This window comes from Microbacterium sp. H1-D42 (assembly GCF_022637555.1).
Taxonomy (GTDB): Bacteria; Actinomycetota; Actinomycetes; order Actinomycetales; family Microbacteriaceae; genus Microbacterium.
On sequence record NZ_CP093342.1, the window covers coordinates 2,785,149 to 2,842,819 of the forward strand.

Genomic DNA, 57,671 nt, shown 5'->3' on the forward strand with positions numbered 1-57,671 from the left:
CTCGGTCTCCCCTTCGGGGATGTCGGCGGGGTCGGTCGCGTCACGGACGGATTCCAGCACCCGCCGCAGCGCCTCGGCACTGGCATCCGACTCGGCAATCGATTCGGTGAGGCGCGTCGTCGAAGAGACAAGGCCCGACGTCGCAGTCTCGATCGTCTTCTCGTCGACCGCCAGCACCCGCAGCGCATCATCGGCGGGACTCGCCGTCGCCATCTGCACGCCGCCGATCGTCCCGGCCGCCGCGATCGCAACCACCGCCAGCGCTGCGGCAGACACCGTCAGCCAGTCGACACGCCTGCGCGGTCGCCTCGTGTCCGGCTTCGAAACCGGCGGCACCGTGCCCAGCGGTCGGGCGTCGGCGACGGCGTCGTTCACCATCGCGACGAGAGCGGGCCTTGCCGAGGCACGACGCGTCTGATCGAGATCTGTGCGGCGGTCACCGCCGAACAGGTCGTCGAGACGTCGCGCAGTGTGGTGGTCGTCGACGACCTGGTCAGCGGATGCATCGGTGCGGCGCGGGCCGTCTGGAAAGAGTTGCTCGAGTGTGCTCATCACGTTCCTGGTAGTGCGGATACCAGCTGACCGTCAGCCGCCTAGTACCCTAAGACGATACCGGGGGGTTGGCCCGCGGCAGCATACCCGGAGCACAATGGACCTTCGCGACTACATCCGCGCGCTGCGACGAAACCTCGTCGTGGTCATCGCGGCCACGGTCATCGGGCTCTGTGCCGGGGCGATCGTCGGGCTCACCACCCCGCAGCGGTTCGAGGCGTCGACGCAGCTGATGGTGTCAGTGGATGCCGGCAGCGCGGCTTCGCCCGCAGAACTCGCACAGGGCAACAGTTACGCCCTGCAGGTCGCCGAAAGCTACCGCAGCGTGCTGACCAGCTCGCTGGTGCTGCAGCCGGTGATCGACGACCTCGGGCTCGACGTCACTACCCGCCAGCTGGCCGGCAAGGTCACCGCCAGCCTCGCCCCGCGCGGCGTGATCATCACCGTGGCCGTCACCGACGCGAATCCTGGCCAGGCCGCACGCCTCGCCAACGCGATCGGCGACAGCTTCTCGTCGGTGATCACCGATGAACTCGAGCAGCGCCAGAACGAGACTGCCTACAGCATCCGCATCATCCCGGTGCAGACGGCGACTGTGCCCACCACGCCCTCTGCTCCCAACCTGCGGCTCTCGGTGATCCTCGGAGGGCTCGTCGGGCTGGCAGCCGGCGTCGGAATCGCGCTGCTGCGCGAGGTGCTCGACCGTCGCATCCGCACGCTCGAAGACGTGGAGCGCACGATCGACGCACCGGTACTCGGTGGCATCTCGCTCGACCCCGAGGCATCGACCAGGCCACTGATCATGGCGAACGCGCCACTCGACCCGCGCGCCGAGGCGTTCCGCAGCCTGCGCACCAACGTGCGTTTCCTCTTCCCGTCCGGCGGCAGCGGCGTCTTCGTGGTGACCAGCGCCGGCCCCAGTGAGGGCAAGTCGACCACCGCCGCCAACCTGGCCATCGCTCTTGGCGAATCCGGCTACCGAGTCGCCCTGGTCGACGCCGACATGCGCAAGCCACGCGTCGCGGGACTGCTCGGCATCGAGGGGGCCATCGGGCTCAGCGATGTGCTGATCGGGCGGGTTGCGGTGAACGACGTGATGCAGCGCTGGGGGCGCGGCACGTTCTTCGCACTGCCCGCGGGCACGGTGCCGCCGAACCCTGCCGAGCTGCTCGGCTCTGACGCGATGAAGGCCCTCATCGCCGACCTCGAGGCGGCGTTCGACGTGATCATCTTCGACGCGCCGCCCGTGCTGCCGGTCACCGACGCAGCCGTGCTGTCGCGGCTGACCACGGGTGTGCTGCTCGTGGCTGCCGCAGAGGCGACCACCACCGACAACCTCGCCGCCGCCGCTACGCGCATCGAAGCCGCCGACGGAAAGGTGCTCGGCACGGTCGTGACGATGCTGCCCATCCGCGGCGCCGACAAGACCGCGTACGGCACGTACGGATACGGCGCACTGGCAAAGTCTTGACCGGCCGCGTTCAGCGCGGCATGTGAGAATCGAAAAGTTGTCTGACCTGAGTTGTCTGACCGAATAGGAGAAGACCCGCGTGGAGCTTCGCGACTACGTACGCATCCTGCACAAGAACTGGATCCTGATCCTGATCCTGCTCTTGCTCGGGCTGGCCGGCGGTGCCGGATACGCGGCCCTGCAGGCGCCGAAGTACGTGGCATCGACCCAGCTGTACGTCTCGGTGCGCACCGAAGGCGCCGCAACCGGCGACCTCGTGCAGGGCACCACCTTCGCCCGCCAGATGGTGACCAGCTACGTCGATGTCGTCAACACGGCGCTCGTGCTGGAGCCGGTGATCGAGGAACTCGGACTGGACGTGTCGGTCAATGGCCTCGCGCCAAGCGTGTCGGCGTCGGCACCGCTGAACACCGTGCTCATCGATATCTCGGTCACCAACGGCGACCCTGAGCAGGCCGCCAAGATCGCCAATGCGGTCGCAACCAGCTTCACGAATGTCGTGCAGGGCACCCTCGAGCAGCCTGCCGCCGAAGGCGCCGCCAGCCCCGTGCTGGTCACCGTCACCGAGCCCGCCGTCGCACCCACATCAGCCACCAGCCCGAACGTGCGGATGCTGATCGTGCTCGGCGGCCTGCTCGGCCTGGCGCTCGGCATCGGAATCGCCATGCTGCGCACGGTGCTCGACACGCGCATCCACACGCTCAGTGACCTCGAGGGAATCACCGAGCGCCCGATGCTCGGCGGCATCGCCTACGACCCCGACGCCCAGAAGCGCCCGCTGATCGTGCACGCCGACCCGCGCAGCCCTCGGGCCGAGTCGTTCCGCACCCTGCGCACCAACCTGCAGTTCCTCGACGTCGAGGGCGGGCCGCGCATCTTCGTCGTCTCGAGCGCGGGCCCCGGTGAGGGCAAGTCGACCACCACCGCGAACCTCGCGATCGCACTGGCCGAGACGGGCGCGCGCGTAGCGCTGATCGACGGCGACCTTCGTCTGCCGCGCATCGCCGACTACATGGGCCTTGAGGGCGGCGTCGGCCTGACCGACGTGCTGATCGGACGCATCGACGTCGCGGACGCCCTGCAGAAGTGGGGGCCGAACGAACTGTTCGTGCTCACCAGCGGACGCATCCCCCCGAACCCGAGCGAGCTGCTCGGGTCGGCGGCGATGAACAACGTGCTCAAGCCGCTCGGCGAGTACTTCGACTACGTGCTGATCGATGCCCCTCCCCTGCTGCTCGTCACGGATGCCGCAGTGCTCGGCAAGAAGACCCGCGGCGTGATCCTCGTGGCGGCCTCAGGAAAGACCAAGAAGCAGGAGCTCACTGGTGCCGTGCGCTCGCTGACCACCGCCGGCGTCGACCTGCTCGGCACCGTGGTGACGATGCTGCCGACGAAGGGCCCAGACAGCTACGGCTACGGCGCGTACACGTACGGATCGACGCACGACATCGATCAGCTGTCGCCTGAGCTGTCTGCAGCGCAGGCCAAGCCGAAGCGGCGCGCGAAAGCTGGCGTCTGAGGTTCAGTCGCCCTGGCGCGCGGTGATCAGCCGTCTTCCGGCAGACCACCTGATGTGGGCTTGAGGATGCCCGCGCCGACGAACTGGTCGAGCGTGCTCTGCACGATCGTGCGCGCATCACCTTCGGGCGGGACGCCGAATTCGGCGATGGCGGCATCGACGATTCCGTCGGCGCCGTGTCCGGCGCACAACGCATCCCATACCGCGGGGCCGATGCCGTCGAGCACCTGCACACTGGTCCTGGTCAGCAGCGCAGTGCGATCACCGAAACGCACTGCATCCACGACGTTGGGGGCCCAGTACCCACCGCCGAGCAACTCGAGGCTCGCAGGCGGAGGCACCGGATGCCACACCTCGGGCGCAGCGCGATGCGCGAGCAGCTTCGGTACCAGGGGCGTCACGCTCTCAGCATCCGAATACCGCACGCGAGTGAGCCCGCCGATGCGGTCAACGACCGCGGCAAGCGTCTGCAGCGGAGTCGGAAGCTCCGCGAAGTAGCTCATCTGCGGCACGATCTCGGCGACCGCGTCGCAGAAGGCGACCGCCTCGATGACAGGCTCTTCAACCGTGGCATCACGATCGAGGACCGCGATGGCGTCGAGGCGCAAGGGGTGTTCGCCCACGGGCAGCATCCCGAACTCGCTCGGCGCGATCTGCTGCTTCGGTGCCCCCTCGCGCACGACGGAGAGCGGTTTGCGATACGGCAGCACCCGGCCGTCGAGGTCTGCGCCGACCGTCTCATCGGAGACATAGCCGTACTGACGACCGAGCGCGCCGCTGAGCGTGGTCTTGCCCCGGCCCGACGGGCCGACGAAGGCGGCGACACGGCCCTGACTGTCGGCGACACCGGCGGCGTGGAACATCAGCAACTCGCCGCGGCGATGCTTGAGCGCCGCGAGAGTGACATCGACCGTGAGTCGCTGGGCAAGTGAATCGGCTTCGCGGGCCGGGTCGGCCACGACCGTGGCATCCGCCTCAGCCTGCGCAGGAACGACCGCGTCGACCCACGACGCACGCACCCGTTCGATGGTCTCAGCGGGCACACCGTCAGAAGTGACGCGCACGCGGACGCCGATGGCTGTGACGTCGAAGAAGTCGGTCATGCGCGCGGACTCCCCCTACCTCACCGAATTGGCACCGCTGCTCTGAACTTACTACAGCTGTGGTCGGCGACTGTCGGCTAGTGGGTTTCGGCGAGCGGCTGTGCCGGGCGCTCTCCGTGCAGGCTCTCGTAGATGTCGTCGATGAACGCGAAGATCGCGTCGGCGCCGTTCACCGGACCACCGGCGAGCAGACCGTCGAGGCCGAACAGCACCGCCGTGGGGGTGCCCCATTCGTCGATCGAGTTGCGCACATAGTTGTTCGGGTCGTGCAGCGACTGCGGCTCTGCGCCCTCAGTCCATTTCGACTCATCTGGCATCTCGGTCAGCAGCAGGCGCACGCTGATCTCGGGCAGCATCGCGCGGATGTCGTCGAGCCGTTCGTGCACGATCACGCATGACCCGCAGCCGGGGCGCATGTGCAGCGCCATCATCGGCTGGCCGGTCATGCTCAGCTGACGCAGATCGAGCAGTTCTCCGTCAGCGCGCGTGACAGGCACCGAGGGGGTGCGGGTGCGGACGTAGTCGAGTTCGTCGTCGTCATCGGATGCCATTGCCGTGGGGATCCCGGGACTGAGCGTTTCTGCGGGCGCCGGCTCGTCGGCCGGCACGGGCCACATCGTCACGGCAACCGTCACGCCCGCGGCGGCCAAGCCGAGCAGCCAGGCCCAGTCACCGGCATCCGAGGCAGCCAGCGGGCCACCCCACAGGGGATTCGCCCACGCCGTCGCCGCGGCCGCGGCGCTGAGCAGCACGTACCAGGCGTTGCGGACCACCGTCGCCCCCGTGATGCGCTTGCGAGTGCCGAAGCAGGCGCAGCTGGCGTCAGTGCCGGCGCGCACGATGCGCGCAACGAAGATCAGATAGCCGAGCATGAGCACCAGGGCGACGATCGCGGCGAGTTCGCCGAGCATCCCGCCCAGAACCGCAAGCGCCCCTCCAAGTGCGATCTCACCCCATGGGTGGAACTTCAACAGCCACATGCGACGCAGGATCGCGGGCACACCGAGCTCGGTCCACCCCGTCAGGTCGTCGGGGTGGCGAAGCTTGGCGATGCCGCTGGCGACGAGCACAGCAGCGACCAGCACGACGGGAATGATGCTCAACGGGCCTGGCACGGTTCTGATCTCTCGTGAATGTGATCAGGCGGGCGCGGCGCATGCCGTGCCCGCCTGATCGGTGGGGAAGGTCGGCGTCAGCAGCCTGAGCCGGTGTTGACGCGCACGGTGCTGGTGTTGACACCGTCGGACGAGAACGACACCCAGAGGCTGTTGCCGGAGCTGTTGTTACTGGCCGTCTCGATGAAGGTCGTGCCACTGCTGAGCGCCTGGGAACCACCCCACACCGAGCGACCCTCAGTCGGGTAGTTCGAGTCGTTGTTCCGCTGGATGTTGGTGATCTTGAAGTCGCTCGCGTCAGTCCTGCAGTTATTCAACACGGTGATCCCGAGGCGGTAGCGGCCACCACCAAGCGAGCAGGCGGAGACGACCTTGATCATCGGCACACACGGGTTGATCGAGCTCGTGCCGAGGTCCTCCCACGCGCCACCCTTGCGACATTCGACCTTGTAGGTGGCCATCGGGCCGGTCGCACCGCAGGGCGCCCCACCACCGCTGGGGTCGATCAGCACATGCATGGAGTCGTCGGCGGTACCGTAGGCACCGATGGTGCCGATCTGTCCGTTGGTGTCGACCCGACGGACCGTGTCGCCCGCAGCAGGGAAGTTCGCGGACTGTCCCAGACCGAGCTCCTTCTGGATGTAGAGCCCCGGTCCGTTCGACGTGTTCGTCGACGGGTTTCGGTGACCGCTGTTCGACGAGCCGAGATCGTTGTCGTTGCTGATCCACAGCCGCGAGCGCTTCGGGTTGTCGAACATCGTGACCCGGATCCTCTCGCACTCGCAATCCTGCAGCGCTGCAGTGATCTTGAACGTGAAGTCCCAGTGCGAGTTGGCGGTGTTGCAGCCGCTGAGCGAGAGGCTCACCGGATACGTGCCACCGGTGGGCGCGATGTTGTTGATGCAGGGCAGCTCAGAAGCGGCGGCGGTCGGCACGGTGCCGGCGACAGCGATGGCAGGAACCGTCCATGCCACCCCCTTCACGACCGTTCGGCGAGAGATGCCGGATGTCTTGTCTTCGTGTTTTATGGCAGCACGATTAGTCATTAGTTCAGTTCCCCAGTACTTGTTCTTGACATCGGATAGATCGAACGATGCGCACGCGCGGGTCCCCACAGACCGCGGTCGCCGTTGCAGTTTGGCAGTTTGATGGACGCCGCGTCAAGGATTAAGGGCACAAGCCGCCGTCGGCCCATCTCGAAGGTGCCGACTCAGCGCCTGACCAGGGGACTTTCCGAGCGCCGCTGACGTGCCACGATAGAGGCATGAAGGGGATCATCCTTGCCGGCGGTTCAGGCTCGCGTCTGCACCCGATCACGCTGGGCGTCTCGAAGCAGCTCGTGCCGGTGTATGACAAGCCGATGGTGTATTACCCGTTGTCGACGCTGATGCTCGCGGGCATCCGAGACATTCTGGTGATCACCACGCCCCACGATGCCGCGCATTTCGAGCGTCTGCTCGGGGACGGCTCGCAGTTCGGGATCTCGTTGACGTTCGCGCAGCAGCCGTCGCCCGACGGTTTGGCGCAGGCATTCACGATCGGCGCGGATTTCATCGGCGATGACTCGGTCGCGCTGGTACTCGGCGACAACCTGCTCTACGGACCGGGGCTGGGCACGCGCCTCTCACGGTTCAGTGACATCGATGGCGGCGCGGTGTTCGCGTACTGGGTGGCGGAGCCCTCGGCGTACGGTGTGGTCGAGTTCGACGGCGCCGGAGTCGCGGTGTCGTTGGAGGAGAAGCCTGCGATGCCGAAGAGCAACTACGCGGTGCCCGGCTTGTACTTCTACGACAACGATGTCGTGGAGATTGCGCGGTCACTGGCACCGTCGGCGCGCGGGGAGTATGAGATCACGGATGTGAATCGTGCGTACTTGAGACGCGGCAAGTTGCAGGTGGAGGTGCTCCCGCGGGGCACGGCCTGGCTGGACACCGGCACGTTCGATCAGATGACGGATGCTGCCGACTATGTGCGCACGATGGAGCGTCGCACCGGGATGAAGATCGGATGCCCGGAGGAGGTTGCCTGGCGGCAGGGGTTCTTGTCGGATGGGCGGCTGCGGGAGCGTGCGGAGCAGCTGGTGAAGTCGGGGTACGGGACGTATCTGCTGGGGCTGTTGGAGAGGGGCGACCGGTGAGGGTGCTTGTGACCGGCGGGGCCGGGTTCATCGGATCGAACTTCGTGCACCATGTCGTGGGGCATACCGACCATCACGTCACCGTGCTGGACGCGCTGACCTATGCCGGCAACCGCGCGTCGCTCGATGGTCTGCCCGCTGACCGGGTTTCGTTCGTGCATGGGAACATCACCGATGCGGAGTTGGTCGATGACCTGTTCGGGCAGGTGGATGCTGTGGTGCACTACGCCGCGGAATCGCACAACGACAACTCGCTGGATGACCCACGGCCGTTCCTGGACACGAATGTGATCGGCACGTACACGCTGCTCGAAGCCGCCCGCCGCCACGACATGCGCCTGCATCACATCTCCACCGACGAGGTCTACGGCGACCTCGAGCTGGATGACCCGGAACGGTTCACCGACACCACCCCGTACAACCCGTCGTCGCCGTACTCGTCGACGAAGGCCGCATCCGACCTGCTGGTGCGCGCCTGGGTGCGCTCGTTCGGGGTGCGGGCGACGCTGTCGAACTGCTCGAACAACTACGGCCCGTATCAGCACGTCGAGAAGTTCATCCCCCGCCAGATCACGAACGTGCTCCGCGGCATCCGCCCCAAGCTCTACGGGGCAGGGCTCAACGTGCGCGACTGGATCCACGCCGACGACCACTCCTCCGCCGTGCTCGCCATCCTCGAGAGCGGCCGGCTCGGCGAGACCTACCTGATCGGCGCCGACGGCGAGAAGGACAATCGCTCGGTGATCGAGCTGATCTTGACGTTGATGGGGCAGGACGCCGACGCATATGATCACGTCTCCGACCGCGCCGGCCACGACCTGCGCTACGCGATCGACTCCACCAAACTGCGCCACGAACTGGGCTGGACACCGCAGTACGGCGACTTCGACGCCGGGCTCGCCGCCACCATCGACTGGTACCGCAGCAACGAGGCCTGGTGGGCGCCGGCGAAGGACGCCACCGAGGCGTTCTACGCAGAGCGGGGGCAGTGATGCTGACCGTCACCGAGACGCCGATCCCGGGGCTGCTCGTCGTCGACCTGCCCGTGCACGGCGACAACCGCGGCTGGTTCAAAGAGAACTGGCAGCGCGAGAAGATGGTCGCCGCCGGGCTGCCGGACTTCGGACCGGTGCAGAACAGCATCGCCTTCAACCCCACCCCTGGGACCACCCGTGGCTTTCACGCCGAGCCGTGGGACAAATTCGTCTCGGTCGGCACTGGACGCATCTTCGGCGCCTGGGTCGACCTGCGCGAAGGACCCTCGTTCGGCGCGGTGTTCACCATCGAGCTCGACCCGTCACGCGCGGTGTTCGTCCCCCGCGGCGTCGGCAACTCGTACCAGACCCTCGACCCCGACACCTCGTACGTCTACCTGGTGAACGACCATTGGTCGCCCGACGCCGAATACTCCTTCCTGAACCTCGCCGATGAGACGGCCGCGGTGGCCTGGCCGATCCCACTCGCCGACGCCGTGCTGTCCGAGAAAGACCAAGCGCACCCGCGGCTCGCCGACGCCACTCCCGTCCCGCCGCGCAAGATCCTCGTGCTGGGCGCCGACGGCCAGCTCGGGCGGGCGCTGCGCAAGGAATTCGGAGACGCCTCGCACATCGAGTACGCCACCCGCACCGACTTCGACATCACGAAACCTGCTGCCCGGCACTGGCGCGACTACGGCACCATCATCAACGCCGCCGCCTACACGGCCGTCGACACCGCCGAGACGCTCGAGGGCCGCGCGGCGGCGTGGGCGGTCAACGCCACAGGTCCCGCGCTGCTGGCCCGTATCGCCGCCGAGAACGGCATCACCCTCGTGCACATCTCCAGCGACTACGTCTACGACGGCACCGCTGTAGACGCCTACAGCGAGGACGCCCCCTTCGCTCCGCTCGGCGTCTACGGGCAGACCAAAGCAGCCGGCGACCTCGCCGTCACCACCGCACCGCGGCACTACATCATCCGCACATCCTGGGTCATCGGCGACGGCAGCAACTTCGTCCGCACCATGGCCTCCCTCGCCGAACGCGGCATTAACCCGAACGTCGTCGACGACCAGACCGGACGACTCACGTTCACAGACGACGTCGCCCGCGGCATCCGACACCTGCTCTCTGTCGACGCGCCCTACGGGACGTACAACGTCACCGGCGCCGGCCAACCGCAGACCTGGGCATCGATCGCCGCCACGGTCTACGAGCTGACCGGACACGACCCCGCGCGGGTGACGCCCGTCTCGACCGACGACTACTACGCAGGAGCGGCTGGGGCCATCGCCTCCAGGCCCCGCAACAGCGTGCTGGACCTGTCGAAGATCGAAGCCACCGGATTCATGGCATCCAACACCCACGAATCACTGGAGTCATACCTCGCCGGTCGCGGCTGAGCGGTTGACCAGGGCCCGTGGGTAGGCTCGACGGGTGCGCATTCTTCTCGCCGGCGGTGCCGGCTACATCGGATCCCATGTCGCCCTCGTGCTGCTCGAAGCCGGCCACGAAGTACTCGTCGTCGACGACTACTCGAACAGCTCCCGCACGGCGATCGGCCGGGTCGAGAACCTCACCGAGCGCAGCGTCGAGGTCATCGATTGCGACCTCGCTGATCTCACCGCCTCGCGGGCTGCGCTGCACGGCCAGCAGTTCGACGCCGTCATCCACCTGGCGGGGCTGAAGGCCGTTGGCGAGTCGGTCGCCAAGCCCGCGCACTACTACCGCACCAACCTCACGTCGACCCTGAACCTGCTCGAGCTGATGGCCGACCACGGCGTGAACAAGCTCGTCTTCAGCTCGTCGGCCACTGTGTACGCGCCCGCCGCCGAGGGCGTGCAGAACCTGGATGAGGATCAGCCCGCCGGCACCGGAATCACCAACCCGTACGGCTGGACCAAGGCGATGAACGAGCAGATCATCCGCGACATCCAGCACAGCCGCCCTGAGCTCGAAGCCGTGCTGCTGCGCTATTTCAACCCGGTCGGCGCGCACCCGTCCGGCCGCATCGGCGAAGACCCATCGGGCATCCCCAACAACCTCATGCCGTTCGTCGCGCAGGTCGCGATCGGGCGGCGCGATCGCCTCGCCGTGTTCGGCGACCAGTATCCGACGCACGACGGCACCGGCGTGCGCGACTACATCCACGTGATGGACCTCGCTGAGGGCCACCTGGCCGCACTCGACCACCTGCGCGCCGGCGTCGCGACGTACAACCTCGGCACCGGCGAAGGACAGAGCGTCTTCGACGTGGTGCAGGCGTTCTCGGATGCCAGTGGCCGAGAGATCCCCTACGAGATCGTGGCCCCGCGCCCCGGCGATGTCGCCAAGGCTGTAGCCGACCCGTCGAAGGCCAATCGTGAGCTCAATTGGCGGGCGAAGCGTACCTTCGCGGAAGCGTGCCGCGACTCGTGGGCCTGGCAGTCGCAGAACCCGAACGGGTACTCGGCGGGCTAAGGCGCCGGCTCGAGTTCGGGAAGTATCAGCGCGCCGCGAGGAACTGGCGGGGTGGCCCTTCAACTCTTGCGATTGCAATCTTGACTTCCACGATTTCGTCCTTCAGATCGGAAAGACGTTCGTCGATGCGATCAATGCGGCCATCGAGACGATCGATCCGGCCATCGACGCGATCGATGCGTTCGCCGAGGTCTTTGCTCGTGCCGTCCATGCGGTGAATCATCCAGCCGAATCCACTCCCGAGGGCAAGCAGAATGGATGCGATGCCGATGAGCATCGTGATCATCTCGACGGACATGTACACCCCTTCATTGTGCCTCAGCGCCGACTTGGATGGGCCGGCACTTGCAACGCTACCGACGCCGTCGACCCCAACTCGCGCGGAAACCACCCACTGGGGACAACTTCCCTACGCGGCCAGATTGTGGACGAAGAGACGTCCGCGATCAGGGAATCGGCGCCGCGCACACCCGATACCGGCCGCCCTCGACAAGGACCTCGGTGTCGCATTGCAAACCGGTCAGACGGGGCACGCCGGCCATCGCGTCAGCATCCGACAGCCCGACATGCGCGCCCGACATCACGATCGGGCCGACGGCGGCACCCCACGGGTGCGCAGCCAGCCACGGGGCGCCGGTCTGATCGACCCACTCGCGGATCGGAGCCACGTCCGCACGCTGCGTCGCCAGGGTCTCTGAGCGCGGCTGCGCGGTCTGCAAGACGTGCCTGGCGATGCTCCACGCCAGCGAGGCGCTCAGCAGCACGATCGCGACGACGGCGATGACGCGCGCTGCGCCGGCACGCTCGAACAGCACCCGCGCCCCCCACAGGGCGACGATCACGATGATCGGGAAGAACGCCAGCACGCCGGATGCCGGGTGCCGCACCCACAGCGGAGTGTGCGCTGCCGTCGACCACCAGCCCACGAAAGCCAACGCGCCGACGCCCGCGGCCGAGGCGAGCATGAGCACAGATCGCCAGGAATCAGACAGCCGCCCGCCCTCGGCAGCCCGGTCATCGGGGCGCTTGCGATCAGCATCCGCCGCCGCGGCCCGACTCGCCCGCGACAGCACCAGCCCGGCGACGGCCAGCGCGACGCACAGCGCCGCCGTCGCGACCGCCGCCCACATCGGCACGAACCAGGCGCCCGCGAGCGTCTCGAGCTTCTGCGTCACGGTCGTGGGCGCGAAATGCTGCCCTCCACCGCGGACGAACCGCACCATGCCACGCAGATGCTCCACGAACCCGCTCGGCCCCAGCGAGACGAGCGCGCCCACCTCCATCAACAGCGTCGGCACCCCCACGAGGATCAGCGGCAGCCACGCGCGCTTCAGCGTCTGCAGGATCCGCTGCCAGCCGCGTCCTGGGGCGAGCACCCACAGCGCCACGGCGAACGCGGGCAGCGCGAGCAGCACGATCAGCTTCGCCTGCACCGCAAGGCCCACGAGGAGCCCCGCCAGCCACGCACGCCGCGGCAGCGCGATCAGCGCCCAGACGAGCAGCGCGGCTGCAGGGATCTCGCCGAGCAGATCGGCCGGCCCTTGAATGGGCGAGATACTGCCGAAGCCGTTGAAAGCGAGGGGGACGGCGGCGGCGACCAGCGCGCCCCAGCGTCCGACCGTGCGGATGCCCAGCAGCGCAAGTCCGGCGAGCAGGAGCGCCCAGAACGCCAGCGGAACCATCCGCGCGCCGAGCACCGGGTCGACGCCCAGTGCGAGCACGGCGGCGACCGGCAGCAGCACCGTTGGCCCGGTCGAGATCCTCGGGTCGAACGGAGTGATCGTCGACCCCGACAGGGCTCCGTCGCTGGAGTATCCGAGTCCCGCCAGCAGGTTCAGTGGCACGGTGAGGTTGAACGCCTCGTCCTCCCAGAACCGCGCCGTGAGGCTGTGCTGGATCACGATCACGTGGCAGGCCAGCAGCCCGGCTGCGAGCAGCCAGAACGCGATCGTGCGGGCGAGTCTCATCTGCGCGGGTTCCCGGAGGCGGCTTGAGGTCGGATGCTGCGCAGCGGCGCGCCAGGACGCAGCGAGAGCTGCCAGGCCTCGGCGAGCGCCGTGACGGCGAACTTGCGCAGGCGCTGGGGCGGCAGCATCCGCTTCACTCCCCCGCCCCACATCGTGCCGCTGGTCGACTCGCCACGGCGAGGGATGCTGCGCACCGACAGGTAGCGCACGGTGAACCCGGCGCGCGCCTCGGCGAGCGAGAAGTGCACGTGAGGGATGCTGGCGTCGGCCGGCACGGCGTCGAGGAGCTCCTGCAGCGGCGCCGGACGGTACGCCCGCAGCGGGGTGTTCACGTCGGGCACCCGTCGGCCGGCGGCGACGGCCACGAGCATGCCGACGCAGCCAGTCAGCACGCGGCGGTACCAGGCGTCGGTACGGCTGTGGCGCACTCCGTGCACGACGTCGGCGCCGGTGCTCTCGACTGCCAGGACCAGGCGCGTGAAGTCCGGGCCCACGAACTGGCCATCACCATCGACGTGGATCAGCAGGTCGGGGCCGGCCGCGAGACCGGCACGGTACGCGGCGAGCGCCGTCGGGCCGTGCCCGCGGTTGGCCGCCTGCGGGTGCACGTCGACGTCGTCGATCGCCTGCAGCGTCGCGACCGTGGCATCGGTCGAGCGGTCGTCTGCGACGACGAAACTGACTTTGCCGGCGAGCGGGGCGACGTGATCGCGGATCTCATCGATGAACCCGCCGATGCCCTCTGCCTCGTTGTAGGCGGGCATCACGATGACGAGATGGGCAACTGGCACGCGGGTCCTCACGATGGGTCGGGAGCGGACTGCTGCGCTCCCCAGTATTCTAAGGGAGCCATGGAAATCCACCCCCGACTGCGTCGGCTCGCCTCTGTCGGGAGTCGCTTTCTCATCGTCGGTGCCATCAGCACCCTCATCGAGGTGGGCGTCTTCAACCTGCTCGTGTACGCGATGGGCGTCGATGTCGTCTGGGCGAAGATCATCGCCTCGCTCGTCGCACTGGTCAACGCCTACGTCGGCAACAGAGAGTGGACCTTCAAGCATCGCGACCGCCGCGGGCGAGTCAGCGAGATCGTGCTGTTCATTCTCGTCAATCTGGCGTGCACCGGACTCGGTGCGCTGCTGCTGTGGCTGGGCGTCGAAGGCGTCTCGACTGTTCTCGGACGGGCGGCGGGCCCCGTCGCCGTCAACGTCGTGAACCTCGCGAGCATCGCGATCGTCGTGCTGGTGCGGTTCGTGCTGTACCACGGGGTGGTGTTCCGGACCGGGAAACCGGGGAAGGCCTGAGCGTCTGCGCGTGGATAGACTCACGCCATGGTGCGCCACGAGACCGATCCGATCAGCGTGCATTTCTGGACGCGCCGACCGGAGGCCCTCACCACATGGGATCCTGACGAGGCACCACAACAGCATCAAAACGCGTTTGGTCACGCCTTCCTTGAAATGTACTGGCGACTGCGCGCCAAGGCACTCCCTGTCACTCTCGGGCCAAAACCACCGCACGGGTGCACGGTCGTTGTCGTCTCGTTCGAGGAACTGGCGAATTATCAGCCTCAGGTGCCCTCCACCTTGATGGCACGGTTGGCGCTTTCTCTTCTGCCGCTGCGGCGCATGCCAGCCGTAGTTGTCTTTCGAGTTGACGCCGCACTGAGCGTGCGGCCTCCATCGTTCACCACCTTGGAGGTGATGGCCACCAAGGGTGCCGTCGAGACGCCCCGCCAGACGTGGTTGCCGTTGCTGCCGCAACGCGGCCTGCAGGTTCGCGATCCAGCTAGGGGCGACCGAATTGAGACGGTCGCGCTCAAGGCGTACTCGTACAACGTGCCGGTGTGGGTCGACGACCGATTCATCAGCCGGTTGAGTGAACTCGGAATGAACCTGCGCATTGACACCGAGCTGAACGGCATGTGGCATGATTTCCGCGAGGTCGACGTGGTGCTGTGCACGCAGCGGCTGCAGCCCGGCACAGACCGACCAGCCATCGATGACCGACGCAAGCCGCCGACCAAACTGATCAACGCCTGGGCAGCAGGCGCCATCCCAGTGTGCGGCGATCACCGCGGATATCGCGAGATCGCAGAGACCGGAACCGACGCATTGTTCGCCAGAGACGAACCTGACGCGTTTCTCGCAGCCCTCAGCGCACTGCGCTCGAAGCCCCAACTGGTGTCATCCATGATGGCCGCCATCGCCAAGCGATCAGAACAGTTCAGCATCGAGCAGGTATCGACGGACACATGGAACGCGCTGACCGAAGCCCCACCTGCCAAGCGCCGCGATGTGACAATCGAAGCCGCACGCGCGCTCTTCGCCGAAGCGGTTCATCGTGTGAAGTCAGCGGCACGAAGGCGCCGACACGTAGTCTGAGTACATGCCCAGTGATCCTTCTCGCCCGTCTCAGCGCCCTCTGACGCGCCGCGAGCGTCGGCGCATGGAGGCGGGCGCTGTGCCGCGCATCCTCACGGTGTGCACCGGCAACATCTGCCGCTCACCGCTGGCGGAGGTGACCCTTCGGGCGCAGCTGAGGGACCTGCCGGTTCAGGTGCACAGCGCCGGAACGAACGCGATGGTCGGGCATGGCATGACGCCGCAGGCCGCCCAGTTGGCCATCAACGCCGGCGCGGACCCGGCTGATGCTGACGGCCATCAGGCCCGCTATCTCGTCGAGCCGATGCTGCTCGAGGCCGACCTCGTGCTGACCATGACCCGCGAGCATCGCGACGCCGCTGTACAGCTGACGCCGAGCAGATTTCGACAGGTGCTGCCGTTGCGCGAGTTCGGTCGACTCGCCGCCGCCCTGCCCGATGCGCAGATCCGCGCAGCGGCTGAGAATGCCGGTCCGGTGCCGTCCGACCGCGTCGCCGCAGTCGTGGCTGCATTGGTCAGCAGCCGAACCAGCGAGCCGACGCCCGACGATGACATCATCGACCCCTACCGCCAGCCCGACGCGGTCTACCAGCAGTCCGCCGACGAGATGCTCCCAGCGATCAGAGAAGTCGAGCGCGTCGTCCGGCTTGCGCTGGCGTGACCCTGCGCGCCGACAGCGATCATCAGCGCGGTCAGAACTGAGGGCGCTCCCCGTGCAGGCTCTCGTACACGTCGCCGATGAACTCAAGGACGCCGTCAGGACCGCTGACCGGGCCGCCGGCGAGCATTCCGTCCATGCCGAACAGCACTGCGGACGGGGTGGCCGCGTACCCGAGCGACTGCGCGACCAGTCGCTGAGGATCGTGCAGCGACATCGGATGCGCGGTCTCAGCGATCGGGGTGTCATCGGGCTGTGCCGTGAGAATGAGCCGGATGTCCACCTCGGGCAGCAGCTCACGCCACCGCTCGCGACTGCTGATCGTGCTCGTGCATGACCCGCAGGTCGAGCTCACGGCGAGCAGCAGCATCGGGCGCAGCGAGCTGAGCTCTCGGAGCGTCTGAGTCGACCCATCGGCGAGTGTGACGGGGATCGCCGGGGTGAGCGAGCGGATATAGTCCAATTCGCCGTCGGATGCCACGGCGATGGGCTCTTGTGCGTTCACCGACACCGCCTCGCTCGGTTCCGGCCACATGACGAGCAGCACTGTGATCGCCGCCGCGAGCAGCACTGCTACCCACGCCCACCCTGCGGGGCCCAGCGCCGCAAGCGAGCCACCGAGCAGCGGGAGCGCCCACATCGTGGCGACAGCGGCGACACCGAGCAGTGTCAGCCAGGCGTTTCGCACCACGGTGACCGCCGTGATCCTCTTCGTGCTGCCGAAGCATGCGCAGGACGCGTCCGGCGTGGCGCGCAGCGTGCGGAACACCAGAACCAGATAGGTGCCCATGAGCGCGGTCGCGATGATCGCCGCGATCACGCCAGCCCATCCGCCGGTGACGAGCAGGACGATCCCGAGCGCCAGCTCGCCCCACGGGTGCAGCCGCGCGACCCATTGCTTCTGCAGCGCCGCAGGCACTCCGAGCCGGCTGAACTCATCGAGGTCGGCGGGGCCGCGCAACTTGAGCACGCCGGAAGCGATGAGCACACCGCCCAGCAGCAGAGCGGGGCCGACGAAGAGGGCGGAGATCACGCTCTCATGCTAACCGTCGGCATAGGCCAGAAGGCCGAGTCGCACGAGGTCATCGAGGAACGCGTGGACGTGCACGGCAATGTCATCCTGTTGCTCTTCGGTGGCGCTCGCGACCTGCGCCACGACGTCCGCGATGGAGACGGCAGTGTCGTCGGGGATCGTCCGCCAGATCAGCGCAGAAACGTCCGCGAGTACGGTGATGGGCCCAGACGGCAGAGGTGCCGCATAGACGACCTCTCCGTCATCGACCACGCCACATGATTCCGTCCGGTGCACTCGCGTCATCGCTGCCTCCGGAAGGGGCGCGTGATCATCGCCGCTGTCTCGCGCAGCCCGACACCCGCGCGTGCGAAGAACTCGCGGACGACCTCAGCCCGTGAGGGCGCATGGCCGAGACGGCGCGCGAGACGGTCGGTGTTGACGAGCGGCGCCTGGGCGACGACCCGGAGCCTTCCGGGCAGGTTGGGCTGTGCGATGACTCGCCCCCACCACTCGGCGACCCGCGGACCACCCTGCGACGTCGCCTTCCACAGCCGGTACTCCCGGCGATCGCGATACCGCTCGAGGTCTCCCTCGGCCGCCGCGAACGCCACCTCGGCGTGCAGCCGCGCGACGAGGCTTCGCGCCCGCGCCTGCGCGTCGTCGTCGAGCTCGCTCCATGACCGCGGCAGCCCGCCCTTGCCGCGGGCGGAGTTCAGCACGAGGATGACGGACTGCGCGTCGAGGCTCGGCGCCGCGAACGGGATGCCGGCAGATTCCCGCCGGGTGTGGTCGAGCCAGAGCTGCTCGAACGCCTGCTGATCGCTCAGCCCGATACCGGGGAATCGTCGATGCAGATCGAAATATCCCCAGGTGTCGTGGGCGTAGGTCTGGGCGTGCTCGAACGATGAGCCGAACCGAAATGTGCTGTACAGCCGCCATCCCTGTGTCAGCAGCGCGCTGTGCAGCGCCGGGATGCGGTGCGGGTCGACCAAGGCATCGACATCCGAGCCGTACCGCGGAGTCGGGTGCAAGGCGGGGTCGGTCGCGGCGCCCTTGATATGCAGCATCCGCACCCCGGCGTCGTCGGCGATCACCTGCACGGCGGCACGTGCCAGCCGCAGTCGGATGCTCACGGGCACCTTGCTCGTCGGACGCACGGGAGCCGCCTCCGGCGCGGATTCGGTCACGCCGTCAGCCTAGACGATCACGACGTGCGCGCCGCCGCAGCAGTACCGGTCACCGCATGGAACGCCGCCAGCGCACTCGGCGCTTCGACGCTCGGCACCTGAAGCGGGACGATCGGCACGCGGACGACGGGGACGACCGGGCGATTGACATTGATGACGTCGCGGTAGAAGTCGGCATGAACGGCCGCGATCTCGGCGTCGTCGAGCAGACCGGGTGTCTGAGCGGCGGCGATTCCCAGTCGCACGCGCAGCGCGGGCCTCTCAGCAAGGCGGTGCAGCGCCGCAGCCAGGGCATCCGTGTCGCGTGGGGTCACGCGTAGCCCGTTGTGTCCGTCGCGAACCCATTCCACGGGTCCCCCCTCGTCGGCGACGACGAGAGTCGTGCCGGCAGCGAGGCATTGCAGCACGTTCTGCCCCATCGGCTCGGCGCGCTGCGAGTACTGCACTGCGATATCCCACGAGGCCAGCAGAGGCGCGATGTCATCTACGTGGCCGAGCATGTTCACCCGGTCGGCGATCCCGAGCTGCTGTGCGCGCTCACGGAGTTCCATCGCGAAGTCGGTGTGCTCGAACAGGGCAGCCCCCGCGAAGTCAAGCTGCGCATCGCCGTCCGGGAATGTCTGCGCGAATGCCTCGAGGAGAGCCATCTGCCCCTTCCACGGGTCGAGTCTTGCGAGCATTCCTATGCGAAGCGGCCCTGCGGTGTTCCGCGGCAGGCGGAACCTGCCCAGACCAGACGGGCTCGGGATCACCGCCGTGGCAGCACCCTCACGGAGGAATTCTCGGGCGGTGTCGAGCGTGCCGTTCGCGTTGGCGACGACGCCGTCAGCGCGGGGCAGCACGAGCTTGGTCATCATGCGGTATCCGAACGCCCCGAGGGCTTCGGGGGTGATGTGATCGCGCAGGTGGACGACGAAGGGGCGGCGGGTGCCGAGTGCGGCAAGGGCCCCGTATGCCGCAGACCGGGTGGAGTTGGCGACCACGAGGTCGCTGTGACGCACGACAGGATGCCAACGCGTGGCGGCTGCCTGAATCACCAGACGGGTCATCACGTTCAGCATCCGGAGCGGGCCACCTGAGCTGCCACCCGACACCTGCCGGACACCGCGCGTGGATGTGCTCATTCCTTCGAAGACGTTCTCATCCTCTTCGGCGGGGATCAGCAGACTAGCCTGCCATCCGGACTCCGCATCGAGCAGCCGTCTGAGCGCCAGTTCGGCGCCGCCGGCCACCGTCGTATGCGCGAGGTGCACGATGTGCGGGCTCGCGGAACGCGAAACGTCCATCCCCAGAATTCCCCAGCAATCCCAAGCTCACGGCCCCCAAAGCCGTGCTCCCTGTCCCCAAGGCGGCGTCCGTCCCCCGACATCAACCACCGAAGATCTGCGCCCGCAGGGAGCGTGAGCGCAGTCTATTGTGGTGACTAGCCTACAGGGGAGTCGCGTTGCGCGTAATGAGAATCTCTCACAGCGCCACGGTGGGGCCGTGGCGCGCGCGGGAGCGGACACTCGTTCTTCGCGGTGAGAACATCCGGTTGGTCACGGCCCGGCATTGGCATGCCGGGGGCGTGCCGGTATCGATCGACGCCGACGCGGAACCGTGGGTGCTGCCGGCGCGCACGTTCGGCCACCATCCCGCGCTGTTCTTGTACTCCCCCGCGACGCTGTGGCGCGCGCTGGGTGGGGATTTCGACGTGATCGACATCCACGAAGAGCCGTTCGCCCTCGCCACGGCCGAGATCCTGTTGATTCGGTGGCTGCGCCGACAGCGGGCACCGTACGTGCTGTACTCGGCGCAGAACATCTCCAAGCGCTATCCGCTGCCGTTCCGCTGGCTCGAGCGCGCAGCGCTGCGCGGGGCGTCGGGAATCTCGGTGTGCAATGCCGAGGCCGGTGTGATCAGCGTGACGAAGGGGTTCCCCGGTGAGCCGCGATTGATCCCGCTTGGCGTCGACGTCGAGCCGCTCTCGGCTGCTGGCCATCGACCGGCGCATGGCGAGCGCGACGTCGCGGTGGTGGGCTTCGTGGGACGGCTGGTCGAGGAGAAGGGCGTCCAGGTGCTGCTGGATGCTGTCGCGGCGCAGCCGACGCTTCGCGCGCGGATTGCCGGCAGTGGACCGCTCTCGACCGAGATCAATGCGCGCGCGACCGAACTGGGGATCGCCGACCGGGTCGAGTTCGTCGGCGCGATCGCACCGGATCGAATGGGAGAGTTCTACGCCTCACTGGACGTGCTGGCCGTGCCATCGGTACCCACAGCGAGCTGGACGGAGCAGTTCGGTCGCGTGGCCGTCGAGGCGATGGCAGTAGGTGTGCCGGTCGTCGCCAGTGATGCCGGCGCCCTGCCGGATGTCGTCGGCGGGGCGGGGCTCGTGGTGCCGCACGGTGATGCCAGCGCGCTCGGTGAGGCGTTGGTGCGGGCTGCCGGACCCGATCGAGTGGCGTTGCAAGCAGCGGGCTTCGCGCGCGCCGCGGAGTGCTCATGGGAGGCCGTGGCGGATCAGTATCAGGCGCTGTACCGCTCGGCGGCGCAGCAGGTGGATGCTGATGTGCACGGCGTGGAGGTGATCGTGGTCGCCTATGGCGGCCCCGAGATGCTGGAGCGAGCGCTGCGACCTGTTGCCACACTGCCTGTGACGGTGATCGACAACTCGTCCATGCCCGAGATCCGTGACCTGTGCGCTGCACTGGGAGTGCGCTACATCGACCCCGGGGCCAATCTCGGCTTCGGCTCCGCGGTGAATGTGGGGTTGCGCGACCGGCTGCGCCCGCACGCCGACGTGCTGCTGCTGAATCCGGATGCGGTGATCACGTCGGACGATGTGCATCGTCTGCGTGTGTCGCTGCGCGCTGATGAGTCGCTGGCGACCGTCGGGCCCACGCAGGTCGACGAAAGTGGTGTGCGAGCCCGTGTGCGCTGGCCGTTTCCGTCGCCGTTCGGTTCGTGGTCGGATGCCCTCGGAATGGGGCGTCTGCGCAGCGACAAGGCCGGGTTCGTCATCGGTTCGGTGCTGCTGCTGCGCGCGGAGGCGCTCGCTCAGGTCGGCGGCTTCGATGAGCGGTACTTCCTGTACGCCGAGGAGACCGACTGGTCGTACCGTGCCCACCTGCTCGGGTGGCGCCATGCGGTCGACGACACCGTGCAGGCGATGCACGTGGGCGCAGGCACGAGTTCAGATCCTCGACGTCGGGAGGCGATGTTCTACGCCTCGCAAGAGCGGTATCTGCGCAAGCACTTCGGTGCGGCGGGCTGGGCCTCCGCCCGACTGGCCGGCTGGATCGGGGCATCCGCACGTGCTCTCGTGCTCTCCGGCGAGCGCGGCGCTGCCGCGCGACGGCGGGCGGCCGTCTACCGGCTCGGACCGGTGCGCGTCGAGCGACGTTTTCGGGGTGAGGCGTGATGCACATCGTGCAGATCATCCCCGTCATCGGCTCGGGCTCCGGCGTCGCCGGCAGCGCGCAGCACCTGAGCACCCAGTTCCGTGAGCTCGGGCACACCGTCGAATCCTTCACGGCCGACGCCGCACGAGGACACGCCCGACGGCAGTTCCGATCGCTGTTCATGCACCGCCTGTCACGGGTCTGGTACGCGGTGGAATTCTCGATCGCAGGCACGCGAAAGGCCAAGCGATTCCTCGCCGAGCGTCCCGACGCCGTCTCGATCTGCCACAATGCCGTCATGACGGGCGACGTCTACGTCAACCATGGGATCGTGTTCGCCGCCATGCAGGCGCGCGGAAACCTCGTCTGGCGGATGCTGCGCAATCCCCTGCACACCTTCACCTTCTTTCGGGACCGCGTCCGGTACCGGGGCCACGCGCACCGTGCGATCGTGGCGCTCACCGATGGCGAAGTCGACACACTCAAGCGGGTCTACGGCAGAGTCGCTGCGCCGGTCACCGTCATTCCGCATGGGGTGGATCTCGAGCGGTTCACTCCCCCGACGCCCGCGCAGCGTCTCGCCGCCAGGGCCGCGCTCAACCTCGATGACGAACATCGCGTGGCGCTGTTCATCGGCCACGAGTTCGATCGCAAGGGCCTGTCAGACGCGATTGCCGCGCTTGCGCACGCGCCGACGGCGATGCTGCTCGTCGTCGGCGGATTCGCCTCGGCCATCCAGCAGATGCGCGAGCATTCCGAGAAGATCGGCGTGGCCGAGCGGGTCCTGTTCGTGGGCCCTCGCACCGACCTGCCGTCGTACTTCGCGGCATCCGACATGTTCGTCTTCCCCACCCTCTACGAGTCGTACGGACTCGTCATCACCGAAGCTCTCGCGAGCGGCGTGCCTGTGATCGCCACGCGCGTCGGCTGCGCGCCCGACGTCATCGTCGACGGCGAGAACGGGTATCTGACCGAGCGCGACCCGGCGTCGATCGGCGATCTGATGGAGCGCGTCGCGGCAACCGACATCTCCGGTTGGCGCGATGCGTGCCGCGCCAGCGTCGAGCACCTGACCTGGCGGGCGACGGCGGAAAAGTATGTGGAGCTGCTCGCTCGGGTGGCGCCGGAGCGAGCCTCGACCGAGGAGGTCGCCGGGTGACCGCGCTGCGCATCCTGCACGTGATGGTGTCGGATCGATTCGCCGGCGTCGAACAGTTCGTCCGCCGCCTGGCATCCACGCAGGCAGCCGACGGACACCAGGTGTACGTCGCGGGCGGCGCGCCCGAGATGCTCGCCCGCCCGCTGCAGGATGCGGATGTGCGCTTCGCGCCCGCCGCGAACCTGCGCGAGGCTCTGAAGGCGATCCGCTCGACCGAGGTCGATGTCGTGAACTCGCACATGACGTCTGCAGATCTAGCGGCTGTGCTCAGTCGTCTGGCTGGGCGCCAGCGTCCAGCTCTGGTCTCCACCCGTCATTTCGCGATGCGTCGCGGGTCACGCGGGCCGGCTGCCGCGTACCGGCTGATCGAGCGGATGCTGGATGCCGAGATCGCGATCAGCAAGGCCGTGGCCGACTCGATCCATGTGCCGTCGACGATCGTGTATCCGGGGGTCGATCCGGTGGATGCCGAGGGCGCGGTGCGTGAGCGCACGGTGCTGATGGCGCAGCGCCTGCAGCCTGAGAAGGACACCGCGCTGGGCATCCGTGCCTTCGCGGTGTCTGGCATCGCCGACGAGGGATGGCGACTGCAGATCGCCGGGGTCGGTGCAGAAGAGGCCGAGCTGCGCAGGCTGGTCGATGAGTTGGGAATGAATGACTCCGTGACGTTCCTCGGTTTCCGCGACGACCTGCCACAGCTGATGGTCAGAGCGGGGATGCTGCTGGCCACGGCGCCGTACGAGCATTTCGGGCTGACAGTGCTGGAAGCCATGGCTTTGCGACTGCCAGTTGTCGCGAGCGGTGCGGCCGGGCACGCTGAGATGCTCGGCGATGTCGCAGACTCGGCACTATTTGTCCCTGGGAACAACAATGCCGCGGCCGAACAGTTGAGGCGTCTTGCAGGTATTGGCCCCATCATGCGCTCACGCATCGCGGCTGCCCAGCTTGAACAACAGAAGCGCTCGTTCACGCTGCGGGCGCAGGCCGACGGCACTGAGGCGGTCTATCGCCGCGCCATCGCGGAGAAGGGCACAGCGTGATGTCGGATCTGGTCGTGGTGTCGCTCGAAGCCTGGGACGATGTCTGGCGACGCAATCAGTACCTCGTGTCCGGTCTACTGGATCGCGACCCCGAACTGCGTGTGCTGTTCGTCGAGCCACCGGATGACCCGGTGCACGCACTGCGCAGCGGCTCGCGCCCTTCGTTCGGGCATCGACCTCAGCAGGTGGCAGAGCGGTTGTGGACGTTCCGTCCGGTGAAGGCGCTCCCCCGTCGGCTCGACCCCGGTGCCGACGCTCGGCTCGCTCGGTCGGTGATCCGAGCAGCGAAGCTGGTCGGGATGCCCCGGCCGCTGCTGTGGGTGAACGACCCCGGTGCAGCCGACGTCGCGCGGCTGACCGGCTGGCAGGCGTTGTACGACATGACCGACGATTGGGTGGCCGCAGACCGACCTGCAGCCGAGCGCACGCGTCTGATCACCGGCGAGCGCTGGCTGCTGCAGCACGCCGCTGCCGTGGTGGCCTGCTCACCCGAACTGGTGCGACGAAAGGGCGATCAGCGCGACGAGATCGTGCTGATCCGCAACGCGGTCGACGTGGCGCGCTACCAGCTGCCTACGGAGCGTCCAGCGGATCTCCCGGCCGGGCGCACCGCGGTATACGTCGGCACGCTGCACCGGGATCGACTTGATGTGGAGCTCTGCATCGCCACCGCGCGCGCGCTTGATGGGGTCGGCACGCTGGTGCTCGTCGGACCCGATGCACTGAGCGCCGCGGACTCGACCCTTCTGCGCGAGAACGGGGTGCTGCTGCTCGGCGCGAAACCCCGCGACGCGGTGCCCGCCTACCTGCAGCACGCCGACGTGCTGGTCGTGCCGCACGTCGTCTCGGACTTCACCGAGAGCCTCGACCCGATCAAGCTGTACGAGTATCGGGCCGTAGGGCGGCCGGTCGTGTCGACGGCAGTCGCCGGGTTCCGGGAGGCAACGGACGTCGTCGTCGCCGACGCCGACCGTTTCACAGATTCCGTCCAGCAGGCGATGCAGACGTCGTGGCTGTTCCCCGAACGCGCCGATTTCACGGCATCCGATTGGTCGGATCGGGTATCGCAGGTAGCGGCACTGCTGGCGCCTCGCTGACGCCGATGCGGATTCAGGAAGGCCGCCGCCCACAGGGCGACGGCCTTCCGACGTTCAGTGCTTCTGCACTCAGACCGTGCAGTTCACGCACGGTGGAGTCGACCCCGTCGAGATCGGGGTCGATCCGTTGCCACTCTGGGTTTGATCCTGAGACTCCCAGGTCCAGAAGAGAGTGCCCGAGATCGATGAGTTCTGGCTGTTGTCCTGCAGATTCAGATTCAGCACCACGTTCTGGCACTGGTTTGGTCCGACGGTGAAGTTCCCCGGAATGGGCGTGAAGTTCTCCGCCTGCCCATTGAAGGTCAACGTGGCGGGCACCGAGATCGAGACGGTGATCGTATCGGTGTTGGAGTTGTTGCAGATCTGCAACGGCTGCAGGTAGCCCTTGCTCCAGCTCGGAGTGTTGTTCTTGCACGACTCGCCGGGCAGCTTGCACGCGTCTCCGGCTTGGCTGACCGTGACGATTTCGGATGCTGCGGCCAACGGCACAGACGATGCGACAGCCACGGCAGGAACAGCCCATGCCATAGCCTTGGTCACAGTACGGCGGCTGATACCGCCCTGTTCGTTTTCAGACATGAAATGCCCCCAGTAATTGTGTTTGCTCGCCACAGTCCCCAGTACGAGCGGGTGGCAGGCCCCTACACTCTGCCACGGTAATGCTAGCGTATTCCGAGGCTCACGAGAACCCCGTGATGCCTACGTATGACAGGGGATTATTGGGGATGACCGACGTGCAGAACAACCCCGGTGTCGTCGCCCAGATGGCATCCCTGCTGCGGGTCACAGGCGCGAAGCCATCACGATGGGTCACCACCACCGTGCTCGCCTCGATCATCCTCGCCGGGCTCGATCTCATCGGCGTCGCCGCGATGATCCCCCTGATGCAGCTCGTCACATCGCAGGGGCCACTCGAGGGCGTCAATCGCATGATCGCCGACGTGCTCGGCACCACCGATCTGCAGGTGCTCATCCCCGTCGTGGCCGGCGGCGTCGCCCTGGCGTTCGTCGTCAAGAGCGCCGGTTCGCTGCTGTTCCGCTGGTGGCTGCTCGGACGCACAACACGGGTATCGGCACTGGCATCCGTCGAGCTGATGCGCCGGTATGTGCTCGCCCCCTACGGTCAGCACCGACAGCGCAGCCTCAGCACCGTGTACCGCAACATCAATGACGCGACGAATCAATCGGCCAGCGTGCTGTTGGCGAGCCTGACTCTCTGCACCGACGCACTGGTGCTCGCAGCGATCGTCGCCGTCCTGCTGATCAGCTCCCCCGGAGTAACTCTGTTCGCGGTCGCGCTGTTCGGCGTCCTGGTCTTCGGTGTGCAGCATCTGCTGCGCAGGCGCCAGATGCGCATCGGCGAGAACATGGCCGAGGCGGGGCTGCGTGCTTGGCAGTCGCTCATGCCTGGGCTCGACGGCTTCCGCGAGACGCGCCTCAGCGGCAGCGCCGACCGGTTCATCGACGGCTACCGCCGCGCCAAGCTAGACGGCGCGCACCAATCACGGCTGATGGGCTTCCTCTCCGACATCCCCCGCTACCTTCTCGAAGTCAGTTTCATCCTCGCCATCGTGGGCATCGCGATCCTGCTGTTCGCGGTGGGCGAAGGCGAGCAGGTCATTCCGGTGCTCGGCCTTTTCGCAGCGGCCTCCATGCGCGCGCTCCCGACGCTCAATCGCATCACGGCGAACGTCGGCACGATGCGCGCGGGGCGCGCTGGTCTGCGCATCTTCACCGAAGCGCTCGCCCAACTCGAGACCGAGGGCACGCATGAAGCGCGATCGACGAGCGGTGAGCGTTATGAAGGGGACATCGAACTCGATCACGTGACGTTCCAGTACGCGGACGCCGATCGCCCGGTGCTCGATGGGCTGTCGCTGAGGATCCCTGCGAATGAGACGACCGCCTTCGTCGGCTCCAGTGGTGCGGGCAAGAGCACGCTGCTCGACCTGATCCTCGGGTTGCTCTCTCCCACCGAAGGGTCGATCACGTGTGGGGGTCGGTTGATCGACGACGACCTCGCAGCATGGTACGCCGGGCTCGGCGTTGTTCCCCAGGAGGTGTTCCTGTCGAATGACTCCGTGGCTGCGAATATCGCGTTCGGCCTCGCGCCGGCCGAATTCGATCGAGAGCGTCTTCGCGAGGTCGCATCTGTCGCCCAGTTGGACGCACTGGTCGATGACCTGCCCGATGGATTCGACACAATGGTCGGTGATCGCGGCGTGCGACTCTCAGGGGGTCAGCGTCAGCGCATCGGACTCGCTCGCGCACTCTACCGTCAGCCGCGCATTCTGGTGCTCGATGAGGCCACGAGTGCACTCGACAACGCGACCGAACACGAGATTGCGGCGACGCTGGACGGTCTACGCGGCAGCATGACCGTGCTGATCGTCGCGCACCGGCTCTCGACCGTGCGCGATGCCGACACACTGATCTTCTTGGAGTCGGGCCGCATTGCGACCCGTGGCACGTTCGATGAGGTGCGCGCCACCAACGAAGAATTCGCAAGGCTGGTGGAGTTGGGGAAACTGGAGTAGCGGCGCACCAGGCTCAGTGGAAACCGTCGATGGCGGTCCAGCGTGGGTCGAGTTGATGCGCATCGCTTCCGTGCGCCATGCGCGCATGGAAGCGCGGCATCACGACCTGCGTCTCTGCGTGAAGCGCGTCGGCCATGTAGGCGCCCCAGTATGAGAACGTCGAGTTCGCGCCGATCAGTCGACGGGCGCTCGCCAGCGCCATCAGATTGCGCTTCGGATCCGGTGCGGCATACTCGACGTCGCCGATGCGGCTTGAGATGCGCTGTATGAGCTCGGTGCGACACCAATCGGGATCGTCCGATACAACCAGCACATCGGGCGAGTCAGAGAAGTGCTCCAATGCGGCAGAGACGTACGAGACGACGTCGAAACCATGCTTCGCCTCGAACTCGGTCGCGTAGAAATCACCACGACGCACGTTGATGATCAGGCGCTCCTCCCTAGGCGCATGCAGCCGATCGGTGAACACGTCGATGATGAATGACTGCAGCTGATCACGACTGAAGTCGACGCCGAACCGTTGGTACAGCCACACCGGATCCCATTCACGGCGATCGGAAAAACGCAATTCATTGCGGGTCACGGTCAGCGGACGCAGCGCGGGAAACTCCTGCGCCCACTCCGCCATCCCCGTCGACTCCAGTACGGCGACCGACGAGCTGTCCTTCGTCCGGTGGTGCGCCTCCAGCCAGAGGTACAGCAGATTGCCGAGACGCATACCTGCCGGCGGCGTGGTCAGCACCGAACGGTCACCGCGCCGCAGCACGTCAATGGCAGATGTAGCACGCTGACGCGATGAGTCGACAGCTCGACGGGCGACCCGTTTGAACCGCCGCACTCCGTCGTTCACGACTGGCTCTCATCGGTCGAACGAGCGCGGCAGGGCGGGGTCGAGTCGACCTGTATCGGCGCACCTCCAAGGGGCTCGGCGATCCGCGCGAGCCGATAGCGTCCGGAATCCCGGCGGCGCAGAGGAGTCATTAGGGCTGTGAAGAACGGATGCCGAGAGCGCCGCAGCCATCGCCGCAGCACGATCGGCGGACGCATGTGCGCTGTGTGCCCTGACCAGCCGAACTTACGGCGGATCACGTCTGGATCCCTCACCCACGAGAAGTGGAGTATCGCGCGTGAAGCATCGACGACGGCGTGTACCGGGGCGTCGATCGGATGCCACGGGTCGGTGTTTTTTGCGTCGAGATCCACGCGGAACAGCTGCACATCAGCCTGCCGGGCGTGGCGCAGCTGCGTGCCCGCTTTCACCGCGACCGGGCCCGGGAACGATGCCGCCCGTTGCCACCATCGACGGCTCACTTCTAGGTACCAGCCGTGTCGTGAACGGGTGTAGAGCCAGCGTGCGGGGTACTCGAGTCCGTCCGCCCCGTTAACGTTCGCACGCCGCAGCATCGCGAAGAACGCGTCCGGATCCACCAGCACCTCATCGGTATCCAGCTGCACGACCCAGTCGGCACCGTCAGATGCGCGATCGAGTGCGGACTGGCGTTGATGCGTGTCGTTTTCGAGAGGCGCGTGGTCCAGCCGTGCGAAGTCACCCGGTGCGTGCACGCACTTGGCATCGACGTCGAGCTCGGCGATGATCCTCAGACACTGGTCGAGCGGCAGCGGTGTGCCCGTCCACGACGTCCCATTGCGATCATACGAAAGCACGATTCGGTCTACATGCGGGTAGTAAGCGCTGATGCTCTCGCGGAGGTAGGACGGATCCGCGACGAGCACGTATGCGTGGATTCGCAGTTCATCGGGCTCGCGCATCACGCCACTCCCGAGAGGCGGCTGCGGCACGGTCGTTCGGGCGCAGCGCGGCTGTGAGGCCCACGACGGTGCCCATGAGGTCAGTGCTGCCGCGGGCCACTCCCCCGCCGAGTCCGCGTACCTTGGCGATTGTGCCGCGCTTCGACGGCATCCCGTTCACACCTGACAGCGCCTCTCGCCCCGCAGTACGCAGCACCTGCGCAAGGTAACGAGGCAGACGCGGGCTACGCCATCCCAGCACCGTCGTCAACAGCAGGATGTGATTGCGTGCCCCATAGAACCGGTAGCGAAGGTCGAATCGCTTTCCCTTGGCATACTCCCCCGCCACGTGCAGCACGGATGCGCGCGGTGCGAACACCACGCGGTAGCCCGCGACCTTCACTCGCAGCGCAAGATCGGAGTCCTCGCGCAGACACGTTCCGGGATAGAAATCGCGGATGCCACCGATGCTGCGCAGTGCCTCGGCGCGGACAGTCATGTTCGCCCCGAGCATGTGATCGGTCTCGACGATGCGTCCTGGATCCGCCCCGAAATTACCGGTGAGCGTGCCGTCGCGCCGGAACCGACCGATGCTATCCCAGCCTTCGAGTTCCTCTCCTGGACGGTCGTTGTCCGCACGTCCGCCGACAGCGCCGACGGTGGGATCGTCGTAGGCCGCCAGAATTTCGGCAAGCCATTGCGGCTCGGCGTACGCATCGTCGTCGATGAACGCGATGATTTCCTCTGTCGTGCCCTGCACACCGATCGCGCGGGAAGCCGCGAGGGTTCCCACGCCGAGGTCGTTGCGGCGGTACTCCACCTCAGGAAAACCTTCAACGACTGCTCGGGTCAGGTCGTCCGGAGACGCATCCACGACGACCACGCGCGCAGCTCTCGTGGCCTGTCCGGCGATATGCTCCAGGCATTTCCGCACGTGGTCGGGTCGCCGATAGGTTGCGACCACAACCACAGCACTGCGCTCGTTCACCAATTGCCCCTTTCCGCCCGCACCCGCATGCGGGACGCCCCATTTGTCCACGATAGGGGACAGTGAGGCGTCGGAGCACCGTCCAGACGCCCGGCGGCATACTTGACTCATGAGTACGCGCCGCCTGTCGATCACGACGATCGCCACCGACAATCCGATGGGTGCTCAGGCGTACCAGCGCCAGATCATGAATCGGGCGGCACACGCACTGGCAGAGGTGGAAGAAAGGGAGTGGTCGGTCCGCGAAGTCGTGGCACGTTCCATGCGCTCGCAGCTGCCTGGCGATCGCAGACTGCCGCTGGCGCGGCTGGCCCAAGCATCGCCATCTGTGCGGCGGGCGGTCGGCAAGATGCTGTTCGCCGGCGACGACGTCACGCATCGCATGGCGTTGGAACTGCCTCCGGGCCCCCGAGATGTCGTCACGCTTCACGATGTCGTGGCGTGGCGCTTTCCCGATGAGTCCGCCCCGGTTGCAGCCGCCGCGGAAGAGTTGAAGCGCGCCGCCGCGGTGATCTGCGTATCGGAGTTCAGCGCGCAGGAGGCAATAGACCTGCTCGGCATCCGCAACCCGATCGTCGTGCACAACGGCGTCGACCCGCGCTATTTTGATGCGGTTCCACTCGATCGCGCCGAGCGCAAGCGCCTCGGTTTGGAGGAAGGTTTCGTTCTGCACCTCGGTGGTGCCGCACAGCGGAAGAACTTGGACGCGCTAGCGGCCGCATGGCCAACCGTGCGTCGCGAACGCCCTCACCTCAACCTAGCGTTGGCTGGCCCCCCGCACCCGCGCCGGACGGCGCTTTTTCAAGGACTGCCCGGCGTGCGGATGCTGGGTCGGCTCTCCGATGACGTGATGCCGTCGCTGGTCGCCAGCGCGAGCGCCGTAGTCGTACCCTCCTTGTACGAGGGATTCGGTCTTCCAGTGCTCGAGGCGATGGCCGCGAACGTACCAGTCGTGGTCGCAAATACGAGCAGCCTCCCTGAGGTCGCCGGCGGGCACGGGATCTTGGTCACGCCTGATGCCGTGGCAATCGCTGGCGGCTTGATTGACGCCACTGCCGACAGCGGCAATGGCGTCGACATGATCGACAGGGCTCGTGAACACGCCGCACAGTTCACTTGGGAACGCAGCGCCGCTGGACACGCGCAGGTCTGGACGTCATTCGCATGAGCTCCGACGCTTCACATTCCGAATCGGGGGCGCCGGCCGTTCCGCTCCTGGCATTCGTCACGACCGTGCGGCATCCCCTCAACAGCACTGATTTCGCGCTGGTTGAGCAGATGCTGCGACAGTCTTTGACGGCGTGGCTCCGGCAGACCGATGAGCGCTTCGTCATCATCGTCGTCGCGAACGAATCCGTCGCGTTCGCAGGCGGTCCGCGCGTAGACCGCGTCCTGGTCGATTTCCCGCCGCCTTCCACCGAACAGACTTCTCGCACGGGCATCGCAGCAGTTCTACGCGACAAGGGGACGAAGAACGCCATCGGTCTGGCGCGAGCGCGCGAACTCGGGGCCAAACACGTGATGTTCGTGGATGCCGATGATTTCGTGTCACGCCGACTCACCGAGTTCGTGGCCGCCGATATCGGCGCCCCCGGCTGGACGATCACGGATGGGTGGCGGGTTCAGATGTCGCGGCGAAGCGTCAGACGCCACCGTGATGACTTCCATCTGCAGTGCGGCTCTTCCCACATCGTCCGCATCGACCTGCTCCCTGCCACGCCCTTCGGTCTGAAGGCATCCCAGGAACAGCTGTACGCATCAATCGGAGATCGCCTTGAACGACATCTCGGTTCACACATGCACCTTCACGATGATCTCCCGCTTGCTCCGCTGCCGTTTCCTGGGGCCCTTTACCGTGTTGGGTCCGGTCAGTCGCATTCCGGGAATGCTCTCGGTGGCTGGGGTCGTCCAATCACAAGCCATATCGCGGATGAGTTCGGCGTTCCCTCGACCCCGCGCTCACCTCGTGGGATAGCGCGCGCGGTCTTGCCGTCGGCTCGGGCGCTTGCAGAACGCTTGCCTGGCCTTCGTGCTCGCTGACGACCTTCACCCGATCATTTCCCGAGCAGTGCGCCGCCGACCCCGCGGGGAAACACCGGAGAGTGCGCTGCAAGCTCATTGGCGAAGCCTGCCAGGGCGGCTTCCAGCCCGTCGCCAAGGGCTGCGACGATACCGGCATCGGCAGCCCAGGCCTCAGCCGCGATGGAGTCCAGTGAGTCGACGTCCTCGAAGGGCACGTAGCGGGATCGACCCGGTGTCACCGTCGCCTCATAGTCGCGAAACTTGAAGTCCCCACCCGTCAGCGGCGGATTGAGTGTCGTCCAGAAGGCGGGGATGCCGTACGAATCAGCCGTGATCAGACCGTGCAATGACGTCGTGACGACCGCGCGTGCTGCCGCGATCTCACGAATGGCGCTGACTGCGCCCTGGTGCACGTTGACGACTCGCGCGTCGGCCACGTCGATCAGATCCGTCAGTCGCTGATGGCCGCGGTGATGACCGTGAGGCACGACAGCGATCCGCCCGTCGGGGGGCGGCGGCGCGACGTGCCGCGCGACCAGAATGCCGGGATCACCGTAAGCGGGCTCAACGGCAAGACCGAGACGTTCCGCGGTGAGAGGCCCGCGGAGTGCCAGCGCAGTCACGTTCGGCAGCGGGTGGGCGATATCGCGCATCAGTCCCGTGCCCCAGAGCACACCTGAGAATTCCCGGTCCACGAACTCGAGCAGGCTCCCCACCCCGATCAATTGCGCGCGCCGTGGTTCGCGGTACACCGGAACGATGCCGTAGCGCGGCAGCAGCCACGGTGTGAGCATGTCCCCGAAATTCGGGTGCCCGTCCCACCAAAATGCTGGAACGATCGGGCCTCCCCAGGCCTGCCGCTGCAGCGCAGCTGAACCGAGTCGCCGCAGCTGGCGCATTCGCCGACGCGTCGAACCCTCGTACTTCATCGCTTGCCTCCCGGCGCGATCGCCTCGTAGAGCGCCTCGTACCCCCGGGCAACGCTCTGCCACCGGAAGTACTTCACTCTCTCGCGCCCCCGTGCACCGATCCTCCTGCGAAGGGTCGGCTCCGAACTCACTCGAATCAGTACATCAGCCAGGGCGCTGAGATCGGTTGGGTCGACCAGAAGCCCATCTTCCCCATCTCTCACGAATTCGCCCGCCCCACCACGGCTTGTCATGACCAACGGCGCGCTCGCGCGCCAGGCCTCCAGCGCGACGATACCGAAGGCTTCGGAACGAGACGGGACGACCACCGCTGTGGCGGCACGCATATACGCATCGACCTCGGCGGGCGAGAGTCGGCCGAGAAATGACACCACAGCGCCGAGTCCCGCCTGCTTGGCACGCTGTTCGAGCGCGTCGCGCTCGGGTCCGTCTCCACCGATCAGAAGGTTGATGCCTTCTGGACGCGCACGCGCGAACGCATCGATGAGCAGGTCGAATCCCTTCGCGGCCCCGAGACGTCCGACTGCGAACAGATACTCACCGTCCAAGGGCACAGTGGCCGGGGCTACCTCGAGGTCGACTCCATTCGGCACGACCTCCCCGTGCGCGAGTGCGTACTTCGCCCGCAGATCGGCGAGTACAAACTCGCTCGGCGCGGTCACGGCATCCGCCGATGCCAGGGCACGACGCAAACGCGACCTCAAGAACGCCGAACGCACGTAGATACCGTTGTCGTCGGCCACGGTCTCGCCATGTGAGGTGATCACGAGGGGTGTCCCGTGTTTATGATGCAAGGCATCGGCGTACACGCCATTAGGTCCGAAGCAGTGCACGTGAAGCACGTCCGGCTTCAGGCGCCTGTGAGCACGACGCCACGAGCCCCACGCTGTGGGCCAGCGAGCAGCGAATCGCAACATCGCGGGCAGCGAACGCGCTGGGAGCGGTGTGTGCAGGTACCTTACGGGAATCTCGCTGCCATCAGCGGCAAGAAACGGATGCTGCGGGGCTGAGCCTCGGTCGACCGTCCACACCTCGACGATGTGGCCCCGCGAATGCAAGTGCCGCGCCACTTGGGCGACATGCTCCTCGACGCCGCCGAAATGCGGGGCGAACGACGAGGTGATCAGAGCGACGCGATGCGCTGTCGGGTCAGCCATTCTTGGGGCCGCGTTGCGACCGGCGCGCCGGCACGTCAACGCTGGCACCACGCAGTAGTTCATTGAAGTCGTCGGCCATCGCCCCATCGTCGGCGACCGCATCTGCTGTCGCCCCCTCTTCAGGCGTGGGCAGGTAGAAGTCCGCGTGCGGCTGTGCCGCAGCAGGTCGAGCGCTGACCTCTGGCGTCGCAGCATCTGCCTTGTGCTTCGAAGCCCGGGACCTGCCTTTCTTCGCGGAGCTCGGCGAATACTCGTATGTGTACACCGATGATTCCGACCCCGTCAGCGGTGCGCGGTTCAGAACGACGCCGAGCACTCGGCCGTGCACCTTGTGCAGCGCCTCTTTCGCCTTCTCGACGAGGTCATAGGTGGTCTTTCCGACCGAGACGACGATGAGCACGCCGTCAGCCTGGTGAGCGAGCACGGCGCCATCGGTGACGGCGAGCAGAGGCGGCGCGTCGATGATCACTGTCGCGTGTTCCGCGAGTTCGTCGACGATCGCCTTCATCTTCGCCGAGCCGAGCACTTCACTGGGGTTCGGCGGGATCGTGCCGGCGACGAGCACTGCGAGACTCGGTACGTGAGGTGAGCTCTGCAATACGTCGACGAGGTTCGCCCGCCCCGCGAGGACATCAGTGAGACCCGACGTCGCCGACGCCCCGGTCGTCTTCGCGACGGTCGGCCGACGCAGATCACCGTCGACGAGCACAACAGGCACGCCGTTGGCTGCGAGCGTCGCGGCCAGATTCGCGGCGACCGTCGACTTGCCCTCACCAGGAACTGCGCTGCTCACCAGGATGATGCGTGGCGGATTGTCGACATCCATGAACTGCAGGTTGGTGCGCAACACACGCAGCGCCTCGCGCATTGCGTAGCTCGACTTGGTACCCGACTGGTCGTCGATCAGAAGGCGCTGACCATCCTGCACCTCGTCGGCCAGAGGCAGCGTCCCGACAACCGCGACGCCGAGGCGCGACTCGACATCGTCGCGCGCGCGCACGCGCCGATCCGACACCGCGCGCACCAGCGCGAAGGCGATGCCCATGCCGAGCCCGAGCACACCGCCGACGAGCAGCGCCATGCGCTTGTCCGGGAATGCCGGCGCCGATGGCAGCGCCGCCGATTCCGCCAACTCGACGGTGATCGTACCCATCTCGGGTGCGGACTCGTCCGCGCGTTCTTCGATCGTGTCAGTCAACCCGTTGACCCACGCCTCGGCAAGGTCGCGTGCAGCCTCGGGCGTCGATCCCTCAGCCGTGATCTTGAGAATCGGAGTGCCGACAGGATTCTCTACCGTCACACGCTGTACGAGTTGCTCAGGGGCGACGTCCAGTCCGAGTGCCTCAGCGGCCTTCTCTGCGACATTTCGCCACGTCGCCATCTCGAGGAATGTGGGCACCTGCGACTTCGAGATGGAGTCGTTCGATCCGGGCGAAAGCTGCATTCCCTCTTCGGCAGCGCTCTTCACCGTGACGACGCCACTCGCGTCAGCGCGGTAGACAGGAGTCTGCACTGCCGCCCAGCCGAACCCGGCGGCAAGCCCCAGCAGCGTCATCAGCACGATGCCGAGCCAGTGCCGCTTCAGCGCGTTCGCGTAGTCACGGAGTTCCATGCCACCCCCATTTGTCCCAGACTCTCGATCTTAGAAGACTCGCCGTCATTGGTGCCGAGAGATTGCCCATGATCCTCCGGATGCCGATCTCGCCAGTACACCTGTGCGCCCAGGCATATCCCGGCTATGAGGAATGGGATCGAGGTCTGAGCAGCGACCCAGAACAGATCGAACTGCGCAGCGACGATGCGTGAGATCAGAGCGGCGAAGGCCAATGCGCCGAAGGCCGGATGCTTGGTCCAGAACTTCCACAGCACGATCAGGAACCCGATCCACATCACGCCGAAGGCCGCGAGGCCGACCACCCCCGTGGAGGCGACGACTTCCAATTCGGCCTGAGGTGGCTGGAAGTTCGCAGTCGGATGCACGTACCAGTAGCGCAGCCCATGCCCGAAGATCGGCGAGTGCTTCCACAGCGCGTACACCTCCCGCATCCATTCGAGCCGCTGGTAGGTGGAGTTGAACCTGTTCTGCGACTCGAACTGGTCGATCACGCTCTGCACGATCAGCACGGCGCCAGGGATGCCGAGCAGCGCAACCAGGATCTTGTGCCGTCCCGCACCGGAACGCATCACGTACAGCATCATGGCGACGATGAGCCCGATGATGGCCTGCCGCGACTGAGTCAGGGCGAGAGCGATGAACATCAGCCACATTGCGGGCAGCGTCACGCGACGCGAGAGTCGCGCAGCGGGCGGTTTGATGAACACGATGAGGATCGCGAATGACAGTGCAGCCCCTGCGAAGTTCTTGTGCATCGCCCAGGGCCACCGCGGATAGATCGGTTTGAAGCCTTCGGTGATGAACACCACCGCGGCCGTCACAATCGTGCCGATCGCGATCAGCGCAGCGGTGGCGATCATCAGCAGCAACGCCGTTCGCATCAGACCGGCCCGACCGATTCCCCAGCCGAGCACCAGTGCGCCGGCGATGAGCAGCCACGCATGGAACCATTCGACGGTGTTCTGCGGGAACGGGTTGACGATGACCGTGAAGAGTGTCGCGAATTGGTAGATGGCGTTCAACCAGAGCATCGCGCGCATCGTCGGGCTGAAGTCCCGACGCGACAGCAGCACCACGGTGACGAAACCGAGGGCGATCGCGAGGTCCGAGACCGTAAGGTCTCCGACGCCGATGCCGACGCGCGCCGTGACAAAAGCGCTTGGTACGGCCATCAGCGGGAGAATCATCGGATGCCGAGGCGAGAGCACCACGCCGATGATGACCGCGGACAATGCGATTGCGGTCGTGGCTCCATCGGCGAGGCCCCTGTCCAGCAGGAAGTACACCGCGAGCACGGTGCCGACGGCGAACAAAGACCAGCGCCACAGGTTAGCCCAGGCTTCGCGAAGAAGACCGGCGACCACGGCACGACGAATCGCCACGCGCCCTCCTTCCCCTCGGAGCCCCTGAAGTTCTCAGTATCGCACCCGACAGCCCGACGAAAGAAGGCGGCCACCATCCGGTGACCGCCTTCTCATTCCATAACGCTCAGAGCGCGAGGTGCTTCCGCACGACCTCGGCGAGAGATTCGGCGTGGGCGTTCGCAGTGTCAGCATCCGATGCTTCGACCATCACGCGCACGAGCTGCTCCGTACCCGACTTGCGCAGCAGCACGCGTCCGGTCGAGCCCAGCTCGACCTCGACCGCCTTGACTGCCTCCTGCACGAGGGCGTGATCGCGCACGGCCTCTTTGTCGACATCCTTCACGTTGATCATCACCTGCGGGTAGACGGTCATCACCGAAGCGAGCTCTGCGAGCGACTTCTTCTGACGCGCCATCTCCGCGACCAGGTGCAGCCCCGTGAGCACACCGTCGCCGGTCGTCGCAAACTCGCTCATGATGACGTGGCCTGACTGCTCGCCACCCAGCGAGAAGCCGTTGGCGTTCATGTCCTCGAGCACGTAGCGGTCGCCGACCGCCGTCTGCCGAACGGTGATGCCGTTCTGCTGCATCGCGACGTGCAGTCCGAGGTTGCTCATCACCGTCGCGACGAGGGTGTCGTCCTTCAGCTTGCCGCGGGACTTCATAGCCACAGCGAGGATCGCCATGATCTGGTCGCCGTCGACGACGTTGCCGTCGGCGTCCACTGCGAGGCAGCGGTCGGCGTCGCCGTCGTGGGCGATGCCCACCTGCGCCCCGACGCGGATGACCTCGGCGGCCAGCTTGTCGAGGTGCGTCGACCCGACGCCGTCGTTGATGTTGACCCCGTCGGGGTCGGCGCCGATGACGGTCACCTTCGCGCCGGCGTTGCGGAACACCTCAGGGGATGCCCCAGATGCTGCGCCATTGGCGCAGTCGAGTACCACGTGGATGCCGTCGAGCCGGTGCGGCAGGGACGCCAGCAGGTGCATGACGTAACGATCCTCAGCATCCGCGAATCGACGAACGCGACCCACCTCTGCGCCTGTCGGCTGCAGCATGGGACCGGTCATCGACTCTTCGATGCGCTGCTCGACCTCGTCGGGCAGCTTGACCCCGCCGCGGGCGAAGATCTTGATGCCGTTGTCGGGAGCCGGGTTGTGCGATGCCGAGATCATCACGCCGAAGTCGGCGTCGATGTCGGAGATCAGGAAGGCCGCCGCCGGGGTCGGCAGAGTGCCGGCATCCAGCACATCCACGCCCGACGAGGCGAGACCCGCCTCGACAGCGGCGCTGAGGAAGTGACCGGAGATCCGCGGGTCGCGAGCGACCACAGCGGTGAGCCGCTTGCCGGTGGCGCGACGCGCCTCGGCAATACGGCCCTGGCCCAGGACGACAGCAGTCGCCTGGGCCAGGGTGAGCGCAAGTCCAGCGGTGAGGGTCTCGCCATTGGCGAGACCCCGCACGCCGTCCGTACCGAACAGTGCCATAGAAGGAACTGCGTCGATCAGCGCTTCGAGTACTGAGGAGCCTTGCGGGCCTTCTTGAGACCGGCCTTCTTGCGCTCGATGACGCGGGCGTCACGCGAGAGGAAGCCGGCCTTCTTCAGCGTCGGGCGGTTGTTCTCGGCGTCGATGTTGTTCAGCGAACGGGCGATGCCGAGGCGCAGCGCGCCGGCCTGGCCCGAGTCGCCGCCACCCGAGATGCGGGCGATGACGTCGTACGCACCGGCGAGGTTCAGCGCCGTGAACGGGTCGTTGATCAGCTGCTGGTGCAGCTTGTTCGGGAAGTAGTCCTCAAGGGTACGACCGTTGACCGTGATGATGCCCGAGCCGGGGATCAGACGCACGCGGGCGATGGCCTGCTTGCGACGGCCCACAGCGGCGCCCGGAACCGAGAGCACGGGACGGGGAGCGGACTCCACGACGACAGCCTCAGGGCTCTCGGTCGTGAAGTTCTGCGGGAATTCGGTGGTGTCCTGGATGTCAGCCACGAGTATGTCCTTAGTCTTTACGGCGCTTACTGGGCGACCTGGTCGAGGGTGTACGGCGTGGGCTGCTGTGCGGCGTGCGGGTGCTCAGCACCGGCGTACACCTTCAGCTTCGACAGCTGCTCGCGACCCAGGGTGTTCTTCGGGAGCATGCCGCGGACGGCCTTCTCCACAGCGCGAGTCGGGTTCTTCTCGAGCAGTTCGGCGTACGACGTGGCCGTCAGGCCGCCCGGGTAACCCGAGTGACGGTAAGCCATCTTCTTCTGGAGCTTCTGGCCCGTGAGGGCGACCTTCTCGGCGTTGACGATGATGACGAAGTCACCGGTGTCGACGTGAGGAGCGAAGGTCGGCTTGTTCTTGCCGCGCAGGATTGCTGCTGCGTGCGAGGCGAGGCGACCGAGAACGACGTCAGTGGCGTCGATGACGACCCAGTTACGCTGGATCTGCCCGGCCTTCGGGGTGAATGTGCGCGTCACAATAGTGCTGCTTTCTTGATTCGAACGGAGAGGTTCGTGAATCCCACTCCGGGGTGGTTCACGTTCTCTGTTCGAGACCGGAACACGCCAGTGGAGGGCTCACGTTCGTCGTGCTCGGCACTCGAACGAGTCGAATGCCAGGCACCAAAGGGTTAGCTTACAGCATCAGGGTGCGTGCTGCCGAACTCGGCTACGCCGCCTGGGCCGTCACCAGGATCGGGCGGTGATCACTGGTGCCCTGCGGAAGGGTCGTGATGTTCGAGATGTCGAAGCCGACCGAGGTCGCGAAGTCGTAGTGCCCGCGGAACACGCGGTACCGCGTGTAGGTGTGATCGTCGCTGAGAGAGAGCATGTACCCGTGCTCGCGCACCGTCTGGCCGAGGTTCTCCTTGAAGACCGGATAGTTGTAGTCGCCCACCATCAGCACCGGCAGCTGCGGACCAAGCGACTGCAGCTCATCGAGCGCCGCGCGGATCTGATTGCGGCGCAGCGAGTTCAGCGCGGTCAGAGGCGCTGCGTGGAACGACGCCACGATCACGTGGCGCCCTGTGTCGATGTTCGTCAACAGCGCGCCGAGCACGCGCTCGTGGGCAGGCTTCAGCACCCGATCGTGCAGCGACTTCTTCAGCCCGATCGTGCGCACTTTCTCGACCCGAAACGTGTTTCGGCGCACGTACATCGCCAGCCCCAGCCGGTTGCCGCTGGTCGCTTCGATCAGAGACAGCCCGCCGATGGAATCAGCGAGCTCTGTCGTGTCGCACTCCTGCAGACAGAGGATGTCGGGATCGTGTGTGCTCACCAGATCCGCCAGTTCACCGGCAGCACGATGCTTGCGCAGGTTGTACGAGATGAGCCTCATGCGTTCACGTTACCGCCGTCGCTCGTCTCGTCGCTGACTCTTACGCTGCTTGCGCTCAGCTTCATTCTGGCGCTGCTTCGCGAGCTCGGCGGGGCTTGGCAGGTCGCCGGGCAGCAGCCGCTCGCGCATCAGCACGCGCATGCCGACCTCACGGCGATAGGAGAGCGCCCCGACCAGGACGGCGATGAACAGCATCCCCTGTCCGACGGCGAGCGCGATCGACGCGTCGACACCTTCCCACTCGACCATCGCGATTCCCCCGGCGATGATCAGCACGGCTGTGCCGAAGCTCGCCAGGGTGATGTTCGCGAGGCTGCCGGTGGACTCGGCGCCCAGCAGGTCGACGACGCGGCCCTGGTCCTCGACCCGGCGGCGCCCACCTGCGGCCAGCCAGCGTCGCAGCGATTCCTCGGCGAGCATCCGCCGCCCGACCGAGAACAGCCACGCCGCCAGACACAGCAGACCGAACACGGTCAGCAGGCCGCCACCCAGCGTCGCCGCCGAATCGATGACGCTCTCGCCGGCCGCGCCGTACGTCCTCTGCTCGCAATGGCGGCAGGGCTGGCGCAGCATGACCCCGAGCATGAAGATCGCAGCCCCCAGGCCGAGGAGCCAGCCCAGCGCAGTCACCCAGAAGCCTCCACGTGCGCCGGTGCGCACCATGTGCGGCAGCTCGGCGACGGGCAGCGTCTTGCGGATCGCACGATCGGCATGGTCAGCGCGCGGTGCCTGCCTCTTCCATGCCGCGCGCAGCGCGTCGAGACGCTCGACCTGCGCGGGCTCGTAGCGCCGCCCGAAGACAGTCATGACGTAGCCGATCCCGAACAGCCCGGCCACGACCGCCGTGATGATCAGACTGATCACGAAGCTGTCGAAGTTCTCCCCCGCCATGTAGATCGACAAGCACACGCACAGCGCGAGCAGCCCGCCCGCGATCCAGCAGACGAGCACGCCGGCGTCGCGCAGCATCTTCGCCGGCGGCGTCTTCAGTCCCTCGCGCACCGCTCGCGGCGGCACCGATGTCGGATGCTGTCGCGCCAGTTCCTCCACGGCGGCGAACGTCGCGAACCGGCCGGCGATCAGGACCGCGGGCCAGGCGATCGCCATCACACCCCAGCTGATCAGCACCGGGCCCATGGATGCCCGGAACAGAGCGTCGAAGTCGAGATCGACGCCCAGCAGGTCGAGCACGCCGGTCTCCTCGATCACGATCGCCAGCACCAGCACGCCCAGGAACGTGGTGATCGAGCCCATGGTGAGCCCGGCCACAGTGTGGAACAGGCCGTTCGTCACCTGCAGACCGGGCGATTGGATCTCTCTGACCCGTGGTTCGTCGGGGTCAGTGGCGCGGTCGTCGGAGTGCGCGGGTTGGTCAGTCATCAGCATCCGACCGGCCGTCGCGCGCCTCTTGGTCGCGACGGGCGCGGGTCTGCTCTGCACGCGAGGCCAGCAGCTCGTCGGCGGGGTACCCGACCTCGGCCAGAGTGAGACCGCGGGCGGGCAGCACCTTGAACGCGCTGGTGCGGGTGAGCTCATCGCGCAGCCGCACGACGTCGTCGACCGACAGCTTGCCCTCCCCCACCGCCGCGCAGGCGCCGACGAGCGCCCGCACCATGCTGTGGCAGAACGCGTCGGCCTTCACCTCGGCAACGAGGACGCCGTCGGCGTCGCGCGTCCAGCGGTAGTCGAGCAGCGTGCGGATCGTCGTCGCCTCCTCGCGCGGCTTGCAGTATGCGGCGAAGTCGTGCAGCCCGATGAGGGTGCGCGCAGCGGCATCCATCTGCAATGCGTCGAGGTCTGCACGCACCGTCGTCGTGTCGTTGCGACGCATCGGGTCGTATCCGACGGCATTGTCGGCGAGGCGGTAGCGGTAGCGCCGCCACACGGCCGAGAAGCGCGCGTCGAAACCCTCGGGTGCGACAGAGGTGCGGGTCACCGTCACATCGGGGTAGTTGCCGAGAACGCCTCGGATGCGACGGGCGAGCGACCCTGCAGGATCGGATGCCGCCTGCCCGTGCCTCGTCTGCACGCGCGCCCACTGGTCGGCGTCGAGATCGACGTGCGCGACCTGGTCGGCGGCGTGCACTCCGGCATCCGTCCGCCCGGCGACGACGAGCCGCGCCTCGGAGCCGACGATGCGGGCCAGCGCCGTCTCGAGTGTGCCCTGCACGGTGCGCAGCCCAGGCTGGGTCGCCCAGCCGCGGAAATGAGTGCCGTCATAGGCGATGTCCAGGCGAATGCGCACGGACCCAGCCTAGGGTCTCGGTCAGCTTTGCCCTGTCTGCAGCGGATTACTGATGACTCGGCGTGCGCACGGCGTGTCGCCGGGTGGACACGCCGCACGAGCACCGGATCATCAGTGATTCGGTACGCGGAACTCGTCGGCAACGCGGGCGTCAACAGGAGTACGGTCGGCCATGAGAGGGGTCGCCATGACTGGTCAGCATCCGCACCACGTGCCAGCACCGGGTGAGCCGAGCGTTCCGGAGCTCGAGATCGACGAGACCGTAGCGCCGCGCCCCGAAGAGGAGGCGGCCGATCTGGCCCGCGCCGTGCCCGACACCGCCGACCACAGTCACGACTGATCTCGCCCAGTGCCCGCCCCCCGGCCTGGAAATCCCAGACCAAACGCCGTGCGCTCGGCGTGCCAGGGTTCGACACACCGTGCCAGCACCGGATGGTCTGAGATTCCCGACGCGTGGAACTGCAATCAGGTCGGTAAACCCCTGCACACACGTCAGCCGACGGCGACCTTGGGCTTCGCCCAGGACCTCCCCCGGGTGTCCTTCAGAATCGTGTACTCGACGTCGACGTGCGGCTCGATCGCGCTGTACTTGTCGTTCGGCGCGCCGATCACCAGCTGGAAGCCCAGCCCGCGCCAGGCCCCGATCGCACGCCGAGTGAAGTGCGCGTCGGCCTTGATGAGGGCCTCGTCCATGAACACCGGGGCGTAGCGCGGACGCTCGGCGCCGGCATCCCCCAGCTGATATCTCAGGGCCGCACCGACGATGAACGCCACCAGCTCCTGCGACTCGCCACCCGACTTCTCGCCGATGTGGTCGTACAGCGCGACATGCTCGCGAGTCTCGGCGAGCACCCGCTCGGCGCTGACTCGCACGTGGTTGCGCACGTCGATCAGCTCGGCGAAGTCGGGCGCGGTGCGACGCATGCGCGTGATCAGCCGGCTCATCTTGCGGTAGGCGGTCTCACGTTCCTCATCAGTGGATGCTGCCTCGATCAGCCCGCGGACCTCACGCAGATCGCGGCGGAATCTCTTGCGCGCCTCGGACTGGTTCTCACGCGGCGTGATCTGCAGTCGGTGATCGTCGTCGTAGAACGGCAGCTCCGCCATGATCCGGTTGATCGGATCGATGCGGTCTTTGATCTCGCGCACCGAGCGGCTGAGCGTCGAATCCAGGCTGGTCAGATCGTTACCAGACAGTCGCAGCAGGCTGTCGCGCCATTCGTCCTCGAGCTCGTGCAGACCGCTGGTGCGCAGCGCATCGAGGATGCCCTCGAACTCGTCCACAGACTTGTCTGGGTCCGGCAGCAGGTTCAGGTTCGGCCACCGCTCGAGGAACGAGGTCATCAGGCGACGCATCCGCTCGCGCTGATCCTCATGTGCCTCGATCGCCGCCCGCCGATCGCCGGCCAGTCGCGTCGCCGCGGTCTTCAGCGCCAGGTCGAGCCTGGCCAGCCGGTCGGTCGCACTGGCAGCATCCGCGGAATCCGCCAAGAGGAACCGCTCGTCGAGGAACGACTCCTGACCGGCGTCGAGCTGCAGCTCGACGGCAGATGCCTCGTCGAGGAGGCGCTGGCAGTCGTCGACGTCATCGGTGACCTCGCCCCAGCGCGCTTCGGTCGCATCGCGCTCGGCGCTCAGCCCGCCGATCTCGCCCCGCAGCACAGCCGCCGTGACCTTGAGGTTCTCGGCTCGCTCCTTCAGCTGCGCGATCTCGGGGTTGGCGCCGGTGACCTCAGACTCGACGGATGCCCAGCGCTCGCGCTCGGCGACGAGGGATGCCACATCGACCTGCTCCCAGGTGAGGTCCTCGATCAGCGCGAACGCCTTGCCGCGGCTCTCGATGCCGTCGAGGGCCGTTTCGGCGGCGACCACGGCATCCGACGCCTGTTGCACCTGCGCATCGAGCGCGCTCAGGCGCTCTTCGAGGTCGTGCAGGCGGCGTTCGTTCGAGAACCCGAGCACGTTCTCGCGCCCGTGTCCGCCGTGCGCACCGCGATTGCCCTGCGACATCTGGCCGGCGATCGTTAGCGCCATCCGGTGCTCGCCGAGCTGAGCCGACGAGTCGACGCACACGAACGCGAACCGCTCGTCGAGACGCTGCTGCAGCCAGCCGGTGAACGGAGTCTGACGGTAGTCGAGTCGGCCCGGCAGGGTGCGGCCATCCGCCGGCGCGGTCTCGGCGAGCCCCGTCTGCACGCCCTCGTACCGCAGCCGCATCGGCGTGCGCACGGTGTCGATCGCGGCGCGGAACTTCGCGAGGTGCGCCGTGTCGATCAGCAGTGTGGTCGCGAATCCGCCGAGGGCAAGATTGAACGCCTCCCGCCACGGCTCGAACTCGGTGCGCACCTCGATCAGCTCGCCGACGAAGGGCAGGTCATCAGCGTCTAGTCCCGCCGCCTGCGCCAGCATCATGCGCGATTCGTGCAGGGCGGCGGGGATGCTGCCGCGCAGGGTCACGGCGCTCTCGCGCTCAGCATCCAACTCCTTGCGCTGCTTCGTGAGGGCGGCGCTGGCAGTCATCGCCTCGGCGAAGGTCGCTCGTGCGGCGCGGCGCGCGCCATCGGCCTGAGCCGTGCGGGCCTGCGTGACGACCTCGGCGAACTGCTCTGAGGTCTCGGCCTGCAGACCGAGTTCGCGCAGTGCGGAGTCGAACCGGTCGCGCTCGCGCTGCACATCAGCAAGGCGGCGCTCGACGCCGCGCAGCTCGCGCTGCGAGGTCTCGAGCCGGTCGCCGCCGGACTGCCGCAGCAGGTCGAGCAGGCCGTCGCGCTCGGCCTCGGCGCCGTCGACGAGCGCGTTCTTCTCTCGGATGCTGAGATCCAGCATCCGCTTGCGCTCGCCCAGCTCGGACTCGACCTCGCGCAGCAGATCCAGCCGCCGCTGCGCGCGCCACAGCGCAGCCCGCGACGATGCGTCGCCGAAGTCGCCGACCTCGTCGATCACCCGTGCCTGCTCGGCGGCCGTCGCGATCCTCTCGCGGATGCCGCGGATGGGCTCGAGCGCGCTGACCTGCTGGCGCGCGGTGATCATGCTGGTGCGGGTGCTCTCGAGCTCGTCGAAGTGCGCCACGACAGCATCCGCCGTCGCCATCGTCTCGGGTTCTTCCAGGACGAGCCGCTTGTACAGGTCGTCGACCGTGGTGATCTGCTGGCCGGCCTGGATGCGGGCGAGCAGGCTCATCGCCTTCGCCCCTGATCCCGCCGCGCCGATGCCGAGCACTGCGTGCAGGCGGGCGGTGAACTCGCGGTCGGTGCCGACCGTGTCGAGCCCGAGCTCGCGCAGGCTCGCATCCGTCAGGCGCTGGGATGCCGCGGACTCGAGCCGCGCGAGATCGAAGTATCCGTCGATCGTGGCACGCACCCGCACGGTGTCCTCGAGGATGCGCGCGCCGGCGGGGATGTACCAGGCGCGGATGGCGGTGAACCGCGAGTCGTCGTGGTCGCGCCAGGTCATCGCGATGGCGGTCCAGGTGTCTTCGCCGTCGCCGCGCAGCACGCGCAGCTTGGTGCCTTCTTCGGTGCGCGACTCGTCGATCTTGCCGCGGCCGTAGGAGAGGATGTTGCGCTGGTCGTCGCCGCGTGGGCGGCCGGTGACGCCGCCGTTGGATGCCCCGTTGAACGGTGTGGTGTGCGGCATCATCAGGGCGATGTAGGCGTCCATCAGCGTGGACTTGCCGGAACCGGACCCGCCGCACAGCAGTGTCGCGTCAGGCGAGAAGCGCACCCGGTGCGGGCCGCCGTCGTAGCCGCCCCAGTTGATCAGCTGCAGGTCTTCGACGACCCACTGTTGGCCGCGTGACTCGGCGGGGATCAGCCCGAAGAGCGTGTCGAGCATCGTCACTCTGCTACCTCTTTCTGGGTGGCGTTCTCGTCGTCGTGCGGCGCGTTCTCGCGCGTGCTGCCTGCGTTCTCGCGCAGCCAGGCGCGCAGTTCGGCGAGCTTCTGCGCACTGAGCACGACCTCGACGAGCGAGCTGATCCGGTAGCGACCTGAGGTCTCCTCGTCGACGATGCCCTCGCGGTCGAGCCGGTCGAGCGCCGCGCGAATGGCCTTCTGCTGCCTGGCGGTGCTGCCGTCGGCATCCGAGAGGTAGCTCAGCACCGTCTGCTCGACGTCTTCGATGTCGATGCGGGGCGCGGCCTCGCCCGCGGCTGCCTCGCGCTGGAAGACGGTGCGCAGGTGCACGAGCACGAGCGTCTCGGTGCGGTTGTACGGGGAGTCCTTCAGCAGCACCGGCACCTCGAACTCGTCCGAGCGCACCTGCTGCTTGTACGCCAGCCCGCGGCCGAGGTCGACGACGAGACGCAGGTACAGGTCGTGCATGCGCGACTCGATGATCTGCTGGTGCTCGAGCAGCAGCGCCCATTCGGCGCGGTTGCCCTCGGCGCTCACGAACCGGCGCTGCAGCACGTGCGCCAGCACGCGGCGCACCTGGGCGTCGAGCGTCCCGCGGTCGCCGGGGAAGAGCTCGTCGAGGTCGTCCTCCATCGAGACGGGTGCGATGAATGGATGCTGCGAATCAGCATCCACGTCGATGCCGGGCTCGGGGCCAGAGCCGGGCTCGGGCTCGGGCTCGGCACCGGGGATGGAAACGTCTGGTGCCGACCCGCCCGCACCGGCACTATCCATCCCTGCCGCGGCGCCCGGGCCAGCACCCATGCCGCCAGAGATGGAAACCTCTGGTTCGGAGGTTCCCCCACCTGTGTTTTCCATCCCGGGGCGGGGGCTGTCCACCTCGGCGGCGTCAGTGATCGTGTCAGGCATCGTCGTGTTCCTTCGTCGTGCGGGCGGTGACCGAGACGAACGCGAAGCGTCTGGTCGTGCCGTCGGGGCGGAGCGTCTCGACATCCGAGATGCCGCTGCCCTCGGTCATGCCGTTGCGGTGCGCGATCTCGAGCAGACCGACGAGGTCCACCGGCCGGCGGGTGTCATCCGGGGCATCCGCGAAGGCCTCCCCCAGGTCGAATTGCTCACCGAGTCCTGCCACATACGATTCCAGCTCGGCGTAGCGCGGGCCGCCCCACGAGCGCGAGTCGGTCTCGAGGTACTCGACGTCATCAGCATCCGACAGCGGAGCCGGGGCACCCGGCGGGCGCACGTCGCCCACGGTCTGGCGCAGTCGGCCGAGGTCGATCAGCGGCAGGCTGCGCACCGGATCGATGGGCGCGGTCGCAGGAGCGGTGCGGGCCCAGTCGTGCAGGCCAGAGATGACGTCGCGCAGCAGCTCGTCGATCTGCCGGTCGCGCAGGGGATCATGGGTCTTGACCTGGCCAGTGATGACGTGGGATGCCCGCCGCTGCGCGGCCAGCACCTCTTCGACGCCGAGCTCGACCCGCCGGCCGATGGCATCGAACTCGCTGCGCTGGGTGACGTCGAGGTAGCGCGAGAAGGGCTGGGCGAGCAGGGTGTGCAGCTGCTCGGTGAGGGCGTCGATGCGGTCGGGGTCGCCGATGAGGCGCAGGGCCCCGGCGAAGGCGCGACCTTCGGGCGTGGACTGCATCACGTCTCGGGCGCGCTGCAGGTATTCGCGCAGCACCTCACCTGTGGGGCGATCGTCGCGGCGCAGGTGGGCCACGACATCGCGCTGCATCTGCTTGAGCGACTCGGCCACGCGGGTGAAGTCGGCGGGCAGCTCGCGCGCCAGGTGCAGCACGTTCTCGGCCTCTTCGTAGAGCTCTTCGTCGTCGATCGGGGCGTCTTGCCCGGCTTGGACGCGCAGGATCTCAGCATCCAACGCATCACGTTCGGCAGTGAGCCGGGTGATGCGCTTGATCGGGTCGGCCTCGGCGCTGTCTGAGAGCCGCTCGACGGCGTCGAGCAGCGTGCGCATGCGCGAGGTCGAGACGCGGGTGCGACCGCCGCCGGTGCGGCCGGTGATCTCGAGCGCCTCGACCGCGTGCGCCGACAGGCGATAGACCTCGACGTCGTCATCGATCTGCTGCACCAGCCAGCCCTGCTTCGCCCAGTTGCGGCAGACTTCGCGGCCGGTACCGGACGGGATGCGACGGTCCTCGTCGTCGTAGCCACTGGCGCGAAGCTCGTCGAGCGCCTCAGCCACTTCGGCGTGCGCGTCGGCGACCGGGACGGCGGGGCGATCGGCGGTGAAGAGCATCGACAGCGCGGCGATCACGAACGGCGCGTGGCGTCCGTGCAGCAGATTGAGGGTCGGCGTTCTGAACGCTGCCAGAGAGCGGATGTATGCCGCCTCGGCATGCGTACCTGTCACTGTATGAGCCTACCGGCGACTGGGGGCGACCGATGCTGAGGGCGTTCCGGTCGCAGTTTGTGCCGCTGCGGGTGCGGTGCCTTGCGTTCCGGTCGCAGTTTGTCCCGCTCGTCGCGACAACAGGCGGGAGTTATTGCGACTGGAGTGGCGGTTCCGTCGCGACTCTACTCGCGGGCGAGGCATCGGCGGATACGAGAAAACCCCCGGAAAAACCGGGGGTTTCGTTCGGTAGCAGGAGCGGGGCTTGAACCCGCGACCTCACGATTATGAGTCGTGCGCTCTGACCAGCTGAGCTACCCTGCCACGAGTCGTCCATCCGAAAGAATGAACGCTGCGAGCCCCGAGTCAGGATTGAACTGACGACCCCTTCCTTACCATGGAAGTGCTCTGCCACTGAGCTATCGGGGCGTGCTGCCCGCTTCCGGGCAACCACATGAGATTATCACCTCTCGGTGCCTCTCACGAAATCGTGGGATCAGTACGAGTACCGACCCGCGTTCTTGCGCATCCACGGCAGCGGATCGACCGTCGCGCCGTTGATGATGATCTCGAAATGCAGGTGCGCGCCGTAGGAGCGACCGGTGTTTCCGACCTTTCCGACGATGTCTCCGACCTTGACCTTCTGGCCGGCCTGCACCTGCAGCGAACCGTGCTGCATGTGCGCGTAGTGGCTGGTGACCTTCTGCCCATCGATGACGTGATCGATGTACACGGTCACACCGTACGCGCCGCCCGATTCGGTCGCGGTGCGTACCACACCGTCGGCGATCGCCTGGATCGGTGCGCCGTTGCCGGGCACGAGGTCGATACCGGCGTGCAGTCGGCCCCATCGCGTTCCATAAGGCGAGCTCATGGCCACACCGACGATGAACGGCCACTGGATCGCCGCATCGGGATCGTTCGTGTAGAGGCTCTCCGAGAACTTGATGCCCTCTTCGGCGGCGACCTCGCTGAGCGAGACCGTCTCGAACGAGTCGGAGCGGGCGAGCGCCTCACCCTCGACGTCGGAGGAGGCCACGAACGCCTGGATCTCGTCGCCGCCGGCCTTGGTGCCCGCGTCGCCGTCGGCGGCGACGAGTGACGCTGAGGTCCTGGCGTCGGCACCCTGCGAGGCGGCGACCGCACTCACGGGAAGCGTCATCGAGACGGCGATCAGACCGGCGACCCCCATCACGCCGAAGCTCGCACCGGCGGCGACGACGCGGCGCAGCATCCGACGCGGGCGACGCGGGGCGATGTGCGCGGGTGCGGCGCCGTCGACGACCGGCTCGTCAGCGACGGGGACCTCGGTCGCTTCGGGAACGGCCGTATCGTCCGCGACGTCGGTCGAGTCATCGACGACGGCGAAGCCGAAAGCATCGGATGCCATCGCGAAGACGTCGAAGTCGGGTGCGTGCGGTTCGGGCTGAGCCTTGGACGCCTCAGGCGTCGCGGGCTCGGAGACGCGTGCAGCGGGCTCGGCCACGGGGGCGACCGGCTCCGTGGCGATGACGGGCTCGGTGCGAACGACGGGCTCTGCCTCGACGGGCTCTGCCTCGACCGGCGCGGGGGCCGCCTCTTCGAAGATCGGGCGAGCCGGCACGACCGGCTTCGGCACGACCGTCGTCGCTGCGACAGCCGCGGGCTCGGCGGGCCGGACGACGACCTCAGCAGGACCCGTCATCGGCTGAGCGACGGGTGTTCCTGATGCAGCCTGGCGGCGGGCGCGACGACTGCTGGCTGCGACGATCACTGCGACGGTCGCGACCTCAGCGGTGGTGGGTGCGCCGGTGAAGGCCGGCGCCATCTGCTCGAGCACCGCAGGAGCAACGGGGGATGCGACCTGCTCGGCTGCCGCAGGAGCCGAGGTGAAGGCCGGGGCGATCTGCGCGACGTCCGGGGTTGCCGAGATCGCTGTTGCCGCCTCGGCGGCGCGAAGTCGGTTCGAACGGCGCGTGGGCACAGCGCCATCCTCGGAACGTACAGGGGGCAAATCAGATCTCTCGGGTCGGCTTCAAGCGGGGGGATGCTTGATCACTTTCGAATTCGGGTTACGAAAGTAACGATCGGGTAAACACTACATGCTCGAGGCTGGGAAAGCCATGAGCCTGAACATATTCGATCACATGCGACTGTCGTCGCCGCTGATGATCTCGCGCAGCCGTCCGTGCACCGACGGCCCGCCGGCAACCACCATCGGACGCTGCGCGTCGAGCTCGAGCCTGCTGACCGCTCCCCCGGCTTCCTGCACCAGAATCGCTCCCGCTGCGAAGTCCCACGGGTTCAATCCGCGCTCGAAGAAACCGTCCAGCCGCCCCGCCGCAACGTAGGCGAGGTCGATGGCAGCTGAGCCCATCCGGCGCAGATCACGCGCAATCGGCATGACCCGGCGAACCATGGCAAGGTCGCCGTCGTGGGTGGCAGGGTCGTAGCCGAAGCCGGTGCCGAGAAGGGCCCCTGCCGGTGTCTCCGTCGTGACCGCGAGTCGGATGCCGTCGTGCCAGGCCCCCTCGCCGCGCGCCCCGGTGAACAGCTCTCCGAGGCCCGGTGCGCAGACCGCCGCGGCAACGCCCTGCCAGCGCTCGGGTTCAGGCTCGCCCTCGACGACGGCGATGCTGACCGAATACGCGGGGATGCCGTACGCGTAGTTGACGGTGCCGTCGATCGGATCGACGACCCAGGTCAGGCCGCTCTGGCCACGTTCCGCTCCGGACTCCTCACCGAGGAACCCGTCTGCGGGACGCTCCTGCCGAAGACGATCACGGATCAGCTGCTCCACCTCACGGTCGGCTTCGGTGACGATGTCGGCCAGGGTGGACTTCGTCGCCGCGAGTGACACCCCCTCGGTGCGCCGACGCTTCGCCAGATCGCCGGCTTCACGTGCGAGGTCGGCGGCGAGCGCGCCCAGCTCGGCGGGGGCGGGTGCTCCTGCTGCGGGGCCGGTCACTGCGGGGCTCCGGGTGCCGTGGGCGGCACCGGCGGAGCGGGCGGCGGAGGGAACGAGCCGTGTGCCGGATACCCAGGGGCGGGCGGCTCGGTCGGCTGCGGGGCGGCCGCGGGCGGAACGGGCTGCGTCGGCAGAGTGGGCTGCGGGGGTGTCGGCTCCGCGGGCTGTGGCGGCGCAGGCTGTGCAGCGGGTGCGGGCTCAGCAGGCTGGAACTGCGGAACCGGAGGCTGCGGATTGGTCGGCTGCGGCGGGACGATCGGCTGCGGCGCGGCCGGTGCAGTGGCATCCAGGACAGGGAAACTCGGAGCCGCCACGTACGGGTTCGGCGTCGGGAAGCCGGTGTAGTACGCGTTCCAGTCGGGAGAGCCGTCTGGCATCACCGGCAGCGGCGTGCGGCCGTCTGCGTACGTCGGCCAGGCGTGTGCGCCCTGCGGGTATTCGAGCGCCGTCACAGCCGGCGGAAAATCAGCCGCACGCGGAGCGGTGCGCACGCGCGGCGCGAACAGCGCGTTCAGCAGCGGGATCAGGGTCGTGCCGACCGCAGCGAGGATCGCGAGGGCGATCACGATGCGCCAGTACAGGTCGCTGTACTGGAACAGGTCGGGGAACGTCAGGTAGAACACGAGCATGGCGACGAGACCGGCCAGCATGGCGAAGGTGACCATCACGATCACGCGGGTGAAGGTCGTCACATAGCGCTGCGAGGCCTTGACGAACAGCCGCACGTGCAGCAGCGCCAGCTGCATGACGCCGATCACCAGCAGGAACTGGAACAGCCGCTCGGTCATCCACCCGAACTGGGCGAAGGGCTCTGGCATCCAGATCTTCACCGCTCCGACGAGCAGCGCCACGATCCAGGTGATCATGCTCGCCAGCGCGAGCCAGTCTGGCCGGCGATCTGCCATGTGCGACTCGGCGATCGCGATCCCGGCAAACAGCGCCAGCAGCAGGATCGTCATGAAGGCGCGACCGATGATGCCATCCTGGTCGCCGATGAGCACCCAGACGACGCAGACGAGCGCTGCGGCGATGAGCGCCCCGATCGCGATCCAGATGGCGCCGCGCAGCAGCTTCGAAGCCATCGGCTTGTGCTCTTCTGTGCGGTATTCGGCTTCTGACATGAGACCCTCCCGGCGGTGTCGGCTCTCATCCTCCCACGCGTGCGAGTGGCACGCCGGAAGGATGTGGATAACGCCGCGGAAGTCCCGTCAGATGCGGCCGGTCAGCGTGTCGACTTCTTCGACGCAGCGGCGAATCCGGCGACGCGCGCCTTGGCATCCGGCGTATCGAATGCCGCGCCGATCGAGCGTGCCTCTTCTGCCAGCTGCTCGGCGAACGCCCGGGATGGCTGCGACCGGACCAGGCGCTTGGCCTGCCCGTAGGCCCCCGCGGCACCCGCCAGCCAGAAGCGCGCGATCTGCTCGGCGCGCTCGCGCACAGCATCCGCCTCCGCCTCGGCGTCCTCGGCGGTGACGGCTTCGGCGACGAGGCCCCACTCGACGGCCTCCGCTGCGGTCAGCAGGCGGTCCTGCAGCACCAGCTGCAGGGCGCGCCGTTCGCCGATCGCGCGGGCGAGCTGCGCCGAGACCGACAGGTCGGGGGTCAGGCCGATGTTCGCGTACAGGCTGCCGATCTTCGAGCGTCCGCCGACGACGGCGTAGTCGCTGCACATCAGGATGCCGAGGCCCCCGCCTGCGGTCGTGCCATGCGCGGCGGCGACGACGGGGATCGCGGATTGCGTGAGCGAGAGGATACCCTCGTTGATGACATGCGCGAGGTCGGTGATGTCCTGGCCGCCGCCCATTCCGCTGGCCATCGCCAGCACGTCTCCGCCGGCGCAGAACGAGCGGCCGGCAGCATCCACCATGATTGCGCGCACGTCAGCGCGGCCGACCGCCTCGGCGGTGGCGTCACGCCAGGCGACCGCGAGGTCGGCGTCGAACGCGTTGAGGCTGGCGGGACGGTTCAGCGTGAGGCGGGCGAGGCCGTCGTCGACGGTGAACAGGATCGGATCGCTCATGGATCTCCTTCGATGCGCAGGACGGAGTCTCAGGATATCCGGGACTCGGGTTCGCCTCGACCTTCGGATGCCGCCGCGCGGGGCGGTGGGAGGAGAATTTCCCGGGTTCCAGCGCGCCTGAACCCGCGAGATCCTCCTTTTACCGGGACGGAAGGGCGGGGTGAGGGGGCGGTGAGACGGCGGCGAGGCGGGACACGAAACGCGGGAGGCCAGGTGGGCGGGGCGGGGAGCGCGCGGCGCGGCGCGCGCAGCGCCGCGCCTCAGTCGTCGGCGAGCACGCGCGCGACGAAGTCCTCCATGCGGTGCCGGGTGCCGTCGAGGCGCATGTCTGCCTGGCCGAGCGGGCGCACCTCGTTCGGGGCCAGCGGATGCGCCAGGCGCACGTTCTCGTGGCATGACAGGTCGGCGCAGATGTAGGTGCCGGCACTGTCGCCGCGGTGCCCCTTCTTGCCGCCGCGGCGCGCCGTGAGCAGCGCCACCTGGTTGCCCGGCTGCAGGGTGCGGCAGATGTTGCACATGCCCGATCGCACGCGCGCCGGGTCGGTCGCCCGGAGCACGATGCCCATCGGCTCACCCTCGTGCTCGACGATCACGACGCCGCGCCTGGTCGAGTCAGGGTCGCGCCAGGCGAGAAAGTCCAGATAGTCCCAGTCCGTGAGGATGAAGTCGTGCGGCATCCCGATCGCGGCGATCTCATCGGCATCCGCGTTGCGGATCGCCGCGCGAACCTGGTCTTCGGTCAGTGGTCGCATCGCTCCAGTCTAGGAAGCGACCTGAGCCGCCGCCTGCGGCACACGCGCCTTGCCCCGGATCAGGAAACCGAACCCGAACGCGACGAAGAACATCAGCACGCCGTACACCGCGGCGGGCAGACTGAGCTCCACCGAACCGAGCACCGACTGCGCGATCACGATCGCGAGAGTGGAGTTGTGGATGCCGATCTCGAACGACGACGCGATGGCCTGGCGGTGGCCGACCTTCAGCATCCGTGGCACGAAGAAGCCGATCGTGAGACTGATCAGGCAGAACAGCACGGTGATCAGCGCGAGCTGCGCGAAGTTGTCGACCAGCAGCTGCCAGTTCGACGCGACGGCGCCCGCGATGACGACGACGAGGATGATCACGCTGGCGATGCGCACCGGCTTGTCCATGGCGCTCGCGAAGCGCGGCGCGAACCGTCGGATCAGCATGCCGACGGCGACCGGCAGCAGCACGATCGCGAACACTTCGAGCGCCTTCGCCCACTGCAGTCCCAGCTGGTCGTCGAACGGCTGGAAGTACGCGATCGCGAAGTTCGTGATCACCGGCAGCGTGATGACGGCGATCACCGAGTTGACCGCCGTGAGCGAGACGTTCAGCGCGACATCACCGCGGAACAGGTGGCTGTAGAGGTTCGCCGTGGTGCCGCCAGGCGATGCCGCGAGCATCATCATGCCGACCGCCAGCACCGGCGGCAGCTGGAACGCCAGCACGAGCCCGAAGCAGATCGCCGGCAGGATCAGCAGCTGGCACAGCAGCGCGATCAGCACCGCCTTCGGCTGCTTCAGCACGCGCGCGAAGTCGGCGACGGTGAGGCTCAGACCGAGGCCGAGCATGATGATCCCGAGGGCGACGGGAAGTCCGATGGTGGTCAACTCTGATCCCATGGCACTCAGTGTGGCCCATGAAGGGCCCCGGTGTCACTCTTTCGTTCGCGACGCCAGTCGCCGCTGCAGTTCCCTCACCTCGTCCACGAGCTCGGGCGCGGGGCCGGAGACGCGGATGCCAGGGGCCACCACCCCGATCGGCAGCGCCGCCACAGGCCCGGGTGCAAGCCCCCATTCCGCTCGCCAGGCGACGAGCTGAGCGGATGCCGTCGCGTAGACGATCCGCCCGAGCCCCACCCACGCGTGCGCGGCCGAGCACATCGGGCAGTGCTCGCCGGAGGTGTAGACGACAGCATCCGCCCGCTCGTCCGGCGTCAGGTTCGTCGCCGCCCAGCGGGCGATCTCGAACTCGGGATGCCGGGTGTGGTCACCGTCGGCCACGCGGTTGCGATCCTCGAATCGGATGCTGCCGCCGGCATCCACAAGAACCGAGCCGAACGGTTCGTCGCCGTCTTCCAGCGCCTCGCGCGCGAGGTCGACGCAGCGGCGCAGGTGCGCGAGGTCCTGCGGGTCGGTCACGGGTTCGATGCTCATGGCATCCACCCTGTCAGTTCGCGTCGATCACCGCGACGATCTCGTCGTAGCCCTTCTCGTCAGCGAGCTCCCTGGCGGTCCGTCCGTTGCCCTCAGGGATCGAGGGGTCGGCGCCGGCCTCGAGCAGCATCCGCACCGTCTCCACCTGGTCGGGTCCGCCGTCGTTCAGGATGATCGCTTCGTGCATGGCCGTCCAGCCGAGGTTGTTCACGTGATCGACGGGCACGCGCGCATCGATCAGGATGCGCACAGTGCTGGTGTGGCCGTGTTCGCTGGCGGGGATCAGCGCGGTGCCGCCGAACCTGTTGACGCTCGCCACATCCGCGCCGTGCTCGATCGTCATGACCAGGATCTCGTCGAGTCCCTCTGCCCCGGCGTACAGGAACGCGGAGTCCTGGATGCCGTCCTGCGCGTTCGGATCGGCACCGGCATCCAACAGCACCCGCGCCAGTTCGACATGGTTCTGCTTCGTCGCGGCGACCAGCGGGGTGGCGTCCTCGGCGCCGCGCGATTCGAGAGCGGCGCCGGCCTCAATGGCCCGCTGGGCAGCATCCGCATCGTCCGCCTCGATCGCCGCCCACAGCGCGGTCGTCGCGTCGTCAGCATCCACACCACCCTGCGACGCGGCCGGGTCTGGGGCCGAGGTCGGGGCGCACGCGGCGAGCGCTCCGAGCGAGACGAGGGCGACGAGCGCGAGCACGGCGGTGCGGATGCTGATCATGAGCCCATGATGCACTCAGTCCACTGCGAACAGCCCGTGTGCGCCGCGCTCAGCGTCGATCATGTAGTGCGAGACGAACGGGTACGTGCCCGGCTCCGGGAAGGTGAGCTCGACGAATCCGCCCTGGGCGACGGCGAGCGGCAGCACCTGCGCACCGGTGTCGGTGGCGCGGTTGATCGTGTAAGCCCCCTCGGTCCAGACGGTGTCGAACTGCCCGCCGATGACGTGGAAGCTGCTGGCTCTCTCGATGCCGGCATCCAGCACCCACACCCGCACCCGCTCGCCGACCGATGCCGGCAGGGGCGCGTGGTCGTATTGGTTGGCGTAGCCATTGAAGGTCACCAGATCCGGGTTGCGGGTGGCGATGCGGTCCATGTCGACCGAGCCGCCGTCGTGATCGCCGAGGTAGTACTCCCCCTGCACGAGCACGTAGCTGCGGTCGACCGCTGGCAGG

At 67.4% G+C, this 57,671-nt stretch carries 54 protein-coding genes and 2 tRNA genes (2 of these 56 cut by a window edge); 17 read left to right on the plus strand and 39 right to left on the minus strand.

Features of this window, described 5'->3' with window-relative positions; all coding sequences use genetic code 11:
• A protein-coding gene (locus tag MNR00_RS13245; protein ID WP_241926385.1) for a hypothetical protein crosses the window boundary here: on the minus strand, positions 1-552 show its beginning. Its footprint begins 657 nt before the window's first position; the window shows 552 of its 1,209 coding nt (coding positions 1-552); its start codon is at positions 550-552; its stop codon lies off the left edge, out of view.
• 97 nt (positions 553-649) lie between these two features.
• On the opposite strand from MNR00_RS13245, the gene MNR00_RS13250 reads away from it, so the two are divergent.
• Both MNR00_RS13250 and MNR00_RS13255 read left to right on the plus strand, forming a co-directional pair.
• Positions 650-2,023, plus strand: a complete 1,374-nt coding sequence (locus tag MNR00_RS13250; protein WP_241926386.1) for a polysaccharide biosynthesis tyrosine autokinase — start codon at positions 650-652, stop codon at positions 2,021-2,023.
• 79 nt (positions 2,024-2,102) lie between these two features.
• On the plus strand, positions 2,103-3,542 hold the full coding sequence (locus MNR00_RS13255; RefSeq protein WP_241926387.1) for a polysaccharide biosynthesis tyrosine autokinase: 1,440 nt from the start codon (positions 2,103-2,105) through the stop codon (positions 3,540-3,542).
• A 26-nt stretch (positions 3,543-3,568) separates the two neighbouring features.
• Here MNR00_RS13255 and MNR00_RS13260 read toward each other — a convergent pair whose 3' ends face one another.
• From MNR00_RS13260 to MNR00_RS13270, 3 genes are all read right to left on the minus strand, one after another.
• On the minus strand, positions 3,569-4,645 hold the full coding sequence (locus MNR00_RS13260; protein WP_241926388.1) for a PqqD family protein: 1,077 nt from the start codon (positions 4,643-4,645) through the stop codon (positions 3,569-3,571).
• Positions 4,646-4,722: 77 nt separating this feature from the next.
• The gene (locus MNR00_RS13265) at positions 4,723-5,748 is read right to left on the minus strand and encodes a MauE/DoxX family redox-associated membrane protein (protein WP_241926389.1); all 1,026 of its coding nucleotides are present in this window, start codon (positions 5,746-5,748) and stop codon (positions 4,723-4,725) included.
• A gap of 89 nt (positions 5,749-5,837) precedes the next feature.
• Positions 5,838-6,806 carry a hypothetical protein gene (locus tag MNR00_RS13270; protein WP_241926390.1) on the minus strand — a complete coding sequence of 323 codons (969 nt, stop codon included), beginning with the start codon at positions 6,804-6,806 and terminating at the stop codon, positions 5,838-5,840.
• Between the two features lie 218 nt (positions 6,807-7,024).
• On the opposite strand from MNR00_RS13270, the gene rfbA reads away from it, so the two are divergent.
• The 4 genes from rfbA to galE are packed head-to-tail and all read left to right on the plus strand — an operon-like array spanning position 7,025 to position 11,334.
• A complete protein-coding gene (rfbA, locus tag MNR00_RS13275; protein ID WP_241926391.1) occupies positions 7,025-7,897 on the plus strand; it encodes a glucose-1-phosphate thymidylyltransferase RfbA in 873 nt (290 codons plus the stop codon).
• On the plus strand, positions 7,894-8,889 hold the full coding sequence (gene rfbB / locus MNR00_RS13280) for a dTDP-glucose 4,6-dehydratase (protein WP_241926392.1): 996 nt from the start codon (positions 7,894-7,896) through the stop codon (positions 8,887-8,889). The genes rfbA and rfbB overlap by 4 nt, the downstream gene beginning before the upstream one ends.
• Positions 8,889-10,277: a sugar nucleotide-binding protein gene (locus MNR00_RS13285; RefSeq protein ID WP_241926393.1), complete on the plus strand. Its 1,389-nt coding sequence runs from the start codon at positions 8,889-8,891 to the stop codon at positions 10,275-10,277. The genes rfbB and MNR00_RS13285 overlap by 1 nt, the downstream gene beginning before the upstream one ends.
• Positions 10,278-10,311: 34 nt before the next feature.
• Positions 10,312-11,334 (plus strand): UDP-glucose 4-epimerase GalE, encoded by a 1,023-nt coding sequence (gene galE / locus MNR00_RS13290; RefSeq protein ID WP_241926394.1) that lies wholly within the window; start codon positions 10,312-10,314, stop codon positions 11,332-11,334.
• Between the two features lie 25 nt (positions 11,335-11,359).
• Here galE and MNR00_RS13295 read toward each other — a convergent pair whose 3' ends face one another.
• The 3 genes from MNR00_RS13295 to MNR00_RS13305 form a co-directional block, all read right to left on the minus strand.
• Positions 11,360-11,632, minus strand: coding sequence for a response regulator (locus MNR00_RS13295; protein WP_241926395.1), 273 nt, complete (start codon positions 11,630-11,632; stop codon positions 11,360-11,362).
• 148 nt (positions 11,633-11,780) lie between these two features.
• Positions 11,781-13,301, minus strand: coding sequence for a hypothetical protein (locus MNR00_RS13300; protein ID WP_241926396.1), 1,521 nt, complete (start codon positions 13,299-13,301; stop codon positions 11,781-11,783).
• Positions 13,298-14,092, minus strand: coding sequence for a glycosyltransferase family 2 protein (locus MNR00_RS13305; RefSeq protein ID WP_241926397.1), 795 nt, complete (start codon positions 14,090-14,092; stop codon positions 13,298-13,300). The genes MNR00_RS13300 and MNR00_RS13305 overlap by 4 nt, the downstream gene beginning before the upstream one ends.
• 60 nt (positions 14,093-14,152) lie before the next feature.
• On the opposite strand from MNR00_RS13305, the gene MNR00_RS13310 reads away from it, so the two are divergent.
• From MNR00_RS13310 to MNR00_RS13320, 3 genes are read left to right on the plus strand one after another with little or no spacing between them, the layout of a single operon-like run.
• Positions 14,153-14,602, plus strand: a complete 450-nt coding sequence (locus MNR00_RS13310; RefSeq protein ID WP_241926398.1) for a GtrA family protein — start codon at positions 14,153-14,155, stop codon at positions 14,600-14,602.
• 27 nt (positions 14,603-14,629) lie between these two features.
• A complete protein-coding gene (locus tag MNR00_RS13315) occupies positions 14,630-15,682 on the plus strand; it encodes a hypothetical protein (protein WP_241926399.1) in 1,053 nt (350 codons plus the stop codon).
• Between the two features lie 4 nt (positions 15,683-15,686).
• Positions 15,687-16,343: a low molecular weight phosphatase family protein gene (locus tag MNR00_RS13320; RefSeq protein WP_241926400.1), complete on the plus strand. Its 657-nt coding sequence runs from the start codon at positions 15,687-15,689 to the stop codon at positions 16,341-16,343.
• Between the two features lie 31 nt (positions 16,344-16,374).
• On the opposite strand, the gene MNR00_RS13325 is transcribed toward MNR00_RS13320, so the two are convergent.
• From MNR00_RS13325 to MNR00_RS13340, 4 genes are read right to left on the minus strand one after another with little or no spacing between them, the layout of a single operon-like run.
• Entirely contained in the window at positions 16,375-17,373 is a 999-nt protein-coding gene (locus MNR00_RS13325) for a MauE/DoxX family redox-associated membrane protein (protein WP_241926401.1), read from the minus strand.
• A 9-nt stretch (positions 17,374-17,382) separates the two neighbouring features.
• Entirely contained in the window at positions 17,383-17,625 is a 243-nt protein-coding gene (locus MNR00_RS13330; RefSeq protein ID WP_241926402.1) for a PqqD family protein, read from the minus strand.
• A gap of 29 nt (positions 17,626-17,654) precedes the next feature.
• On the minus strand, positions 17,655-18,542 hold the full coding sequence (locus MNR00_RS13335) for a nucleotidyltransferase family protein (RefSeq protein ID WP_241926403.1): 888 nt from the start codon (positions 18,540-18,542) through the stop codon (positions 17,655-17,657).
• A 17-nt stretch (positions 18,543-18,559) separates the two neighbouring features.
• On the minus strand, positions 18,560-19,828 hold the full coding sequence (locus MNR00_RS13340) for a glycosyltransferase family 4 protein (protein WP_241926404.1): 1,269 nt from the start codon (positions 19,826-19,828) through the stop codon (positions 18,560-18,562).
• A gap of 167 nt (positions 19,829-19,995) precedes the next feature.
• Here MNR00_RS13340 and MNR00_RS13345 point away from each other — a divergent pair, with 167 nt between their 5' ends.
• From MNR00_RS13345 to MNR00_RS13360, 4 genes are read left to right on the plus strand one after another with little or no spacing between them, the layout of a single operon-like run.
• Positions 19,996-21,942: a glycosyltransferase gene (locus tag MNR00_RS13345; RefSeq protein WP_241926405.1), complete on the plus strand. Its 1,947-nt coding sequence runs from the start codon at positions 19,996-19,998 to the stop codon at positions 21,940-21,942.
• Positions 21,942-23,081, plus strand: a complete 1,140-nt coding sequence (locus MNR00_RS13350) for a glycosyltransferase family 4 protein (RefSeq protein WP_241928854.1) — start codon at positions 21,942-21,944, stop codon at positions 23,079-23,081. The genes MNR00_RS13345 and MNR00_RS13350 overlap by 1 nt, the downstream gene beginning before the upstream one ends.
• On the plus strand, positions 23,078-24,121 hold the full coding sequence (locus MNR00_RS13355; RefSeq protein ID WP_241926406.1) for a glycosyltransferase: 1,044 nt from the start codon (positions 23,078-23,080) through the stop codon (positions 24,119-24,121). Before MNR00_RS13350 ends, MNR00_RS13355 begins: the two co-directional genes overlap by 4 nt.
• A complete protein-coding gene (locus MNR00_RS13360; RefSeq protein WP_241926407.1) occupies positions 24,121-25,218 on the plus strand; it encodes a glycosyltransferase in 1,098 nt (365 codons plus the stop codon). Before MNR00_RS13355 ends, MNR00_RS13360 begins: the two co-directional genes overlap by 1 nt.
• Before the next feature lie 69 nt (positions 25,219-25,287).
• On the opposite strand, the gene MNR00_RS13365 is transcribed toward MNR00_RS13360, so the two are convergent.
• Positions 25,288-25,830, minus strand: a complete 543-nt coding sequence (locus MNR00_RS13365) for a hypothetical protein (protein WP_241926408.1) — start codon at positions 25,828-25,830, stop codon at positions 25,288-25,290.
• Between the two features lie 113 nt (positions 25,831-25,943).
• Between MNR00_RS13365 and MNR00_RS13370 the strand changes: the two genes are divergently transcribed.
• Positions 25,944-27,755, plus strand: a complete 1,812-nt coding sequence (locus MNR00_RS13370; protein ID WP_241926409.1) for an ABC transporter ATP-binding protein — start codon at positions 25,944-25,946, stop codon at positions 27,753-27,755.
• Positions 27,756-27,768: 13 nt separating this feature from the next.
• On the opposite strand, the gene MNR00_RS13375 is transcribed toward MNR00_RS13370, so the two are convergent.
• The 3 genes from MNR00_RS13375 to MNR00_RS13385 all read right to left on the minus strand — a co-directional run bounded on the left by MNR00_RS13375 (position 27,769) and on the right by MNR00_RS13385 (position 30,492).
• Entirely contained in the window at positions 27,769-28,383 is a 615-nt protein-coding gene (locus MNR00_RS13375) for an alpha-1,2-fucosyltransferase (protein WP_241926410.1), read from the minus strand.
• Positions 28,384-28,601: 218 nt separating this feature from the next.
• On the minus strand, positions 28,602-29,525 hold the full coding sequence (locus tag MNR00_RS13380; RefSeq protein ID WP_241926411.1) for a hypothetical protein: 924 nt from the start codon (positions 29,523-29,525) through the stop codon (positions 28,602-28,604).
• Entirely contained in the window at positions 29,509-30,492 is a 984-nt protein-coding gene (locus MNR00_RS13385) for a glycosyltransferase family 2 protein (protein ID WP_241926412.1), read from the minus strand. The genes MNR00_RS13380 and MNR00_RS13385 overlap by 17 nt, the downstream gene beginning before the upstream one ends.
• A gap of 109 nt (positions 30,493-30,601) precedes the next feature.
• Between MNR00_RS13385 and MNR00_RS13390 the strand changes: the two genes are divergently transcribed.
• Together MNR00_RS13390 and MNR00_RS13395 are read left to right on the plus strand one after the other, a co-directional pair.
• The gene (locus MNR00_RS13390; RefSeq protein ID WP_241926413.1) at positions 30,602-31,660 is read left to right on the plus strand and encodes a glycosyltransferase family 1 protein; all 1,059 of its coding nucleotides are present in this window, start codon (positions 30,602-30,604) and stop codon (positions 31,658-31,660) included.
• On the plus strand, positions 31,657-32,532 hold the full coding sequence (locus tag MNR00_RS13395; RefSeq protein ID WP_241926414.1) for a hypothetical protein: 876 nt from the start codon (positions 31,657-31,659) through the stop codon (positions 32,530-32,532). The genes MNR00_RS13390 and MNR00_RS13395 overlap by 4 nt, the downstream gene beginning before the upstream one ends.
• A 14-nt stretch (positions 32,533-32,546) precedes the next feature.
• Here MNR00_RS13395 and MNR00_RS13400 read toward each other — a convergent pair whose 3' ends face one another.
• The 10 genes from MNR00_RS13400 to truA all read right to left on the minus strand — a co-directional run bounded on the left by MNR00_RS13400 (position 32,547) and on the right by truA (position 43,145).
• Positions 32,547-33,413, minus strand: a complete 867-nt coding sequence (locus tag MNR00_RS13400) for a polysaccharide pyruvyl transferase family protein (protein WP_241926415.1) — start codon at positions 33,411-33,413, stop codon at positions 32,547-32,549.
• Between the two features lie 26 nt (positions 33,414-33,439).
• On the minus strand, positions 33,440-34,600 hold the full coding sequence (locus tag MNR00_RS13405) for a glycosyltransferase family 4 protein (RefSeq protein ID WP_241926416.1): 1,161 nt from the start codon (positions 34,598-34,600) through the stop codon (positions 33,440-33,442).
• A complete protein-coding gene (locus MNR00_RS13410) occupies positions 34,593-36,212 on the minus strand; it encodes a polysaccharide biosynthesis tyrosine autokinase (RefSeq protein WP_241926417.1) in 1,620 nt (539 codons plus the stop codon). The genes MNR00_RS13405 and MNR00_RS13410 overlap by 8 nt, the downstream gene beginning before the upstream one ends.
• Positions 36,182-37,597 (minus strand): O-antigen ligase family protein, encoded by a 1,416-nt coding sequence (locus MNR00_RS13415; protein ID WP_241926418.1) that lies wholly within the window; start codon positions 37,595-37,597, stop codon positions 36,182-36,184. Before MNR00_RS13415 ends, MNR00_RS13410 begins: the two co-directional genes overlap by 31 nt.
• 106 nt (positions 37,598-37,703) lie before the next feature.
• On the minus strand, positions 37,704-39,065 hold the full coding sequence (gene glmM, locus MNR00_RS13420) for a phosphoglucosamine mutase (protein ID WP_241926419.1): 1,362 nt from the start codon (positions 39,063-39,065) through the stop codon (positions 37,704-37,706).
• 17 nt (positions 39,066-39,082) lie between these two features.
• Positions 39,083-39,568, minus strand: coding sequence for a 30S ribosomal protein S9 (gene rpsI / locus MNR00_RS13425; protein ID WP_241926420.1), 486 nt, complete (start codon positions 39,566-39,568; stop codon positions 39,083-39,085).
• 26 nt (positions 39,569-39,594) lie between these two features.
• Positions 39,595-40,041 (minus strand): 50S ribosomal protein L13, encoded by a 447-nt coding sequence (rplM, locus tag MNR00_RS13430; protein WP_241926421.1) that lies wholly within the window; start codon positions 40,039-40,041, stop codon positions 39,595-39,597.
• A 190-nt stretch (positions 40,042-40,231) separates the two neighbouring features.
• A complete protein-coding gene (locus MNR00_RS13435; RefSeq protein WP_241926422.1) occupies positions 40,232-40,900 on the minus strand; it encodes an endonuclease/exonuclease/phosphatase family protein in 669 nt (222 codons plus the stop codon).
• Between the two features lie 9 nt (positions 40,901-40,909).
• A complete protein-coding gene (locus MNR00_RS13440; protein WP_241926423.1) occupies positions 40,910-42,280 on the minus strand; it encodes a hypothetical protein in 1,371 nt (456 codons plus the stop codon).
• A complete protein-coding gene (gene truA / locus MNR00_RS13445; protein WP_241926424.1) occupies positions 42,273-43,145 on the minus strand; it encodes a tRNA pseudouridine(38-40) synthase TruA in 873 nt (290 codons plus the stop codon). Before truA ends, MNR00_RS13440 begins: the two co-directional genes overlap by 8 nt.
• A 187-nt stretch (positions 43,146-43,332) precedes the next feature.
• Between truA and MNR00_RS13450 the strand changes: the two genes are divergently transcribed.
• On the plus strand, positions 43,333-43,485 hold the full coding sequence (locus MNR00_RS13450; RefSeq protein ID WP_241926425.1) for a hypothetical protein: 153 nt from the start codon (positions 43,333-43,335) through the stop codon (positions 43,483-43,485).
• 152 nt (positions 43,486-43,637) lie between these two features.
• Here the strand turns inward: MNR00_RS13450 and MNR00_RS13455 are convergent, their stop codons facing one another.
• The 14 genes from MNR00_RS13455 to MNR00_RS13520 all read right to left on the minus strand — a co-directional run.
• On the minus strand, positions 43,638-46,985 hold the full coding sequence (locus MNR00_RS13455) for an SbcC/MukB-like Walker B domain-containing protein (protein ID WP_241926426.1): 3,348 nt from the start codon (positions 46,983-46,985) through the stop codon (positions 43,638-43,640).
• Positions 46,982-47,773, minus strand: a complete 792-nt coding sequence (locus MNR00_RS13460; RefSeq protein WP_347271912.1) for a DUF4194 domain-containing protein — start codon at positions 47,771-47,773, stop codon at positions 46,982-46,984. The genes MNR00_RS13455 and MNR00_RS13460 overlap by 4 nt, the downstream gene beginning before the upstream one ends.
• Before the next feature lie 127 nt (positions 47,774-47,900).
• Positions 47,901-49,370 carry a DUF3375 domain-containing protein gene (locus MNR00_RS13465; RefSeq protein WP_241926427.1) on the minus strand — a complete coding sequence of 490 codons (1,470 nt, stop codon included), beginning with the start codon at positions 49,368-49,370 and terminating at the stop codon, positions 47,901-47,903.
• 229 nt (positions 49,371-49,599) lie between these two features.
• Positions 49,600-49,673, minus strand: a tRNA-Met gene (locus MNR00_RS13470).
• A gap of 33 nt (positions 49,674-49,706) precedes the next feature.
• A tRNA-Thr gene (locus MNR00_RS13475) sits at positions 49,707-49,778 on the minus strand.
• A 67-nt stretch (positions 49,779-49,845) separates the two neighbouring features.
• Positions 49,846-51,312, minus strand: a complete 1,467-nt coding sequence (locus MNR00_RS13480) for a M23 family metallopeptidase (RefSeq protein WP_241926428.1) — start codon at positions 51,310-51,312, stop codon at positions 49,846-49,848.
• Between the two features lie 159 nt (positions 51,313-51,471).
• Positions 51,472-52,296: an inositol monophosphatase family protein gene (locus tag MNR00_RS13485; protein ID WP_241926429.1), complete on the minus strand. Its 825-nt coding sequence runs from the start codon at positions 52,294-52,296 to the stop codon at positions 51,472-51,474.
• Positions 52,293-53,417 (minus strand): hypothetical protein, encoded by a 1,125-nt coding sequence (locus tag MNR00_RS13490; RefSeq protein ID WP_241926430.1) that lies wholly within the window; start codon positions 53,415-53,417, stop codon positions 52,293-52,295. The genes MNR00_RS13485 and MNR00_RS13490 overlap by 4 nt, the downstream gene beginning before the upstream one ends.
• Before the next feature lie 101 nt (positions 53,418-53,518).
• Entirely contained in the window at positions 53,519-54,316 is a 798-nt protein-coding gene (locus MNR00_RS13495) for an enoyl-CoA hydratase/isomerase family protein (RefSeq protein WP_241926431.1), read from the minus strand.
• A gap of 260 nt (positions 54,317-54,576) precedes the next feature.
• Positions 54,577-55,068, minus strand: coding sequence for an FBP domain-containing protein (locus MNR00_RS13500; protein WP_241926432.1), 492 nt, complete (start codon positions 55,066-55,068; stop codon positions 54,577-54,579).
• A 9-nt stretch (positions 55,069-55,077) separates the two neighbouring features.
• A complete protein-coding gene (locus tag MNR00_RS13505) occupies positions 55,078-55,962 on the minus strand; it encodes a bile acid:sodium symporter family protein (protein WP_241926433.1) in 885 nt (294 codons plus the stop codon).
• Between the two features lie 33 nt (positions 55,963-55,995).
• Positions 55,996-56,496: a nucleoside deaminase gene (locus tag MNR00_RS13510; protein ID WP_241926434.1), complete on the minus strand. Its 501-nt coding sequence runs from the start codon at positions 56,494-56,496 to the stop codon at positions 55,996-55,998.
• Between the two features lie 13 nt (positions 56,497-56,509).
• Positions 56,510-57,217, minus strand: coding sequence for an ankyrin repeat domain-containing protein (locus MNR00_RS13515; RefSeq protein ID WP_241926435.1), 708 nt, complete (start codon positions 57,215-57,217; stop codon positions 56,510-56,512).
• 15 nt (positions 57,218-57,232) lie between these two features.
• Positions 57,233-57,671, minus strand: partial view of a multicopper oxidase domain-containing protein gene (locus tag MNR00_RS13520; RefSeq protein ID WP_241926436.1) — the end only. The gene runs 2,396 nt beyond the window's last position; 439 of the gene's 2,835 nt are visible here — the last part of the coding sequence; the start codon falls outside the window, past its right edge; it ends in the stop codon at positions 57,233-57,235.

Bases quoted from the DNA above. Each gene is read 5' to 3' on its own strand.
- MNR00_RS13405 (WP_241926416.1), bottom strand. From the start codon at position 34,600: ATGGCTGACCCGACAGCGCATCGCGTCGCTCTGATCACCTCGTCGTTC.
- MNR00_RS13495 (WP_241926431.1), bottom strand. From the start codon at position 54,316: ATGAGCGATCCGATCCTGTTCACCGTCGACGACGGCCTCGCCCGCCTC.
- MNR00_RS13375 (WP_241926410.1), bottom strand. From the start codon at position 28,383: ATGGCGGAGTGGGCGCAGGAGTTTCCCGCGCTGCGTCCGCTGACCGTG.
- MNR00_RS13500 (WP_241926432.1), bottom strand. From the start codon at position 55,068: ATGCGACCACTGACCGAAGACCAGGTTCGCGCGGCGATCCGCAACGCG.
- MNR00_RS13440 (WP_241926423.1), bottom strand. From the start codon at position 42,280: ATGACTGACCAACCCGCGCACTCCGACGACCGCGCCACTGACCCCGAC.
- MNR00_RS13380 (WP_241926411.1), bottom strand. From the start codon at position 29,525: ATGCGCGAGCCCGATGAACTGCGAATCCACGCATACGTGCTCGTCGCG.
- MNR00_RS13490 (WP_241926430.1), bottom strand. From the start codon at position 53,417: ATGTCAGAAGCCGAATACCGCACAGAAGAGCACAAGCCGATGGCTTCG.
- MNR00_RS13310 (WP_241926398.1), top strand. From the start codon at position 14,153: ATGGAAATCCACCCCCGACTGCGTCGGCTCGCCTCTGTCGGGAGTCGC.
- MNR00_RS13410 (WP_241926417.1), bottom strand. From the start codon at position 36,212: ATGGAACTCCGTGACTACGCGAACGCGCTGAAGCGGCACTGGCTCGGC.
- MNR00_RS13505 (WP_241926433.1), bottom strand. From the start codon at position 55,962: ATGGGATCAGAGTTGACCACCATCGGACTTCCCGTCGCCCTCGGGATC.
- MNR00_RS13350 (WP_241928854.1), top strand. From the start codon at position 21,942: ATGCACATCGTGCAGATCATCCCCGTCATCGGCTCGGGCTCCGGCGTC.
- MNR00_RS13360 (WP_241926407.1), top strand. From the start codon at position 24,121: ATGTCGGATCTGGTCGTGGTGTCGCTCGAAGCCTGGGACGATGTCTGG.
- MNR00_RS13395 (WP_241926414.1), top strand. From the start codon at position 31,657: ATGAGCTCCGACGCTTCACATTCCGAATCGGGGGCGCCGGCCGTTCCG.
- MNR00_RS13315 (WP_241926399.1), top strand. From the start codon at position 14,630: ATGGTGCGCCACGAGACCGATCCGATCAGCGTGCATTTCTGGACGCGC.
- glmM (WP_241926419.1), bottom strand. From the start codon at position 39,065: ATGGCACTGTTCGGTACGGACGGCGTGCGGGGTCTCGCCAATGGCGAG.
- MNR00_RS13370 (WP_241926409.1), top strand. From the start codon at position 25,944: ATGACCGACGTGCAGAACAACCCCGGTGTCGTCGCCCAGATGGCATCC.
- MNR00_RS13270 (WP_241926390.1), bottom strand. From the start codon at position 6,806: ATGACTAATCGTGCTGCCATAAAACACGAAGACAAGACATCCGGCATC.
- MNR00_RS13450 (WP_241926425.1), top strand. From the start codon at position 43,333: ATGACTGGTCAGCATCCGCACCACGTGCCAGCACCGGGTGAGCCGAGC.
- MNR00_RS13515 (WP_241926435.1), bottom strand. From the start codon at position 57,217: ATGATCAGCATCCGCACCGCCGTGCTCGCGCTCGTCGCCCTCGTCTCG.
- MNR00_RS13435 (WP_241926422.1), bottom strand. From the start codon at position 40,900: ATGAGGCTCATCTCGTACAACCTGCGCAAGCATCGTGCTGCCGGTGAA.
- rfbA (WP_241926391.1), top strand. From the start codon at position 7,025: ATGAAGGGGATCATCCTTGCCGGCGGTTCAGGCTCGCGTCTGCACCCG.
- MNR00_RS13320 (WP_241926400.1), top strand. From the start codon at position 15,687: ATGCCCAGTGATCCTTCTCGCCCGTCTCAGCGCCCTCTGACGCGCCGC.
- MNR00_RS13295 (WP_241926395.1), bottom strand. From the start codon at position 11,632: ATGTCCGTCGAGATGATCACGATGCTCATCGGCATCGCATCCATTCTG.
- MNR00_RS13390 (WP_241926413.1), top strand. From the start codon at position 30,602: ATGAGTACGCGCCGCCTGTCGATCACGACGATCGCCACCGACAATCCG.
- MNR00_RS13510 (WP_241926434.1), bottom strand. From the start codon at position 56,496: ATGAGCATCGAACCCGTGACCGACCCGCAGGACCTCGCGCACCTGCGC.
- MNR00_RS13250 (WP_241926386.1), top strand. From the start codon at position 650: ATGGACCTTCGCGACTACATCCGCGCGCTGCGACGAAACCTCGTCGTG.
- MNR00_RS13340 (WP_241926404.1), bottom strand. From the start codon at position 19,828: ATGGACGTTTCGCGTTCCGCGAGCCCGCACATCGTGCACCTCGCGCAT.
- MNR00_RS13400 (WP_241926415.1), bottom strand. From the start codon at position 33,413: ATGCGCCAGCTGCGGCGACTCGGTTCAGCTGCGCTGCAGCGGCAGGCC.
- MNR00_RS13260 (WP_241926388.1), bottom strand. From the start codon at position 4,645: ATGACCGACTTCTTCGACGTCACAGCCATCGGCGTCCGCGTGCGCGTC.
- MNR00_RS13460 (WP_347271912.1), bottom strand. From the start codon at position 47,773: ATGGATAGTGCCGGTGCGGGCGGGTCGGCACCAGACGTTTCCATCCCC.
- MNR00_RS13285 (WP_241926393.1), top strand. From the start codon at position 8,889: ATGCTGACCGTCACCGAGACGCCGATCCCGGGGCTGCTCGTCGTCGAC.
- MNR00_RS13300 (WP_241926396.1), bottom strand. From the start codon at position 13,301: ATGAGACTCGCCCGCACGATCGCGTTCTGGCTGCTCGCAGCCGGGCTG.
- MNR00_RS13345 (WP_241926405.1), top strand. From the start codon at position 19,996: ATGAGAATCTCTCACAGCGCCACGGTGGGGCCGTGGCGCGCGCGGGAG.